General features: G+C 70.8%; 50 protein-coding genes, 1 tRNA gene and 1 pseudogene. 27 read left to right on the top strand and 25 right to left on the bottom strand.

Features of this window, described 5'->3' with window-relative positions:
• Positions 1–35 precede the first annotated feature (35 nt).
• A complete protein-coding gene (locus LZ495_RS18610) occupies positions 36–974 on the top strand; it encodes an alpha/beta fold hydrolase (protein ID WP_372498594.1) in 939 nt (312 codons plus the stop codon).
• Positions 975–1272: 298 nt separating this feature from the next.
• Here LZ495_RS18610 and LZ495_RS18605 read toward each other — a convergent pair whose 3' ends face one another.
• From LZ495_RS18605 to nth, 3 genes are all read right to left on the bottom strand, one after another.
• Positions 1273–2457 (bottom strand): MarP family serine protease, encoded by a 1185-nt coding sequence (locus LZ495_RS18605; protein ID WP_235053412.1) that lies wholly within the window; start codon positions 2455–2457, stop codon positions 1273–1275.
• 197 nt (positions 2458–2654) lie between these two features.
• Positions 2655–3404, bottom strand: a complete 750-nt coding sequence (locus LZ495_RS18600) for an NUDIX hydrolase (protein ID WP_235053411.1) — start codon at positions 3402–3404, stop codon at positions 2655–2657.
• Positions 3401–4204, bottom strand: coding sequence for an endonuclease III (nth, locus tag LZ495_RS18595; RefSeq protein ID WP_235053410.1), 804 nt, complete (start codon positions 4202–4204; stop codon positions 3401–3403). The genes LZ495_RS18600 and nth overlap by 4 nt, the downstream gene beginning before the upstream one ends.
• Before the next feature lie 221 nt (positions 4205–4425).
• On the opposite strand from nth, the gene LZ495_RS18590 reads away from it, so the two are divergent.
• Positions 4426–5100 carry a Crp/Fnr family transcriptional regulator gene (locus tag LZ495_RS18590; RefSeq protein WP_235053408.1) on the top strand — a complete coding sequence of 225 codons (675 nt, stop codon included), beginning with the start codon at positions 4426–4428 and terminating at the stop codon, positions 5098–5100.
• A gap of 150 nt (positions 5101–5250) precedes the next feature.
• Here the strand turns inward: LZ495_RS18590 and LZ495_RS18585 are convergent, their stop codons facing one another.
• The 5 genes from LZ495_RS18585 to LZ495_RS18565 form a co-directional block, all read right to left on the bottom strand.
• Positions 5251–6078 (bottom strand): MBL fold metallo-hydrolase, encoded by an 828-nt coding sequence (locus LZ495_RS18585; protein ID WP_235053406.1) that lies wholly within the window; start codon positions 6076–6078, stop codon positions 5251–5253.
• 71 nt (positions 6079–6149) lie between these two features.
• On the bottom strand, positions 6150–6995 hold the full coding sequence (locus LZ495_RS18580) for an NUDIX hydrolase (protein ID WP_235053404.1): 846 nt from the start codon (positions 6993–6995) through the stop codon (positions 6150–6152).
• Positions 6996–7201: 206 nt separating this feature from the next.
• Entirely contained in the window at positions 7202–7672 is a 471-nt protein-coding gene (locus tag LZ495_RS18575) for a RidA family protein (protein ID WP_235053403.1), read from the bottom strand.
• Positions 7669–7827, bottom strand: a complete 159-nt coding sequence (gene sp36 / locus LZ495_RS18570) for a Sp36 family protein (protein ID WP_231773247.1) — start codon at positions 7825–7827, stop codon at positions 7669–7671. The genes LZ495_RS18575 and sp36 overlap by 4 nt, the downstream gene beginning before the upstream one ends.
• A gap of 46 nt (positions 7828–7873) precedes the next feature.
• Positions 7874–8320: an Lrp/AsnC family transcriptional regulator gene (locus tag LZ495_RS18565; protein ID WP_235053402.1), complete on the bottom strand. Its 447-nt coding sequence runs from the start codon at positions 8318–8320 to the stop codon at positions 7874–7876.
• A gap of 139 nt (positions 8321–8459) precedes the next feature.
• On the opposite strand from LZ495_RS18565, the gene LZ495_RS18560 reads away from it, so the two are divergent.
• From LZ495_RS18560 to bagB, 4 genes are all read left to right on the top strand, one after another.
• Positions 8460–9344 carry a tryptophan 2,3-dioxygenase gene (locus LZ495_RS18560; protein ID WP_235053401.1) on the top strand — a complete coding sequence of 295 codons (885 nt, stop codon included), beginning with the start codon at positions 8460–8462 and terminating at the stop codon, positions 9342–9344.
• An 83-nt stretch (positions 9345–9427) separates the two neighbouring features.
• Positions 9428–10660 carry a kynureninase gene (gene kynU, locus LZ495_RS18555; RefSeq protein ID WP_235053400.1) on the top strand — a complete coding sequence of 411 codons (1233 nt, stop codon included), beginning with the start codon at positions 9428–9430 and terminating at the stop codon, positions 10658–10660.
• An 87-nt stretch (positions 10661–10747) separates the two neighbouring features.
• Entirely contained in the window at positions 10748–11773 is a 1026-nt protein-coding gene (gene bagA, locus LZ495_RS18550) for an ATPase BagA (RefSeq protein WP_235053625.1), read from the top strand.
• A complete protein-coding gene (gene bagB, locus LZ495_RS18545) occupies positions 11770–13035 on the top strand; it encodes an ATPase BagB (RefSeq protein ID WP_235053399.1) in 1266 nt (421 codons plus the stop codon). The genes bagA and bagB overlap by 4 nt, the downstream gene beginning before the upstream one ends.
• Positions 13036–13224: 189 nt before the next feature.
• Here bagB and LZ495_RS18540 read toward each other — a convergent pair whose 3' ends face one another.
• Positions 13225–13551 carry a WhiB family transcriptional regulator gene (locus LZ495_RS18540; protein WP_235053398.1) on the bottom strand — a complete coding sequence of 109 codons (327 nt, stop codon included), beginning with the start codon at positions 13549–13551 and terminating at the stop codon, positions 13225–13227.
• Positions 13552–13906: 355 nt separating this feature from the next.
• Between LZ495_RS18540 and LZ495_RS18535 the strand changes: the two genes are divergently transcribed.
• Positions 13907–16180, top strand: coding sequence for a transglycosylase domain-containing protein (locus LZ495_RS18535; RefSeq protein ID WP_235053397.1), 2274 nt, complete (start codon positions 13907–13909; stop codon positions 16178–16180).
• 131 nt (positions 16181–16311) lie between these two features.
• Here the strand turns inward: LZ495_RS18535 and LZ495_RS18530 are convergent, their stop codons facing one another.
• Complete coding sequence (locus tag LZ495_RS18530; RefSeq protein ID WP_235053395.1) at positions 16312–16767, bottom strand: GatB/YqeY domain-containing protein; 456 nt, start codon at positions 16765–16767, stop codon at positions 16312–16314.
• Between the two features lie 123 nt (positions 16768–16890).
• Here LZ495_RS18530 and LZ495_RS18525 point away from each other — a divergent pair, with 123 nt between their 5' ends.
• The 3 genes from LZ495_RS18525 to LZ495_RS18515 all read left to right on the top strand — a co-directional run bounded on the left by LZ495_RS18525 (position 16891) and on the right by LZ495_RS18515 (position 19427).
• On the top strand, positions 16891–17787 hold the full coding sequence (locus tag LZ495_RS18525) for a metallophosphoesterase (RefSeq protein WP_235053394.1): 897 nt from the start codon (positions 16891–16893) through the stop codon (positions 17785–17787).
• A gap of 73 nt (positions 17788–17860) precedes the next feature.
• Positions 17861–17934 (top strand) — tRNA-Pro (locus tag LZ495_RS18520).
• A 179-nt stretch (positions 17935–18113) separates the two neighbouring features.
• On the top strand, positions 18114–19427 hold the full coding sequence (locus LZ495_RS18515; RefSeq protein WP_235053392.1) for a DNA cytosine methyltransferase: 1314 nt from the start codon (positions 18114–18116) through the stop codon (positions 19425–19427).
• Here the strand turns inward: LZ495_RS18515 and LZ495_RS18510 are convergent.
• The 3 genes from LZ495_RS18510 to LZ495_RS18500 are packed head-to-tail and all read right to left on the bottom strand — an operon-like array spanning position 19396 to position 24007.
• A complete protein-coding gene (locus LZ495_RS18510) occupies positions 19396–20286 on the bottom strand; it encodes a DUF6339 family protein (RefSeq protein WP_235053391.1) in 891 nt (296 codons plus the stop codon). The genes LZ495_RS18515 and LZ495_RS18510 overlap by 32 nt on opposite strands.
• Positions 20283–21275 (bottom strand): hypothetical protein, encoded by a 993-nt coding sequence (locus tag LZ495_RS18505; RefSeq protein ID WP_235053390.1) that lies wholly within the window; start codon positions 21273–21275, stop codon positions 20283–20285. Before LZ495_RS18505 ends, LZ495_RS18510 begins: the two co-directional genes overlap by 4 nt.
• The gene (locus tag LZ495_RS18500) at positions 21272–24007 is read right to left on the bottom strand and encodes a sigma-70 family RNA polymerase sigma factor (protein WP_372498601.1); all 2736 of its coding nucleotides are present in this window, start codon (positions 24005–24007) and stop codon (positions 21272–21274) included. Before LZ495_RS18500 ends, LZ495_RS18505 begins: the two co-directional genes overlap by 4 nt.
• Before the next feature lie 707 nt (positions 24008–24714).
• Between LZ495_RS18500 and LZ495_RS18490 the strand changes: the two genes are divergently transcribed.
• From LZ495_RS18490 to LZ495_RS18475, 4 genes are read left to right on the top strand one after another with little or no spacing between them, the layout of a single operon-like run.
• A complete protein-coding gene (locus tag LZ495_RS18490) occupies positions 24715–26313 on the top strand; it encodes a nuclease-related domain-containing DEAD/DEAH box helicase (protein WP_235053388.1) in 1599 nt (532 codons plus the stop codon).
• Positions 26314–26327: 14 nt separating this feature from the next.
• Complete coding sequence (locus tag LZ495_RS18485) at positions 26328–29483, top strand: helicase-related protein (protein ID WP_235053386.1); 3156 nt, start codon at positions 26328–26330, stop codon at positions 29481–29483.
• Between the two features lie 4 nt (positions 29484–29487).
• On the top strand, positions 29488–31380 hold the full coding sequence (gene drmB, locus LZ495_RS18480) for an MrfA Zn-binding domain-containing protein (RefSeq protein ID WP_235053384.1): 1893 nt from the start codon (positions 29488–29490) through the stop codon (positions 31378–31380).
• Positions 31377–32483, top strand: a complete 1107-nt coding sequence (locus tag LZ495_RS18475) for an AAA family ATPase (protein WP_268823002.1) — start codon at positions 31377–31379, stop codon at positions 32481–32483. The genes drmB and LZ495_RS18475 overlap by 4 nt, the downstream gene beginning before the upstream one ends.
• A gap of 90 nt (positions 32484–32573) precedes the next feature.
• Here LZ495_RS18475 and LZ495_RS18470 read toward each other — a convergent pair whose 3' ends face one another.
• Positions 32574–33956 carry a BTAD domain-containing putative transcriptional regulator gene (locus tag LZ495_RS18470; RefSeq protein ID WP_235053381.1) on the bottom strand — a complete coding sequence of 461 codons (1383 nt, stop codon included), beginning with the start codon at positions 33954–33956 and terminating at the stop codon, positions 32574–32576.
• 153 nt (positions 33957–34109) lie between these two features.
• Here LZ495_RS18470 and LZ495_RS18465 point away from each other — a divergent pair, with 153 nt between their 5' ends.
• From LZ495_RS18465 to LZ495_RS18445, 5 genes are all read left to right on the top strand, one after another.
• Positions 34110–34637, top strand: a complete 528-nt coding sequence (locus LZ495_RS18465; protein WP_235053379.1) for a hypothetical protein — start codon at positions 34110–34112, stop codon at positions 34635–34637.
• A 160-nt stretch (positions 34638–34797) separates the two neighbouring features.
• Positions 34798–35742: an ABC transporter ATP-binding protein gene (locus LZ495_RS18460; RefSeq protein WP_235053377.1), complete on the top strand. Its 945-nt coding sequence runs from the start codon at positions 34798–34800 to the stop codon at positions 35740–35742.
• On the top strand, positions 35739–36557 hold the full coding sequence (locus LZ495_RS18455; RefSeq protein ID WP_235053376.1) for an ABC transporter permease: 819 nt from the start codon (positions 35739–35741) through the stop codon (positions 36555–36557). Before LZ495_RS18460 ends, LZ495_RS18455 begins: the two co-directional genes overlap by 4 nt.
• Entirely contained in the window at positions 36554–37735 is a 1182-nt protein-coding gene (locus LZ495_RS18450) for a sensor histidine kinase (protein WP_235053374.1), read from the top strand. Before LZ495_RS18455 ends, LZ495_RS18450 begins: the two co-directional genes overlap by 4 nt.
• Entirely contained in the window at positions 37732–38397 is a 666-nt protein-coding gene (locus LZ495_RS18445; protein ID WP_235053372.1) for a response regulator, read from the top strand. The genes LZ495_RS18450 and LZ495_RS18445 overlap by 4 nt, the downstream gene beginning before the upstream one ends.
• Before the next feature lie 36 nt (positions 38398–38433).
• On the opposite strand, the gene LZ495_RS18440 is transcribed toward LZ495_RS18445, so the two are convergent.
• Together LZ495_RS18440 and LZ495_RS18435 are read right to left on the bottom strand one after the other, a co-directional pair.
• Positions 38434–39096, bottom strand: coding sequence for a response regulator (locus LZ495_RS18440; protein ID WP_235053370.1), 663 nt, complete (start codon positions 39094–39096; stop codon positions 38434–38436).
• The gene (locus LZ495_RS18435) at positions 39093–40214 is read right to left on the bottom strand and encodes a sensor histidine kinase (protein WP_235053368.1); all 1122 of its coding nucleotides are present in this window, start codon (positions 40212–40214) and stop codon (positions 39093–39095) included. Before LZ495_RS18435 ends, LZ495_RS18440 begins: the two co-directional genes overlap by 4 nt.
• A 192-nt stretch (positions 40215–40406) precedes the next feature.
• On the opposite strand from LZ495_RS18435, the gene LZ495_RS18430 reads away from it, so the two are divergent.
• The 8 genes from LZ495_RS18430 (at position 40407) to LZ495_RS18395 (ending at position 50094) form a co-directional block, all read left to right on the top strand.
• Positions 40407–40820, top strand: a complete 414-nt coding sequence (locus LZ495_RS18430; protein WP_235053367.1) for a DUF6223 family protein — start codon at positions 40407–40409, stop codon at positions 40818–40820.
• Positions 40821–41047: 227 nt separating this feature from the next.
• Positions 41048–42247, top strand: coding sequence for an ROK family transcriptional regulator (locus tag LZ495_RS18425; RefSeq protein ID WP_235053624.1), 1200 nt, complete (start codon positions 41048–41050; stop codon positions 42245–42247).
• Positions 42248–42397: 150 nt separating this feature from the next.
• Positions 42398–43750 carry an ABC transporter substrate-binding protein gene (locus LZ495_RS18420; protein ID WP_235053366.1) on the top strand — a complete coding sequence of 451 codons (1353 nt, stop codon included), beginning with the start codon at positions 42398–42400 and terminating at the stop codon, positions 43748–43750.
• Positions 43747–44694 (top strand): carbohydrate ABC transporter permease, encoded by a 948-nt coding sequence (locus LZ495_RS18415; RefSeq protein ID WP_235053365.1) that lies wholly within the window; start codon positions 43747–43749, stop codon positions 44692–44694. Before LZ495_RS18420 ends, LZ495_RS18415 begins: the two co-directional genes overlap by 4 nt.
• Before the next feature lie 36 nt (positions 44695–44730).
• Positions 44731–45582 carry a carbohydrate ABC transporter permease gene (locus tag LZ495_RS18410; protein ID WP_372498593.1) on the top strand — a complete coding sequence of 284 codons (852 nt, stop codon included), beginning with the start codon at positions 44731–44733 and terminating at the stop codon, positions 45580–45582.
• Positions 45583–45625: 43 nt separating this feature from the next.
• Positions 45626–46888, top strand: a complete 1263-nt coding sequence (locus LZ495_RS18405) for a family 4 glycosyl hydrolase (RefSeq protein ID WP_235053363.1) — start codon at positions 45626–45628, stop codon at positions 46886–46888.
• On the top strand, positions 46885–47997 hold the full coding sequence (locus tag LZ495_RS18400) for an N-acetylglucosamine kinase (RefSeq protein WP_308268332.1): 1113 nt from the start codon (positions 46885–46887) through the stop codon (positions 47995–47997). Before LZ495_RS18405 ends, LZ495_RS18400 begins: the two co-directional genes overlap by 4 nt.
• 252 nt (positions 47998–48249) lie before the next feature.
• Complete coding sequence (locus LZ495_RS18395; protein WP_235053621.1) at positions 48250–50094, top strand: S9 family peptidase; 1845 nt, start codon at positions 48250–48252, stop codon at positions 50092–50094.
• A 19-nt stretch (positions 50095–50113) separates the two neighbouring features.
• Here the strand turns inward: LZ495_RS18395 and LZ495_RS18390 are convergent, their stop codons facing one another.
• From LZ495_RS18390 to LZ495_RS18350, 9 genes and pseudogenes are all read right to left on the bottom strand, one after another.
• On the bottom strand, positions 50114–50956 hold the full coding sequence (locus LZ495_RS18390) for an SURF1 family protein (RefSeq protein ID WP_235053362.1): 843 nt from the start codon (positions 50954–50956) through the stop codon (positions 50114–50116).
• Between the two features lie 27 nt (positions 50957–50983).
• Positions 50984–52075: a hypothetical protein gene (locus tag LZ495_RS18385; RefSeq protein WP_235053361.1), complete on the bottom strand. Its 1092-nt coding sequence runs from the start codon at positions 52073–52075 to the stop codon at positions 50984–50986.
• Entirely contained in the window at positions 52072–52701 is a 630-nt protein-coding gene (locus LZ495_RS18380) for a SigE family RNA polymerase sigma factor (protein WP_372498592.1), read from the bottom strand. Before LZ495_RS18380 ends, LZ495_RS18385 begins: the two co-directional genes overlap by 4 nt.
• Before the next feature lie 355 nt (positions 52702–53056).
• A complete protein-coding gene (locus tag LZ495_RS18375) occupies positions 53057–54130 on the bottom strand; it encodes an aspartate-semialdehyde dehydrogenase (protein ID WP_235053360.1) in 1074 nt (357 codons plus the stop codon).
• The gene (locus tag LZ495_RS18370; protein WP_235053359.1) at positions 54127–55395 is read right to left on the bottom strand and encodes an aspartate kinase; all 1269 of its coding nucleotides are present in this window, start codon (positions 55393–55395) and stop codon (positions 54127–54129) included. The genes LZ495_RS18375 and LZ495_RS18370 overlap by 4 nt, the downstream gene beginning before the upstream one ends.
• 205 nt (positions 55396–55600) lie before the next feature.
• Positions 55601–56227 (bottom strand): DUF5063 domain-containing protein, encoded by a 627-nt coding sequence (locus LZ495_RS18365; protein ID WP_235053358.1) that lies wholly within the window; start codon positions 56225–56227, stop codon positions 55601–55603.
• Complete coding sequence (gene recR / locus LZ495_RS18360; protein ID WP_235053357.1) at positions 56220–56819, bottom strand: recombination mediator RecR; 600 nt, start codon at positions 56817–56819, stop codon at positions 56220–56222. Before recR ends, LZ495_RS18365 begins: the two co-directional genes overlap by 8 nt.
• Before the next feature lie 92 nt (positions 56820–56911).
• The gene (locus tag LZ495_RS18355; protein WP_235053618.1) at positions 56912–57265 is read right to left on the bottom strand and encodes a YbaB/EbfC family nucleoid-associated protein; all 354 of its coding nucleotides are present in this window, start codon (positions 57263–57265) and stop codon (positions 56912–56914) included.
• 159 nt (positions 57266–57424) lie between these two features.
• Positions 57425–57671, bottom strand: a pseudogene (locus LZ495_RS18350) (hypothetical protein); the annotation flags it as partial.

Here is a 57671-nt window from a genome sequence, read left to right as displayed (position 1 = left end):
CCGGGCGCGCCCGGCTCCACCGGCCGCGCGCCGAGATGTGCAACTCTGCTGGTGTGACGGTTCCCGAGAGCTCTGCGGTCAACATCGACGGTCCCTGGACCCACCGGGACATCTCGGCGAACGGTGCGCGCTTCCACGTCGCCGAGCTCGGCGAGGGCCCGGTGGTCCTGATGCTGCACGGCTTCCCGGAGTTCTGGTGGGCCTGGCGGCACCAGATGGAGGCGCTGGCCAAGGCCGGGTTCCGGGCCGTCGCGATGGACCTGCGCGGGTACGGCGGCAGCGACCGCCCGCCGCGCGGCTACGACCCGATCACCCTCGCCCTCGACGTCACCGGGGTGATCCGCTCGCTCGGCGAGCCGGACGCCATCGTGGTGGGCCACGGGCTCGGCGCGTCCCTGGCGTGGACCGCCGCGGTCCTGCGGCCCAAGCTGGTCCGCCGCCTGGTCGCGGTCTCGATGCCGCACCCGCGCCGGCTGCGCAGCGCGCTGCTCACCGACCGGCACCAGGTGGCCGCCGCCAAGCACATCTTCGCCTTCCAGCGCCCCTGGATCCCGGAGCGCCAACTGGTCCGCGACGACGCCGAGATGGTCGAGCGCCTGATGCGCGAATGGGCCGCACCGGGCTGGCCGGACGCGCCGACCGCGGAGCGCTACCGGCGCGCGATGCTCATCCCCGGCACCGCGCACTGCGCCGCCGAGCACTTCCGGTGGCTGGTCCGCTCGGTGCCGCGCCCGGACGGCCTGCAGTACGCGGCCCGCATGAAGACACCGGTCATGGTCCCGACGCTGCACCTGCACGGTGCGCTCGACAGCGCGATCCTGCCGCGCACCGCGGCCGGGTCCGGCCGCTACGTCGAGGCGCCGTACCGCTGGCGGCTGCTGGACGGCGTCGGCCACTTCCCGCACGAAGAGGCACCGGACACGTTCACCAACGAACTGCTGGGCTGGCTCAAGGACCCCGAGCCGGAGCGCTGAGCCGGACCCGTTGTGATCAAGTGGATCAACTGCACCGGATTTCCTGGCAGTTCTCTACAAACCGGGACGAGACCGGCGCATGAAATCCTGTGCGCATGGCATCCCGCGGTTATCCGCTGAAGCGCCTGGGTAGGCGCCGGAACATGAGCCGGACGTACCAATGGTCGTCCCCCGATCGTGCGGGGCACCTCGATGGACTCGTCGCCATACTGCGCCGGCGCGTGCGCTGGCTCTCCCTGCGCATACGCGCCCGGTAGCCCGCGGGCGGGCATCCGGGCGCGCGCTCGGCACGCGGGTGTCAGAGCGCGCAGCCCTGGGTGTCCACCGGCTTGGTGTTGCGGATCCCCGCCTCGACGTCCTCGCGGACCTCGTCGGCGGTGAGCGCGTAGCCGGTCGATTCGTCGTCCAGCGACTTGGCGAAGATGACGCCGTAGACCTTGCCGCTCGGCGAGATCAGCGGACCGCCGGAATTGCCCTGCCGCACCTTGGCGTACAGCGAATAGACCTCGCGGCTGACCGTGCCCCGCTTGTAGATGTCCGGGCCGCCCGCCTTGATCTCGGCGCGCACCCGGGCCGCCTCGACGTGGAACGCGCCGTTCTCCGGGAAGCCGATCACCAGGGAGTCGGCGCCCGGCTGCGCGTTCGCCTCGAACTCCAGCGGGGCCGCCTTGAGTCCGGGGACCGCCAGTACCGCGATGTCGCGGCGCCAGTCGTAGAGCACCACTTCGGCGTCGTACTGCTTGCCCTCGCCGCCGACCTGCACGGTCGGCTTCCGCACGCCGCCGACCACGTGCGCGTTGGTCATGACGCGGTTGGGGGCGAACACGAAGCCCGAGCCCTCGATGACCTTGCCGCAGCTCTTCGCGGTGCCGACGATCTTCACGATGCTGTCCCGGGACTTCTGCACCGCGGGCGAGGCGAGCAGCGCCTGGTCCGGCGGCGGGACCTGCGGGATGTCCTCGTGCACGAACGGGCTGAACACCTGCGGGAAGCCGTTGCTGTCCAGCAGGTTGCTGAACGACGAGAACCACGTGTCGGCGCCCTGCGGCAGGACCTGCTGGACCCCGCCGAGCACCTGCGACCCGCGCACCTCGCGGGCCACCGTCGGCATCGTGGACCCGGCCACCGACGAGCCGATCAGCCACACCACGACCAGCAGCGCGGACACGCTGACCACCGCACCGCCCGCGGCGTCCACGATGCGCGCCGGGGTCCAGGTCAGGTGGCGGCGCAGCCGGCTGCCCAGCGAGGTCGCCATCGCCTGGGTCAGGGTGGCCAGCACCAGCACGACGCAGATCGCCGCGATGGACGGCCCGAGCCCCGGCTCGAAGTGCTCCAGGATGTACGGCACCAGCCACATCCCGAGCACACCGCCGCCGAGGAACCCGATGAACGACAGCACACCGACGATGAAGCCCTGCCGGTAACCCGAGATCGCAAACGCGACGGCGGCGACGATGAGAATCAGGTCGAGGACGTTCACCGCTTCACGTTCTCACGGCGGACCGGCGGATGTCCGCAGCGGCGACCGGGTCGTCGACGTCGTGTGACGGATACCGGACATGCCTCGGGCCCGCCGGGTCAGGCGTCCTGACACCGCGTCAGCGCGCCGCGGACGGTCCGCGCACCCGGTGCGGCCGGTCCGGGCGGCCCGGTCTGCGGGCCCGGTCTGCGGCCCGCTCAGCGCGGCTCGATCACCGGCTCGATCACCGGCGCGCCCGCGATGCGCTGCTCGTAGCGGTCGCGGTCGCGGCCGGCCAGCCGCCACTCGGCCTCGGTCAGTTCGACCTGCCGGTCCTGGTCCCAGGGCCGCTCCCACCCGGCGAGGGCGAGCGTGCGGTCCAGCAGGCCCGCGGTGAAGCCCCAGACCACCATGTCCTCGACGAGGAACGCCGGGCCCAGGTAGCCGGTCGTGTGCCGCAGCCGGGCCCGGTTCGCCGGGTCGGCCAGGTCCGCGAGCGGCACCCGCACCACGCGCGCCACCTCGCCCTCCGACATCGGCGCCACCGGGCAGTCGTCCCGCCACCACGCCAGCACCGGGGCCACCACGAAGTTGCTCACCGGGATGTAGAGCGAGGGCAGCATGCCGAAGACCTGCACGCAGTCCGGGTCGAGGCCGGTCTCCTCGCGGGCCTCGCGCAGCGCCGCGTCCACCGGGCCGGCGTCCTCCGGGTCGATCGCGCCGCCCGGGAAGGCCGGCTGGCCGGCGTGCTTGCGCAGCGTGCCGGCGCGCTCCAGGAGCAGCACGTCGGGGCCGTCCGGGCCCTCGCCGAACAGCATCAGCACCGCGGCCTGCCGGCCGCCCTCGGCGGGCGGCAGGAACCGGCTCAGCTGCTCGGGGCGCACCGTCCGGGCGGCCTCCGCCACCGGCGTCAGCCAGTCCGGCAGGCCGTCCTCGACCAGCGGCGCGTCGTGCCTGGTCTCCGTCATTCGGTCCCCTCCCCTGGTGCCGCCCCGACGTCGGGTGCGGCCCCGGTCGCGAGCACCGGCTTCGCCGGTGGCCGAAGGCGCTGGCCGGGCTGCCCGGCCAGTTCGTACTTCAAGAGCTTGCGGGCCTTGACCGGATCGGTCTCCCCTTCCCCGAACGCGGGGCACAGCGGTGCGATTCCGCACGCGCCGCAGGCCGGCCTGCGCGCATGGCACACGCGCCGGCCGTGGAAGATCACCCGGTGCGAGAGCAGCGTCCAGTCCTTCTTCGGGAACAGCGCGCCGACCTCGTGCTCGACCTTGACCGGATCTTCCTCGGCGGTCCAGCCGAAACGCCGGGCGAGCCGGCCGAAGTGCGTGTCGACGCTGATGCCGGGCACGCCGTACGCCTCGCCGAGCACGACGTTGGCGGTCTTGCGCCCCACGCCGGGAAGCGTGACCAGATCGGCATGCTTGCGCGGCACCTGGCCGCCGAACTTGTCGCACAGTGCCTGGGAGAGTCCGATCACCGAGCGTGATTTCGCCCGGAAGAATCCGGTCGGCTTGATGATCGCCTCCAGCTCGGCGGACTCCGCCTGGGCCAGGGCCTCCGCGTCCGGGTACCGCGCGAACAGCGCCGGGGTGACGTTGTTGACGCTGCGGTCGGTGGTCTGCGCGGACAGCACCACGGCCACGAGCAGCTGAAATGCGTCGTCGTAGTCCAGCTCGCAGTGCGCTCCGGGATACAGCTCGCCCAGTTCCTTGTTGATGCGCCGGGCGCGGCGGACGAGGGCGAGGCGGCTCTCCGGCTTTTTGTCAGGCACCCGGCCAGAGTACGCAGACGGGTGCTACATATGAGGTGCGCACACTGTGCATACACCCGGTCACGAGGGGGATATGTCCGAGACACCCGGATGCCTCCGGATAGTGACTCGGACCACCCGCGTGAACAAACCTGATCCGCGTGCGTCAGACTGTGACCGATCGCACTGTTTGACCGCCAGGCTCCGATCGGGTGATCGGGACCGGCAAGGAGGGACCCCTCGTGGACGACGTTCTGCAGCGGGCGCCGCTGTTCGCGGCACTCGAGGACGAGGACGCCGCCGAGCTGCGTGCCTCCATGACCGAGGTGGGGCTCGAGCGCGGCGACTCGCTCTTCCATGAAGGCGACCCGGGCGACCGGCTGTACGTGGTCATCGAAGGCAAGATCAAGCTGCACCGCAGCTCGAACGACGGCCGCGAGAACATGCTCGCGGTGCTCGGCCCGAGCGAGATGTTCGGCGAGCTGTCCTTGTTCGACCCCGGACCGCGCACCGCCACCGCCACCGCGCTCACCGACGTACGCCTGCTGGGCCTGGGCCACCAGGACCTGCAGCCGTGGCTCAACGGCCGCCCGAAGGTGGCCCTGTCGCTGCTCCGCGCGATAGCCCGCCGCCTGCGGCGCACCAACGAGAGCCTGGGCGACCTGGTCTTCTCGGACGTGCCGGGCCGGGTCGCCAAGGCGCTCCTCGACCTGTCGCGCCGCTTCGGCGTGCCGGCCGAGGAAGGCATCCACGTCGCGCACGACCTGACGCAGGAGGAGCTGGCCCAGCTGGTCGGCGCCTCGCGCGAGACGGTCAACAAGGCGCTCGCGGACTTCGCCAGCCGCGGCTGGCTGCGCCTGGAGGCGCGGGCCGTGGTGCTGCTCGACGTCGAGCGCCTCTCGCGCCGCTCCCGCTGACGCATCGGGCCCCGGCCCGGATGCCGATGACCCGGCCGCTCCCGCGGACCGGGTCATCGGCATGCCCGCAGAACGCTGCGGGGCTGATGGGGGACGGCGCAGGGCCGGAGTGCGGGGCTGGGTCCGGGTCAGAAGCGGTCGCCGCGGGACTCAGGTGCGCGGGCCACGCTTTTGCAGGTAGTCCATTTGGGCGCGGACGGACATCTCGGCGGCCCACCACAGGCTCTGGTCCACGTTCGCGTACACCCGCTCGACCACCTCGCGGGCGGTGCGGTCGCCGAGCGCCATGGCCTGCTCGACCTGGACCAGGCGCTGCGCCCGGTGCTCCAGGTAGAACTCGACCACGCCGCGCGCGTCGTCCAGGACCGGGCCGTGCGCGGGCAGCACCCGGGAGACCTCGCCGGCGTCCACCAGGGCGCGCAGCCGGGCGAGCGAGTCCAGGTAGTCGCCGAGGGTGCCCTCGGGGTGCGCGACGACCGTGGTGCCGCGGCCCAGGATGGTGTCCCCGGTGAGCACCACGTCGTCGGCGGGCAGCACGAAGCTCAGCGAGTCCCAGGAGTGCCCCGGGGTGGCGATGACGCGCAGCTCCAGGCCGCCGGTGGTGACCACGTCGCCCTCGACCAGGCCCTCGCCGCCCAGCCGGTGCGCGGGGTCCAGGGCCCGTACGCCGCAGCCCGCGAGCTCGGCGAGCCGGGCCGCGCCCTCGGAGTGGTCCGGGTGGCCGTGCGTCAGCAGGATCTCGGCGACGCGTGCGCCCCGCTCCTCGGCCGCGGCGAGGACGGCCCGCAGGTGGCCCTCGTGCAGCGGGCCGGGGTCGATCACGGCGGCCCGGTCGGCGCCCGGTTCGAGGAGCAGCCAGGTGTTGGTGCCGTCCAGCGTCATGGCGTTCGCGTTGGGCGCCAGGACGCAGGTCGCCCGGTCCGTCGCGGGACCGGCCACGACCGGCCGCGGGTCGCCCGGGATGCGGTAGGAGTCCATGGCTCAGTGTGTCCGATCCGTGCGCGAGGCGGTCCGACGGGTCCCGGTCCGAAGGCCGGGCGGCCCGGCGGTCAGGCGGTGCCGAAGGGGTCCGGGATGCCGGGCCACTCGATGATCAGCCGCTCGCCCTCCAGGCGCGGACGGGCCATGATCGGCGCCAGGTCGCGGCCCGCCGAGGCGTCCTGCGCGGCGGCCGGGCTGGCGTACTCGGCGAGGTTGCGCAGCGTCTCGATGGTCGGCGGCAGCATGCCCAGCTCGCCGGCCTTGTGCCGGGCCAGGACGTCGGCGGGCTTGGCCCACGTCACCCGGTCGGCCTCGCCGGACACGTCGCGCGTGCGCTGCCCCTCGGGCAGCGTCGCGACGAAGAACCAGGTGTCGTAGCGGCGGTCCTCGAACTCCGGGGTCACCCAGCGCGACCAGCCGCCGAGCAGGTCCGAGCGCAGCACCAGGCCGCGCCGGTCGAGGAACTCGGTCAGGCCCAGCGTGCGGTCCACCAGGGCGGCCCGGTCGGCTTCCCAGTCGTCGCCGGTGGTGTCCGAGACGACCGAGGCGGTATCCGGGCCGGCCAGCAGCACGCCGGACTCCTCGAAGGTCTCGCGCACCGCGGCCGCCACGATCGCCCGGGCCTCGGCGGACGAGGTGCCGAAGCGCTTGGCCCACTCGTCGGGCGACGGCCCGGCCCACGCCACCTCGTGGTCGGCGTCGCGCGGGTCCACCGCGCCCCCGGGGAACGCGTACATCCCGGCGGCGAACTTCATCCCGGCGTGCCGGCGCAGCAGGTAGGCCTGCGGTCCGTCGGCCCGTTCGCGCAGCAGCACGACGGTCGCCGCACGGCGCGGCTCGGCGGGGGCGAACTCGCCGGCCAGGATGGCGCGGGCGCGCTCGATCCAGGACGCGGGCATGGCAGGCGTGGTCATGCGCGGATGCTACGCGCCGTCGAGCCGATTTGACAGGGCGTCAGTTCCGGCCCGGCGCCCGGTCCGGACACGGCCCGGACACGGCCCGGACACGGTCGGGACGCACCCGAGGCACGGTCGGAACCCGCTCGGAGCGCCGTCGGAGCGCGGTCGGGCGGCTGCGCCACGGCAGCCGCCCGGCCGGTTCGCGCGGTTCCGCGCGGGGCTCACACGACCTCGACGACGATCTCCACCTCGACCGGCGCGTCCAGCGGCAGCACCGCGGCACCCACCGCGCTGCGGGCGTGCCGGCCCGCCTCGCCGAAGACCTCGCCGAGCAGCTCGCTGGCGCCGTTGATGACACCCGGCTGCCCGGTGAAGCCCGGGTCCGAGGCCACGAAACCGACCACCTTGACCACCCGGCGCACCAGCGCCAGGTCGCCGATCTCGGCCTTGACCGCGGCCAGCGCGTTGAGCGCGCAGCGCTGCGCGAGGGCCTTGGCCTCCTCCGGCGTCACCTCGGCCCCGACCTTGCCGGTCTGCGGCAGCTTGCCGTCGACCATCGGCAGCTGGCCGGAGGTGTAGATGTAGTTGCCGGTGCGGAGCGCCGGGACGTACGCGGCGACCGGAGCCGCCACACCCGGCAGCGCCAGACCGAGCTGCGCGAGCCGGTCCTCCGGGTGCACGAACTCCGTCACGACTGCTTCTCCCGCTTGAAGTACGCCACCAGGTTCTCCGGGTTCGGACCCGGCACGACCTGCACGAGCTCCCAGCCGTCCTCACCGAAGGTGTCGAGGATCTGCTTGGTGTTGTGGATCAGCAACGGCGCGGTGAAGTATTCCCATTTCTTCATGGCACGGGACTCTAATGTCTGGGCGCCCCGCCCTTTGCCAGGTCCGCTACGGCGCCGCGACGGCGCGCCACGGGACCGGGCTGGAGAGCACCATCGTGCTGGACGGCGTGCCGTGCTCGGCGAGCCGGTCGATGAGCGCCTGGAAGTCGTGCATGGTCGGCGTGGCCACCATCAGCAGGCAGCACGCGTCGCCGGTCACCCGGTGCAGCTGCAGCAGTTCGGGCCAGTCGCGCACCTCGTCCGCATCGCGGCGCAGCAGGCAGCCGGGCCCGTAGCAGTTCATCCGGACCAGCGCGACGACGCCGCGGCCGGCCGCCGCCGGGTCGACGTGCGCGTGGTAGCCGGTGACCACCCCGGCGCGCTCCATGCGGCGCACCCGGTCCGCGACGGTCGGCGCGGACAGGCCGACCCGCCGCGCCAGTTCGTTGTACGACACGCGGGCGTCGCGCTGGAGCTCGTCCAGGAGCCGGCGGTCGGTCGCATCCAGTGCCATCAAGGGGCCTTTTCGATCGGCAAGGATTCCTCGGGATTCTTTTCCTATCGTAAGACGATCAGCCCCCTGGCCCTTCGAACGACCATTCCCAGATGCCGGGCGCCACGCTTCGATAAAGGCACTCAAGGAGGTGTGGGTCATGGTCAGCACAACCGCAGGTGCCCCGGTCGACATGGCAGGGGTGTGCCCGATGGGCGGTGGAGGTCCGGCGCAGGCGCCGCGCACCGCGTACCCGGACGCGCCTCCGTACTCGAACTACATCGGGCTGGACCAGCTGCTGAGCCTGCAGCACCCGCGCACCGACGAGCCGACCGAGATGTCCTTCGTGATCGCCTCGCAGGTCATGGAGTTGCTCTTCGCGCTGCTCAAGCACGAGTGGACCACCGCCCGCGACCTGCTCGACGCGGACGAGACCGCGGAGGCCACCCGCGTGCTGCGGCGCAGCGTGCGGCAGGCCGACGTGCTGGTGAACTCATGGGACCTGCTCGCCACCCTCACCCCGGCCGAGTTCGGCGCGTTCCGCGAGGCGCTCGGCGAGGCCTCCGGCTTCCAGTCGCACCTGTACCGCGAGCTGGAGTTCATGCTCGGCTACAAGCGGCCCAACATCATCCGGCCGTACGCCGGGGTGCCCGAGGTGTACGCCCAGCTCGACGCCGCCCTGCACGCCCCGAGCCTGTACGACGCCACGCTGGCCGCCCTGCACCGCCGCGGCCTGCCGGTGCCCGAGCACAAGCTGACCGGCGACCGCACCGCCGCGTACGAGCCCGACCCGGGCGTCGAGCAGGTCTGGGCCGAGGTCTACGCGACCGGCACCGCGCACCCCGACCTGCGCGACCTGGGCGAGGCGCTCACCGACCTCTCGGAGCGCTGGACGCGCTGGCGCGAGCGGCACCTGGCCGCGACGTTGCGGGCGCTCGGCAACCGGCCCGGCACCGGCGGCTCGTCGGGGGCGGAGTGGCTGGAGCGGACCGTGCGTGTCCGGGCATTTCCTGACCTGTGGACAATGCGTACCTCCGTGATCTGACGCGCCCGACACATAGCCCGGCGCCCGGCCGGACACACACCGCTGCATCCGAGCCGTACCGAACCGACCCTGGGGGACCGACCGTGCCCGACACGTCCCGCGCCCACGCCCTGGAACTCGACGCCCGCGACCCGCTCGCCGGGCTGCGCAAGCGCTTCCGCCTCCCGGCCGGGGTGATCTACCTCGACGGCAACTCGCTCGGCGCGCTGCCCGACGACGTCCCCGGCGCCCTGGACGACGTCGTCCGGCAGCAGTGGGGGGTCGGGCTGATCCGGTCCTGGAACGACGCCGACTGGTGGAACGCCCCGACCCGGGTCGGCGCGGCCATCGCCCCGGTCATCGGCGCGGCCCCCGACCAGGTGGTGTGCGGCGACTCGACGTCCGTGCAGCTGTTCAACACGATGATCGCCGCGCTGCGCATGCGGCCCGGCCGCAACGTCATCCTCACCGACCCGGCCACCTTCCCGACCGACGCCTACCTGGCCGACTCGGTGGCGCGGCTGTGCAACGCCGAGGTACGCCGGGTACCGGCCGCCGAGGCCGCCGCGGTGCTGGCCGCGGACGGGGCGGACATCGCCCTCGCCGCCTACAACCACGTCGACTACCGCACCGGCGAGCTGCGCGACCTGGCCGGCATCACCGCCGCGGCGCACGCGGCCGGCGCGCTGGTGCTGTGGGACGTGTGCCACACGGCCGGCGCGGTGCCGATCGACGCGGACGCGCACGACCTGGACTTCGTGGTCGGCTGCTCGTACAAGTACCTGTCCGGCGGTCCCGGCGCGCCCGCGTTCCTGTACGTGGCCCGCCGCCTGCAGCAGGACTTCGACCCGGCGCTCACCGGCTGGCACGGGCACGCCGAGCCGTTCGCCATGGAGTCCGGCTACCGCCCCGCGGACGGCATCTCGCGCGGCCGGATCGGCAGCCCGCCGCTGCTCAACATGCTGGCCCTGGAAGCCGCGCTCGGCGTCTTCGCGGAGACCGACATGGCCGCGGTCCGGGCCAAGAGCCTGGCGCTGACCGACCTGTTCATCGCCTGCGCGGACGAGCTGGGCCTGGAGGTGGCCACGCCGCGCGAGCACGCGCTGCGCGGCAGCCAGGTCGCGGTCCGGCACGACGCCGCGCACCCGATCATGGCCGCGCTGATCGACCGGGGCGTGATCGGCGACGTGCGGCCGCCGGACATCCTGCGGTTCGGCTTCAACGCGCTGTACGTGTCCTACGCCGACGTGGTGGACGCGGCCGCGGTGCTCGGCGACATCGTGGCGACCGGGGCGCACCTCGACCCCAAGTACGCGGTCCGCTCCACCGTCACCTGACCGCCCCGCACGTGATGCCCGTCACCCGCACGGACCGCGCGCGGTTCGGTGCGCCGGAGGGTGGTTAGTCTCGACAGTGTGAGCCAGGTGACCGAGCACGACAGCCCCCGCGAGCCGGGCGCGGACTCCGACTGGGAGGGCGTCCGCCTCCACGTCGTCAGCGGCAAGGGCGGCACCGGCAAGACCTCGGTGGCCGCCGCGCTGGCCCTCGCCCTGGCCCGCGGCGGACGCCGGACGCTGCTGGTCGAGGTGGAGGGCCGGCAGGGCATCGCGCAGCTCTTCGAGACCGCGGAACTCCCCTACGAGGAGCGCAAGATCGCGGTGGCGCCGGGCGGCGGCGAGGTGTTCGCGCTGGCCATCGACCCCGAAGAGGCCCTGCTCGACTACCTCGACATGTTCTACCACCTGGGCCGCACCGGTAAGGGCCTGAAAAAGCTCGGCGCGATCGACTTCGCGACCACCATCGCGCCCGGTCTGCGCGACGTCCTGCTGACCGGCAAGGCGTGCGAGGCGGTGCGCCGCCGGCTCAAGGGCGAGCGCGGCGACAAGGGCCCGTGGGCCTACGACGCGGTCGTCATGGACGCGCCGCCGACCGGCCGGATCAGCCGCTTCCTCAACGTCAACACCGAGGTCGCCGGGCTGGCCCGGTTCGGCCCGATCCACTCGCAGGCCGAGGCGGTCATGCGGGTGCTGCGCTCCCCCGAGACGGCCGTCCACCTGGTGACGCTGCTGGAGGAGATGCCGGTCCAGGAGACCGTGGACGGCGTCGCCGAACTGCGCGGCACCGGACTCCCGGTGGGCGGCGTGGTGGTCAACATGGCCCGGCCGCCGCTGCAGGCCGACGACGAGAACGACGCGGGACGCCGCCTCACCCCCGAGCTCCTGGACGCCGGGCTCCGGGCGGCCGGCGTCCGGCCCACCAAGGCCCTGGTCGCCGCCCTCCTCGGCGAGGCGGACGAGCACGCGAGCCGGATCGTGCTGGAGACCGAGGAGCGCCGCACCGTGCGCGGCCTCGGCCTGCCGGTGTACGAGCTGCCGCTGCTGCCCGACGGGGTGGACCTGGGCGGCCTGTACCGCCTCGCCGAACGCCTGCGCGAACAGGGAGTGGCATGACCCCCGTGGCCGACAGCCCGGCAAACAGCACGTCCAGGAGCCCGTCCAGGAGCACCGCCAAGGGCAAGGCCGCCGCCCCCGCCCGGGGCTCCCGGCCGGTGCCGCAGCTGGACATCGACCCGCTGATCGACGACCCGGACACCCGCATCGTGGTGTGCTGCGGCTCGGGCGGCGTCGGCAAGACCACGACCGCGGCCGCACTCGCCCTGCGCGCCGCCGAACGCGGGCGCGACGTCGTGGTGCTGACCATCGACCCGGCGCGCCGCCTGGCCCAGTCGATGGGCCTGACCGAGCTGGACAACACGCCGCGCAAGGTCGCCGGGGTCGACGAGACCAAGGGCGGCAGCCTGCACGCGATGATGCTGGACATGAAGCGCACGTTCGACGAGATCGTCGAACAGCACGCGGACCGCGACCGGGCCCGGCAGATCCTGGAGAACCCCTTCTACCAGTCCCTGTCGGCCGGCTTCGCGGGCACGCAGGAGTACATGGCGATGGAGAAGCTGGGCCAGCTGCACGCCGGCGGCAGCTGGGACCTGATCATCGTGGACACCCCGCCGAGCCGCTCCGCGCTGGACTTCCTCGACGCGCCGCAGCGCCTCGGGTCGTTCCTGGACGGCCGGCTCATCCGGATACTGTCCGCCCCCGCGAAGGTCGGCGGGCGCGGCGCGCTGAAGTTCCTGTCCGCGGGCATGGGGCTCATGACCGGGGCGCTGAACAAGGTCGTCGGCGCGCATCTGCTCACCGACATCCAGACCTTCGTGGCCGCGCTGGACACGACCTTCGGCGGCTTCCGCAAGCGCGCGGACGCCACCTACAAACTGCTGCAGGCGCGCGGCACCGCGTTCCTGGTGGTCGCCGCACCGGAGAAGGACGCGCTGCGCGAGGCCGCGTACTTCGTCGAACGCCTGGCCGCCGAGTCGATGCCGCTGGCCGGGCTGGTGCTCAACCGCGTGCACGAGACGGACGCGGCGCAGCTGTCCGCGGAGCGCAGCGCGGCGGCCGCCGAGACCCTGCTCGAACAGGCCCTCGACGAAGACGAGGCACCCAGCGAGGACGGCCCGTCCGCGGAGGATCTGCGGCTGGTGGCCGGACTGCTGACCCTGCACGCCGAACGCCTGCGCATGATCGGCCGCGAGGAGCGGGTCCGCACCCGCTTCACGTCGATCCACCCGGAAGTGCCGCTGGTCGAGGTGCCCGCGCTGCCCGGCGACGTGCACGACCTCGACGGACTGCGGGCCATCGGCCGCCACTTGGGGTGAACGCGGCGGCGCGGAGCAGCCGGCCCCGGGCGTTCGGCCCGGGCCGGCAGGGCAGGGCGTACCGCCGCGACCGTGCCGGCTCGACGCGGCACCCGGGTCCCCGAGCCGGGGCCTGACTCCCGGGCCCGTGGACCATAGGTGCGCGTCGGTGCGGCAGGGCCAGATGCGGCAGCGGCCCTCGGGTGTGCGTCAGCCTGCGGCGCGCAGGCCGATGTTGTCGTGGTAGTCGGCGTGGATGTCCCGCTCGTACTCCTCGCGGGCCGTCTCCAGGAGCCTGCGCCAGGAAGTGACGGTCGGCCGGCGGCGCAGCAGTGCCCGCCGTTCCCGCTCGGTCATCCCTCCCCAGACACCGAACTCGACGCGATTGTCGAGGGCGTCGGCCAGGCATTCGGTACGCACCGGGCATCCGGTGCATACAGCCTTTGCGCGATTTTGGGCCGCCCCCTGCACGAACAGCTCATCCGGATCGCTGGCGCGGCACGCGGCCAGTGCGTTCCAGTCGGTAACCCAGCTCATGCTGGTGCCGTCCTCTCCCGATTCGAGGCTCCCCCTACGGCGGCGACGGGAAATCCCGTTGCCAAGCAGGACGCTACGAAAAGACGGGCGCGCGCAACAGCCCCTACTGGGCAGTCATCAATGACCCGGACGGACTATGCGCAAATATGGACCCACCCGTCCGGGTGAAAAGTCTTGCGCGACCTGCGGGTATGCCCGGGAGTTCACCGCCGCGGGCGTGCCGGGTAGATCCCGCCTTGGCCCGAATTCACTCGATAGGGTGAAGGAGGTGTGGGGAGCTGTCCCCCGGCTGCTGTTACAGACTAGGCGAAGTCCCTGCGCCGTGCGGCAGGTTTCGGCACGTAGTCTGTGGCGCATGGCCCGTACCCCCTCCGGCACGACCCGCCCCGGCGCCCCCGGTCGAGGTCCCGCGCGCCCCAAGTCGTTCATAGGCTTCACCGGCCGCCTGGCGGCCTTCATCGGTGCCAGCATCCTGGCCGGTGCACTCGTCGCGGGGATCGCCCTGCCCATCGTCGGAGGCCTCGGGCTGTCCGCGAAAGCCGGTGCGGAGAACTTCGACGACTTCCCGAACGAGCTCGAGGCGCCGTTCCTGGCCCAGCCGTCGTACATCTACGACGCGGCCGGGAACGCGCTCGCGACCGTGTACAAGCGCTACCGCATCCTCGTCGACCTGAACGAGATCTCGCCGCAGATGCAGAAGGCCATCGTGGCCATCGAGGACTCGCGGTTCTACCAGCACGGGCCGATCGACCTCAAGGGCACGCTGCGCGCGCTGATCAAGAACCAGTCCGGCGGCGAGGTGCAGGGCGGCTCCAGCCTGACCCAGCAGTACGTGAAGAACATCTTCGTCGAACTCGCCGGCGACGACCCCGCCAAGGTGGCCGACGCCACCAAGCAGGAGCTCTCCCGGAAGATCAAGGAGCTGAAGTACGCGATCGGGATGGAGCAGCGCTTCAGCAAGAACGAGATCCTCGAGCGCTACCTCAACATCATCCCGTTCGGCCAGCGCGCCTTCGGCGTCGAGGCCGCTTCGTACCGCTACTTCGGCAAGAAGGCCAAGGACCTGACGCTGCCCGAGGCGGCACTGCTGGCCGGCATCGTCAACGCGCCGACCAAGTACGACCCGATCACGCAGCCGGTGGCCGCCAAGGAGCGCCGCAACATCGTGCTGCAGCGCATGGCCGAACTGAACGTCGCCTCGCGCGAAGAGGTCGACGCCGCCAAGGCCACCGAGCTCAACCTCAAGGTCCAGCCGCTGCAGCAGGGCTGCATGATGGCGAACGCGGCCAACGGCGCGGCGTTCTTCTGCGACTACGTCGAGAACGTCATGCAGAAGGACCCGGTCTTCGGCAAGACCCAGGAGGAGCGCGACGCGCTGTGGCGCGCCGGCGGTCTGCGCATCAAGACCACGCTCGACCCGAAGATGCAGGAGGCGGCCTACAAGGCGGCCACCAAGGGCGTGCTGCAGAAGGAAGACGTCGCGGACGCGATCGTGATGGTCGAGCCGGGCACCGGCAAGATCAAGGCGATGGCGCAGAGCCGGCCGTACGGCTTCGACGAGAACGCCAACGAGACGTCCATCAACTACTCGGTGGGCAAGGACATGGGCGGCTCGGCGCTGGGCTTCCAGCCCGGCTCGACGTTCAAGCCGATCACCGCGGCCGCGGCGCTGGAGGCCAACTTGGGCCCCGGCACCAAGTACACGACCTCGTCGTACATCATGAAGTTCGACGACCAGTGGTTCAGCACCTGCGAAGGCAAGACCAAGGGTGACGGCTGGGACGGCAAAAAGGGTCTGAAGAACGAGACCCAGAGCGAGTTCGGCACGTACGACATGCAGACCGCGCTCAAGTACTCGATCAACACCTACTTCGTCATGCTGGAGCAGAGCGTCGGCATCTGCCCGGTCGCCACGCTCGCGCAGAGCATGGGCGTGACGGTCGGCGACGGCAAGCCGCTGAGCCAGGTCCCCTCGCTGACCCTGGGCAGTGAGACGGTCACCCCGCTGAGCATGGCCAACGCGTACGCCACCTTCGCCGCCCGCGGCAAGTACTGCGCGCCGGTCGTCATCACCGAGGTCGCCCGCCTGGACGGCAGCAAGATGCCGGTCCCGGAGGCGAACTGCCGCCAGCTGATGAAGCCGGAGAACGCCGACATCATCAACGAGCTGCTCACCGGCGTGACGGAGAGCGGCACCGGCACCAAGGCCGGTCTGCCGGACCGCGCCAATGCCGGCAAGACTGGTACCACCGACAAGAAGACCAACGCCTGGTTCGTCGGCTACACCCCGCAGCTCTCCACCGCGGTCTGGGTCGGCCACCCCAAGAAGCCCACCACCATGGAGCCGCCCGGCGGCATCTACATCGGCGGGCAGAAGCGCACCCAGGTCTTCGGTGGCGCGATCCCCGGTCCGATCTGGAAAGACGCCATGAGCCAGGCCCTGGCGGGCCAGCAGAAGCTCAACTTCACCCCGGTGCCGCAGGGCGTGATACCGCCACCGGCCGAGCAGCACCCGAAGCCCGACGACGGCAAGCCCGAGGACCCGAACAACCCCGGCGGCCAGCCGGGGCAGCCGGGCCAGCCCGGCGGACCGGGCGGCCCCGGCGGTCCGGGAGGCCAGCCCCGCTAGTAGTACCGCGCTCCTCGAGCCGGCTTCCCGGCCCGAGGAGTACACCGGCACAAAGACGCCGGGTGCCGCGTAAGTCGCCTTACGCAGCACCCGGCGTCGTGCGTTTCCCGGCGGCTCCGCGCCGCGCGGCGTCAGCCCGCCAGCTGGCTCTTGATCTCCGCGGCGATCCGGCCGCCCTCGGCGCGGTCCCCGACCTTCGGCCGCACGACCTTCATGACCGCACCCATCGCGGACGGGCCCGAGGCGCCGGTCTCCGCGATGGCGGCCGCGACGATCTCCTTCAGCTCCGCGTCGTCCAGCTGCTTGGGCAGGTACTCGGCGAGGATCTCGCCCTCGGCCCGCTCCCGCGCGGCCGACTCGGCACGCCCGCCCTGCTCGAACGCCTCCGCCGCCTCGCGGCGCTTCTTCGCCTCGCGCACGACGATCTTCAGCACCTCGTCGTCGGAGAGCGTCCGCGCTTCCTTGCCCGCGACCTCCTCGTTGGTGACCGCGGTCAGCGTGAGGCGCAGGGTCGAGGAACGCAGCTCGTCACGGGCCCGGATGGCCTCGGTGAGGTCGCTCTGGAGACGGCTCTTGAAGGTACTCATGCCCCCAGTGTCGCAGCCGCCCCGTTCCGCTCCCCACCCAATTAGCCGCGTGCCCGCCTTCCGGCCCAAAGCCCCCGGACCAGCGGCTCCCGGCCCAGGCCATCCTCTGGAACCATAAGAAGAATGGACACGAAGTTTGCGCTGCCGCTGGGCATCGCCGCCACGGGGGCTGCCTGCCTGACCTACGCAGCCGCCTACGAGGCCCGCTCCTTCCGCCTGCGCCGCGTGGAGGTGCCGGTCCTCCCCCGCGGCATGCGCCCGCTGCGCGTGCTCCAGGTCTCCGACATCCACATGGTGTGCGGGCAGCGCAAGAAGCAGGACTGGCTGCGCCGACTGGCCGCCCTCAAGCCCGACTTCGTGCTCAACACCGGCGACAACCTCTCCGACCCCGAGGCGGTCCTGGAGACCCTCGACGCGCTCACCCCGCTGATGGACCTGCCCGGCGCGTACGTCTTCGGCTCGAACGACTACTTCGGCCCGCGCCCCAAGGACCCCACCGGCTACCTGCGCCGCGACGACGGCACCCGCACCCTCGGCCCGGAGAACCCCTGGCAGGAGCTGCGCGACGGCTTCGACCGGGCCGGCTGGGAGAACCTCAACAACGCCCGCGGCCGCCTCAAGCTCGACGGCGCCGAGATCGAACTGGTCGGCCTCGACGACCCGCACATCGACCGGGACCGCTACGAGCTCGTGGCCGGCGGCCCCGACCGCGCCGCACAGCTCTCCCTCGCCGTCGTCCACGCCCCCTACCGCCGCGCCCTGGACGCCTTCACCGCCGAGGGCTACCCCCTCGTCATCGCGGGCCACACCCACGGCGGCCAGGTCTGCGTCCCCTTCTACGGCGCCCTCACCACCAACTGCGACCTCGACCGCAAGCGCGCCAAGGGCCTCTCGCGCTACGAGTCCGCCGGCAACGAGACCTACCTCCACGTCTCCGCCGGCTGCGGTACGTCCCGCTACGCCCGCTTCCGCTTCGCCTGCCCCCCGGAAGCCACCCTCATGACCCTGACCCCCGCCTGACCTGCACTTTCGCCCCGGCCTAAACCGGATTTCGCCTCAGCCCCCAGGTCCGCTAAGCTGAACGCGCATCAAACGGGGTGTGGCGCAGCTTGGTAGCGCGCTTCGTTCGGGACGAAGAGGTCGTGGGTTCAAATCCCGCCACCCCGACGTGAGATGTATGAAGAGCCCCGCCGGAGAAATCCGGCGGGGCTCTTCGCATGGTGCGCTCGGTGACATGCTCCCCGCCGACGTCCGATCCGGCTCGAACGGCCGCGGACTTCATCAGTACCGGTGACTCGCACCGCCGCATCGGCCGACGTCGTCCCTGGCGTCTAGACTCCAGCCCCATGAACAGCCCGGGGAAACAGGTCCATGATCTCGACGGGATCCGCATTCTGGATCTGTTCGCCGGTCCCGGCGGGCTCGATGTCGCCGCACACTTCCTGGGTTACAAAAGTATCGGCGTCGAGTGGGACCTGAACGCCTGCGAGACGCGCTACGCGGCAGGTCTTCCGACCTTCCACGCCGATGTCCGGGTGATGCGCAAGACGCGCTTCGACGAGGTCCCCGAATCGGTCGACGTTCTCACTGGCGGGCCGCCTTGCCAGTCCTTCTCGGTTGCGGGAAGAGGTGCCGGGCGACGCGCCCTGAAGACTGTGGAGGACTTCCTCCATCGACTCGTGGCCGGGGAGGACGAGGCCACGATCGACAAAGAGCTCGCCGATCTCGACCCACGCACCGCCTTGGTTCTGGAGCCCTTGCGATGGCTCCTCAAAGCCATCGAGACCAAGGACCGCAGCCCGTACCGCGTGATAATCCTGGAGCAGGTGCCCACGGTCGGGCCGCTGTGGGAGGTCTACCGGACCCTGCTGCGCAGCGGTGAGGGCCGTCTTCAGGGAATCAAGTACGAGGCCGAGTGCTGGGAACTGAAGACCGAGCAGTTCGGGGTCCCGCAGACACGTACCCGAGCCGTGCTCATCGCTCGGCTGCCTGAGCTCGGGGCCGTCACGGCTCTCGAGGCGACCCATCGGGCCTTCGAGCTGCATCGTGGCAGGCGCGGCGAAGCCCCGGCCGGCCTCTTCTCGTCCGGCGCCGAACTTCCCACCGGCAAACGTCCTTGGGTCTCGATGGCGGACGCCCTCGACGCGGCGAGCAAGCTTCCGAACTCTCCTGTGAATGTGTCCCGCCTCCGAACGGGTGGCGAGACGAAGTTCTTCGTGGTCTCGAACTACGGCTCCGGAGGCGATCCGAAGAAGCGGGGCAAGCGCCTGTCCACCGAACCGGCGTTCACGGTGACCGGCAAGATCTCCCGCAACCGCATCCACAAGGTCGGCGCGGACCACGAAGCCGAGCGCGGCGACCGGTTCACCATCCCCGAGGCGGGGGTCCTCCAGACCTTCCCGCACAACTTCCCCTGGTCGGGCAAGGACCAGAGCCAGCAGGTCGGCAATGCCGTGCCGCCACGGCTGGGCATGCACATTCTCGGGATGGCCTTGCGCGACAGCGCCCCCTCGGACGGCGAACTCACGGCCGCGCAATCCTGGCCCCCGGTCCCGCAGCCGACCACCGACGCGTTGCGGCGGATCGGATGCGGCGACCGAAGCACCTGCCCCCCCGACTCGCACAAGGTCAGTCGCCGGCGTTCGAAACCCTCCCCCTGACCTCGGTGTCGGCGAACAGCTCGGCGAAGTGACCGGCGAGCCATTCGACGGATTTCTCCGGAGCCGGCTGCTCCTCGGGACCCTCCGGAAGAACTTCCCGAGGCGACGGAAGAGCCGATTCGGCAGTGGCGATCCAGTCCCGCATCGGTTCCCCGTCACGTTCCACATCCGGAGCGACGACGTCGTACATCAGGGTCGCCGCCGCGGCATTGACGGCGGAGGTCAAGGCGTTCACGTCGCGGCCGGTCCGCACGATCCCCCGCTCCAGCAACCTGACCAGCGCCAGCGCGGTAGGGCGATGGTCGATCACGTCCAACCGAAGCGCGGAGTTGAGCATGTCCTGGTTGCTGCAGGCCACGGTCACAGGTCGATAGTCGGAACCCTCGCGGAACAGCTCGGCCGCCCACCAGAGCCGCGCGAACGCCTGCTTGTAGTGCGCGCCGAAGAACCGATCACGCGCCACGCGACCATGTGACGTGTCCCCTTTCGCCTCGGACTGATGGCGCCACACGACGTAGTCCGGCGCCACGCCCAAGGCCAAGTACGTCCAGAACGACTTCTCGGCTGCCTCCCGGCGGGTCAGGCGAAGGGTCTCGTGCAGGCGTGGCGCGAGCCACGCGTCGGCCACAGTGGGCCGGGGCGCGCCCCGAAACCTGACGAGCGCATGGTCGATCAGGTCACGCACCCGATGAAGGCGCGATCGAGCGTCGTCGCCAGGCAGCGGTTCGGCCACCTTGTTGAGGGCGATGGAAGGAACGTCATCGCGTCCCTCGAGCAGCCCCACGGTGACAAACTCGGCGGCCTGCAGGTCGGAGAGCAGCGCAAGCCGTTCCGGAAGGTACTCGGGGCGCGAGGTCACGCGTCGGTCTCCTGTGCGATTCGTTCGAGATCACGGACGGTCGAGGCCAAAGTTCGAGGAACGTCGGCACGGCGCGCCGCCGCATATTGGATGCGTGGCTGCAGATTCGCCCAACTCCCCTCTCCGGTACGTCGGGTGTGCACCTCACGCAGAGCATCCTCGTCCGACCGGCCGGGGACGATGTCCGGGAGCATCTCGCGCAGCACCGCCCCCCGCCAATCGGCCGGAAACAGGGGAGTGCCGTCGTCCTCGACTTCCAGGTCGCCGATCGCCGTATGAAAAACCGCAGTCCATACATCTGCGCACATCTGTGCCAACAACATCTCGCCCACGGCTCGTTCGACCTGCGATCCGCTGGACTCCACGAGTGCCACGAGCCCCTCGAAATCCGAGTTGAGTCGAACGGCCGGCATACGACCCGACGTGTCCACGACCCATGGCGCGTCCCGAAAACTCCGAAGCCACTCCGTGCCACGGACGAAACTGACTGTGCTGACGTCGAGTTGTCGTTCCCTCAAGGGGGCGGCAGCGGCCATGTCGATCAGCCAGTCCTGGTCGGTGGAGGCGATCACACGCCCGGCCTGCCCGTCGACCATGGCCACCACGTGCACGGCCAACGACGCTCGGTCCAGGTGGTCGGCACGATCGAGTTCGATCTCGCCGCTCCAGTCCCTGCCACTGTCGTCGGTAGATGTCAGACGGGCGGCGGTGCGCGTGTTCGTGGTGCCTTCCGTGACCACGGCGACGACGGAGACATCCGTCCAGTGGCCCTTGGTCTCGATCTCCCGGGTCGGCACGGTCGCGGCCAAGCCGATTCTCACGGTCTGCCAGTCGTCGCGCTCGGCGGTACCCAAGGCCACAACTTGCTCGACGACCGACCAGCTTCTGCTTTCCAGCTGCTCGCGTACGTCACCGGCGCCCCGCAGACGCACGGCAGTGACGCGTGCCGTAACCGACCCGGTCAGCCGGGGATACGGATAGATCTTCACGCCGCACCGCCCTTGCTGTGCTGAAGTTCGACGACCAGCCCGGACAGGGACGCCCGTACCGGATGGGACGACACATCGGTGATGCCCTGGAACACCGCGCGTCCGGTTCCGGGTGCAAAGAGCAGTGCGCCGTTCTCCAAGCGACAATTGCTGACCGCGACCAGGTCCGCCCATTCGAGGACCGGTCGCGGGCCCGACCGAACGTCGACTTTGACGATGGGGCTCATACGCCAGGTGTCCTCCCCGCCTGAGACCTTGACCTCACCGGTGACGTGCCATGCGCCGGACGCGTCGATCACGGCCGTCAGGTCGACCAGCTTCGGTGGTGCGATCAGCCCCTTTGCCTTGGCCACGGGTTTACCTGAGATTTTGAGTCGCTTGCCGACGTTGCCGGTGCCGGTCGTCTTCTTCTCCTGAGGCATCGCCACGAGTCCGTGGACCGCTCGATTCGTCTCCGTCGTCAGGGCGGCGATCCGCCGGTGAGCAGAGGGCGAGTAGCGCATCCTCAACTCATCGGTCTGCCCCCATTTGTTGTGCTCGGGTGGCTCGGACGACCGCAGGAACTCCTCCGCTTCCGCCGCGAAGGGAGCGTCGTCCCCAGCGGCCCGGCCCACGAGCAGAACGGCCTGGAACGGGTTGGTTCCCACCGGCAGTCCCGGAACCCAGCTCGTCTTCACCGTCATGCGATTACCGCGCATCGCCGTCACCTGATTGATCCGACCATCGGCGTCGGTCGCCTCGGTGACAAGGAGCACAGCCCGGTGCTCGCCGGCGGTCCCCGGAATGCGGTCACGCTCGGGAACCTTCAACGAAACTCTTGCGAGGGCTACTTGCCCCGATTCGGTGATGCGATCCACTGTCGCCCCGCTCAGGAACGCTTTCAGTGCACGCGACCGGGCCGGCTGGTGGACATGTGGCTCGACTCGCTCCTCGGACAGGTGCACCACACCGTTTCGCAGCGTCCGCACCGACGCCTCCAGCAGCGGACGACCATCGGCCCCGGCTGTCATCGCGGCCCAGAAGTTGCGACCGAGCGCACGAACCAACCTCTGGTGCATGCGCTCCAGACTGTCGTCGTCGTCCCCGACACCAGCCTCCGAGTCCTGACCGGCCTCGGCCAGACTTGCCACGTCGTGTGCGCCGACGATCAGGAAGGATGTACCGGCTTCCTCCCCATCGCGGGTGAGATGAAGACTCTCCACCGTCTCTGCATCCCCCCACCAGGAACGCACGACTTCCGGGTTGTCGGCATCGGCGTCGGGGCGCCCGAACCATGCGGGACCGGCAAACCTCCGACCGGCCACCTCGCGCCACGGGAGATCGAGCCTCCCGATCAACCTGCTTCGGTTATTGCCCTCATGAGGTTCGGACAGAGTCGAATTGACGAGGACAAGGCCCAGTTGGCTGGTCGCCCAGAGCGTGGCCTTCCCCAGCCCGTAGGAACCACCCGCGGAGGCATCCGACTTGCGGCTCTCGAGCTGGCGACGCACCACGGCTGAGAACCGACCGTCATCGTAGTCGTCACCCGTCAGCCCGTTGGCGTTGTAGTCGTCGACACGAAGGAGGACCAACCTGTCTCGCTCCGACATTGCATCAAGGCCGGCGCGAATGACGCGCCCGACCTTCTGGTCCTGGGCGGCGGCCGCCTCGTAATGCGGCAGCAGATCATCCCAACGAATCGCCTCGCGGAATCGGGCAAGCATGTCCCCGGTCAACTCGTGCAGGGTATAGCGGACCGTGACAGGTCGATCGTTGCGCCGATCGCGTTCGTCCAGACTGTTCTGCGTCGCCTCGCGCGCAAGCACCTCGAGATCGGCCTCGAAGGCGAAGGCTGCCGCGTTGCCGAATTCGCGTCCGCCGTCATCGTGAGCGGGTCGGTGATACCAGACAGCAGACGTCCGAGTGTGCTCCTGTTCCGGCAGCCGGACGGGAGCAGCCTCCGTCGTCTGGCCGAAGTCCACAACTCCCCTGTCGGTCAAGTCCCTTGCCTTCCTTCGGTTCGCTCTGCGGAGCGCACGTTCCGCGGCTTGATCATCGACGGGCAGCCCGACTTCGATCCTCAGGTCTTCCAGTGCACGCTTCTCTATCTGCCGCACACGTTCGCGAGTGATGCCGAGGCTCCTGCCGATCTCGTCCAGCGTCCACGGCTCACCGTCGGCGAATCCATGGCGCATGAGGAGAATCTGCCGGGTCCGCTTCGCGAGCTCGCAGCCGTCGAACAGCCTTAGGATCTCGTCACGTTCGAATCGCGAGTGCAGCGCCTGCTCAGGACCCGGTACCGGGCGCGATTCCACCGCGACGAGATCTCCGAGAGTGCTGTTCTCCCCGATCGGAAGCTCCAGGGACAGCACCGCACGGCCACCCAACTGCAGATAGTCCGCCACCTTCTTGGTCGTGAACCCACATGCCGCTGCGAGGTCGTCCAGTGTGGGTTCCACCCCGCGACCGCGGAAGATGCGCTCCTGCTTCCGCACCTTGTCGATTCCGGCCTGGACATGGACCGGCAGCCGAATCGCCGTTCCCTCGTTCACGACGGCTCGAGTGATGTGTTGCCGGATCCACCAGGTGGCATAGGTGGAGAATCGGCATCCCAGTGAGACGTCGAACTTCTCCACGGCGCGGACAAGGGCCATCATCCCGTGCTGCGCGAGGTCCTCGTAGTCCAAGGCCCCGTACCGAAGTCCAAGGCCTTGAAGCTGGTTGTGCACGAGTCCCTTGTTGTGGACGACCATGGCGGTCAGCGCACGTTGTTCCTCGCCATCTGGAGCAAGCGTCGCCGAATACCTTTCCGGCAGCGGATCGGTCGTGCCGTGCGCTGCCCGGAACAACAGGCAGAGCCCGACCTCTTCTTCGTCGGTCAGCAGATGCCGGTGCGGGTCACGCCGCCATCTGTCCCGCTCCAGTAGTTCCCGGGCGGCACGACGCGCGACAGCCAGGTCGAGGACGCGCACCGTTCCCCTGAACGAGGCAAGTTCGGGGGGAGCGTCGTCGACTTCGGCGAATTCGTCGTCGACCTCACCGACTTCGTCGAAATCCTCCCCTCGTTCCGAAGGGTGGTCCGGTGCGAACGGTGGCCTTGGAGGACCGAAGCCCTCCGACTCCGTCGCGCTGACCGATTCGTACAACGATCGCATCCCGCGAGCATCGAGCCGTGCGGCACGCACGACCTGTTCCAGGGCCCGACGATGGTCGGTCCCTTCGGCGATGAACCGGCGCACGAGTGCCACCAGACGGTCCCAGCTGGCCTGGTCCACTCGACCGAGGATCGTGCCGCCCCCATCCACGCCCATCACGCCCCCGCACACGGACTCTGTGCCACCGTTTGGTTGTAGTCCACCACTCGTGTGGTGCCGCCGCCACCGCCTTCACCCCGGAAGGAGCAGCAACTACGCCAAAGTACTGAGTATTTTGTGTACCCGACGGACGACGGGGAGAGTAGATGCGGATCATCCCGAGCGAGATCTCGAGCAGCACCAAAAGTTCCGCCGAACGCAGCGTCTTCGCCGCGCTCAAGCTGCTCCAGGACGACCACAGTGTCGCGCTGCACACAGTCCATCTCCCTCGGCATCACAAGAAGCGGGTCGGCGAGATCGACTTCATCGTGATCACGGCCGAGCTCCTGCTCTTCATCGAGGTGAAGGGAGGACGGGTCGTCCACCAGGACGGGAAGTGGTATTACGGCTCCCAGGGAACCGCCGGGGAGCCCAAGGAAAGCCCGTTTGCCCAGGCAAGCGGCGGGATGCACGAGTTCGAGCGAGAGATCGGCGTCCTGGTCGGCGACCTGCGCGATCACGGCGTGGCCAGCGGATACCTGGTCATCACGACGGACGTCGACCTCCGCAGGACGACCGAGTTCGAGCCTCAGCAGTACCTGGGTCGGACCATGTACGACGGTGGGCGCGGGCTTGCCCAGGGCATCGAACAGGCGACCCGCTTCTGGCTGCCGAGAAATCGATGGGCCCGGACGCCCATTCCGTCCGCGCTGCGTCGAAAGATCGTGGATGGCGTCCGACCGGACTTCGACCTGGTACCCAATCTGCGGTCCCGGCTGCTGCATCTGGAGGTCGCCTTCGAGCGTCTCACCGAAGAACAGCTGGACAGGCTGGACGAGTTGGAGTCGCACCCTCGGCTCGTGTGGGTCGGCGGAGCAGGCACGGGGAAGACCTTCCTCGCCGCAGAGGCCGCCCGACGTAAAGCCGCGGTCAGCAGCGTTTTGTTCACCTGCGCGAGCACCACGCTGGCAACCCATCTGCACGGGATCCTCGGCGACGAAGGAGTCACGGTCCTGCCCTATGACCGGCTGGACGAAGTACGCGGACGGACGTTCGACCAACTGATCGTGGACGAGGCCCAGGATCTGCTGACCTTCGAGCATCTGGGCGTTCTGGACAACCTCGTCGACGGCGGGCTCAACGAGGGCCACTGGATCTTCATGCTCGATCCGAACAACCAGGTGCTGGCTCCGAACACCTACGATCCGGAAGCCTCGCAGTACCTTCGCGAGCTTGGCCTGTCATACGGCCCCTTGAAGCGCAACTGTCGCAACACCAAGCAGATCGTCGATCAGGTACGCCGGCACACCGGCGCGGACCTGGGAGTCGCCTCCGCGGGTGAGGGGGATCAAGCCGTCTTCGTCGACGTGTCCGACCCTCGTGCGGAGGCCGCCGCTCTCGACGATTACGTAGACCGGCTTCTGGGAGAGGACGTACCGCTCCAGGACATCACGTTGTTGTCCGTCACCGGAGATTGGGACACGAGTTCGGCCCGGCTGTCCGAACGTGCCTCCAAAATCGACCGGTTCACCGACGTGGTGGGAGTCCATCGTACGAAGCAGCGGCTCACCTGGTCGTCGGTCGCCGATTTCAAGGGGCACGAGAACAACGTCGTCTGCCTGATCGACCTCGAACCCGAACATCTCGAGGGTCGCCTCGATGCGCTGTATGTCGCCTGGACCCGAGCCCGTGCACAGCTCTGGGTCGCCTGCCGGCCCGGCACACGTCGCAAGCTGACCGAGCTCGTGCGGCGCGGATTGATGTAGGAAGGTCGACCCGAATGAACGGCTTCGAGGAACGGCTGTCCGGCCACCGCGACGACTTCGTGGCGTACCTACGCCGGCAGCTGGTCGGCCCGGCTCGCGGTGAGGACGAGATCCTGGTCGATCCACCCGACCGGCGTTACCTCATGGGAACGCTGTACCCCCGTGGCGCCTCCTTGTTCGAACATGCCCAGGAGAACGGCGACCAGGACTTCGGCGAGGCAGCGGCAGGGAGCGGCGAGGAGGACAGCTTCGCGGACGATCCGGTGGCCGAGGCCAACGCCTGGCTTCCGTCTTCGCTCGGCTTCTCCTTCTTCACCGACGCGGACCACATCGAGGTCACATGCGGTGCAGCGCGCTACGTGACGTCCCGGGATCACGGGCGACGAAGTTGGCAACGGCGACCGCGACTGTCGACCACCACCGTCGTCACGAACGGGACAACCCCCGTGCCCGTCCTCGACGACCACGGCCGGCTCCATGTGCGATGGCGACCGTTCGGTTTCGGTCACCTAGTGACGTGCGTCCTGGCCAACGCGCACGACGAGGAGGAAAGCACCCATACGGACCGCGACCTGATGCTCTTCCAGGCCGAACTGCAGGCGACGACGCTCGACGGAACCATCCTCGAATACCCGAGTACGCGCCTCAGCAGCCGCGACGAGGAGGAACAGGAACTTCGAGTCCAGTACCGGCATATCGTGACTCGCGCCGTAGGCCACGGCTGCGCAGTCGAATGGAGCGACGGTTCCGGTCCGGTCACGACCGTCCGTGCCCAGGTCATGCCCAGTCAGGTCGTCGACCACATCAAGCCCGACGGGCCTGGTGGCCTGCCGGTGCTCAACCTCGCCTACCTGTCCAGGCCGGAGAGCGACGTGGAGGATCTCAGAGCCGGGCTGCAGTCCTTCGTCCTGGGGTACGGGAAATGGTTCGAGACTCAGCGATCGGAGGCCGAGTCGCTGCCGCCTTGGGCGACGGCACCCGCCGAACGCATCCTGGACCGCATCGGAACTGCGCTCGAGCGCATGACGTCAGGCGTGGCAGCCCTCACGGCGGCGACCCCGGGCGGGGCCAAGGCTCGGGAAGCGTTCCGACTGGCGAACCGCGCGATGGCCCTCCAGATGCTGCACAGTCGCCCTGAGCTGGCCGGCAATCGGCGGCGCCGGGACAGTGCCGTACCCGAGGTGTCCGAACCCGGTGCCGATTATGCATGGCACCCCTTCCAACTCGCCTATTTCCTGCTCGTGGTCGAAGGCCTGATGAACCCCGAGCACAACGATCGCAAGACGGTCGACCTCATCTGGTTCCCCACGGGCGGAGGCAAGACCGAGGCGTACCTTCTCACCGCCTGCTTCGAGATCGTGTGGCGTCGCCTGCGGTTCGGCGCAGCCGGAGGTGGCACCGCGGTGCTGAGCCGCTACACGCTCAGCTTGCTGACCACGCAGCAGTTCCAACGGACTGCCACGGCGATCTGCGCCCTGGAATACATCAGACGAGGTCACGACGGGACGCCGACGCAACCCCTGGGAGACGAGCCCTTTTCGATCGGCCTGTGGGTCGGCAAGGAGACCACTCCGAACAAGATTTCCGCTGCACAGGACGAGCTCGGTGCCCTGAAGCAGATGAGCGAGCCCGACGATCGGTTCCTGCTCGAGCGCTGCCCTTGGTGTGGCACCGAGATCGTCCCTCAGCGGTACGGCAAGGAACGGGATTTCGGTATCCGGGCCGACGGCGTCAGCACGTCGTTCTTCTGTCCACGCGACACCTGCGTGTTCCACGATCGACTGCCGGTGTCCGTCGTGGACGAACAGATCTACAAGGAACCACCGACCTTCGTCCTCGGCACCGTGGACAAGTTCGCACGGCTGGCCTGGGAACCGGAGGCGGGGAAACTGTTCGGCAGAGCCGGCCGCAATGCGCCGTCTCTGGTGATCCAGGACGAGTTGCACCTGCTGGCCGGACCGCTTGGCACGACAGTCGGACTCTACGAGTCCGCCATCCTGGAGCTGTGCGCGTGGGGAGGCATGACACCGAAAGTCATCGCGTCGACGGCGACGATCCGCCGTTCGCAGGATCAGGTGCGCGCCCTGTACGGTCGATCCGCACAGCTCTTCCCCCCGCCCGGCATCAAGGCCGGACATTCGTACTACGCCTCTCCCGACAAGGACAGGCCCGGACGTCTCTACGTCGGTGTCATGGCTCAAGGCCACACCGCATCCACGTCCACCGTCCACGTTGGTGCGGCGGCCTTGCAGGCTCCCCAGGAGATCTGCACGGACGACACTCTGCGCGACGCCTACTGGACCACGGTCGCCTATCACAACAGCCTGCGCGAATTGGGCCGGACGGTCACCATCGCGAGGGACGACATCCCCGCACGACTTGCACACCTGACCCCCGACGAAACACGACGCCGCTCTCTGAACGACGACGCGGTCGTCGAACTCACCAGCAATATCCCCAGGTCTGCCCAACCTCGGCTGTTGGACCGTCTGGGCAGGGCGTTCAAGGAAAGCGGGAGCGTCTCCTTCCTCGCCACGACGAACATGCTTTCCGTGGGTGTCGACGTTCCCCGGCTGGGTCTCATGCTGATGAACGGTCAGCCGAAGACGACCTCGGAGTACATCCAGGCGACCAGTCGCGTCGGCCGTCGCCACGTGCCGGGGCTGATCGTGACGATGTTCCGCTCGACAAAGCCGCGCGATCGGTCCCATTACGAATCCTTCGGCATCTATCACTCGTCGCTCTACCGCCATGTCGAACCCACCAGCGTCACGCCATGGTCTTTGCCTTCTCGCGATCGCGCCCTGCACGCGGTGCTGACCATCCTGGTGCGGCACGGCGTCGGTCTCTCCGCCGAGGACAAGGCCGGGGACATCATCGACCATGCGGATGCCGTCATGCGTGTACGTGACCTCGTCCTGGCACACGTGCAACGAGCGGACCCGGAGGAGGCCGGAGCGGCGACCGTCCAACTGGATGCCCTGATCGCGGCCTGGCGCCAGGAAGCAGAGATCGCACGAGGCGAAGGCAGTCGCCTCTACTACCAACCCCAAGGGCGCCTGCACACCTCACTTCTCACCGACTTCGGCAAACAAGGCGGCCTGTGGGAGACGGCGCAGTCGATGCGCAACGTCGACCGTGAGTGCCTCCTCATCGTGCGAGGAGCATGATTCCGTGAAGGACATTCGGCGCAAGGTCCGCAGAACGCAGACCATCGTCCCATTCGGTGTCGGCGGAATCATCGACATCCGCGGTGAATCGTTCGTCGCCGCGGACATCCGGAGCTGGGCCGCAAACGGCGAGCGCGTGGAATCCGTGCGGCTCGCCGACAAGCTCGGCGTCCAGGAATTCCGCTCGGCACCGGTCGTCCCGTCCGGTAAGGCCGCCTACGCCTCGCGGATCGGCCCCTCCTATGTGCGGTTCCCAAAATGGCTGTTCTGTCCGCAATGTCGCGTCATGAAGCTGTGGAGCCCGGAGAACGAGCAGAAGGACAAGCAGCCGACGTGTGATCGCTGCCCCGGGAAAGCGCAGTTGGCTCCGATGCGTTTCATTCAGGTGTGTCGGGCCGGCCACATGGCCGACATCGACTGGCGTCGATGGGCACACTCCAAGCCCCAGGATCACGAACAACGCCAATGCCAGGTCCGCCGGCTGCGCTTTCTTGCCGGCCCGACATCCTCCGGTCTCGAAGCTCTGGAGATCTCCTGCCAAGTCTGTCGAGCGAGCCGCAGCCTGGTGGGCATCAGCCAAAAGAACATCCTCAAGCAGGTCGGCCTGGCGTGCCAGGGCACGCATCCGTGGCATGCGGCGACCGACAGTGCGGACGTCTGCGAGGAGACCCCGCAAGCCGTTCAACGTGGTGCGTCCAACGTGTACTTCCCGGTCACCCACTCGGCGATCGACATCCCTGCTCCCTCAGGCCTCCCGGAGGATGACGAAATAGTCCAAACGGTGGTGAACAACCGCTATTGGCCGGAATTCAAGACGGCAGGCGACTCGCCGGTCTCCGATGCCTTCCGGCAGATCATCGCCGTCGAGTGCCGGGTATCCGAGGATTACCTGGAGGATTTGCGGCAGCAACTCGCCGGCGGTGGGTCCTCCGCCGCCGGGACCGGTCCGTCCGACGAACATCTCAGCATTGCCGAATGGGCGGCGTTCTCCGCCCCGGAGTCCGTGGTCGACACGAAAACGTTCGCGGTACGCCGGATCCACCTCGACCTCGATTCCGACCCGGCTCTCTCGATGCGGGAGCTCGACGCCGCCGTGTCCGCCGTCGTCGTCGCGGACCGTATTCGCGAAGTACGCGCGCTCGAAGGCTTCTCACGCTACGAACCCGGCTCCGGCGACCCCGAGGACGGCGAAGGCGGTCGCATGGTCTCGGTCGACACCAAACGCCGGGCCCAGTGGCTGCCTGCCGTGGAAAACTACGGCGAGGGGATCTTCATCGCCGTCGACGAGGAAAGCCTGAGCGCCTGGGAACAGCTCCCGCCGGTACGCGACTGGACCCGACGCATGGAGCGCGATCTGGAAGCCTCCTTCAAAGCGGATCGCCTCAGAGACAAGACGGGCCCGGTATTGCTGCCACGCTTTGTCATGCTGCATACCCTTGCCCACCAGCTCATCCGCCAGCTGTCCTTCGACAGCGGGTACAACGCCGCTTCGTTGCGCGAACGCGTATATGCCCGGAGTCACGCTCTGGGCAGCCGTTTCCCCTCCCAGGCCGGCGTGTTCGTCTACACCGCCGCCGGGGACTCGGAAGGAACTCTGGGGGGACTTGTCCGCCAGGGGCAGCCGGCCAATCTCGCGGAAACGCTGATCCGTCTTCTCGAGTCCGCCCATTGGTGTTCGCAGGACCCGCTGTGCGCCGACTCGACAGGAAGGTCTCTGGCCAACCTCAACCGCGCCGCGTGTCACGCCTGCACGCTTCTACCCGAGACTTCCTGTGAGATTGACAACTCCCTCTTGGACCGCACGCTGTTGATCGGCGACGGCGCGGTCCGCGGATTCTTCGACCCCGTCGTCAAAGCAGCGCTCCGAGAATCCGTGGAAGCCGTCGACATCCCATGAGAGTTCCATCCCTGCTTCAGCTCGACGACGAGCAACACGCAGTTGTGGACCTCCCTTTCCGGGGCTGCCACGTGGTTACCGGGGCGCCCGGCTCCGGAAAGACCGTCATGGCCGTATACCGCGCATGGGCTCTGGCTACCATCGGACGCCGCGTGGTCCTGCTGACTCGCTCCAATCTGCTGCAGCAGTACCACGCTCAGATCGCGCCGGACCTTTCGGAAGCCATCACGGTGACGACCTACCATCGGTGGGTCAGAGACTTTTGGCGCCGGCATTTCCCGACCGACCCGCCGTGCACGGACGAGCAAGGGTGGCTCTACGACTGGACCGAAATAGGGCGTCGGTGCATCCTGCACCAGGTCCGCTCGGACACGACACTTGTAGTGGACGAGGGCCAGAATCTGCCCAACGGCTTCTACCGGCTTTGTCGCATCCTCCGTGTGGACGTGACGGTGTTCGCGGACGAGAGGCAGCAGATCGGCGACGAAGAGAGCGCTTTGTCCGAGATCTGCCATCTCCTCGACGCGGACATGAATCGGCCCGCACTGCGATGCAACCGTCGAAGCAGCCGTGAAATCGCTTTATTGGCCGCAGAGTTCCAGGACCCTGGAGATGCAGAGGATCCCCCCGGTCGCAGCGGAGGGGTGCCAACTGTCTTATCGGTCACGTCTTTGCGTGACTTCATGGCCGAGATCGCCCGGTACTTCACCGCTTACCCGGATCGAACGATCGGGATCATCTGCAGGTCGACCTTTGCCTTGCGCGACGTCCAGAGCCGGATGACCGGCCTCGGCCTGTCCGAGCTCACCCAGGCCTACGTCCACAACGACCAGTACCACAACACCTTCGACTTCTCGACCCGTCCGATCAGGATCGTCACGACAGCCGGCATGAAGGGCCTCGAGTTCGACAGCGTGTTCGTCCCCGACCTCGACGCATACAGCGAAGATCCCACCGGTGTCGTCGCGCGTCTTCGTTTCTCGGTGCTGTGCACTCGCGCCCGCGAGGATCTCTACTTCGCCTACCGCGGACCCCAGGAGCCGGCCATCATCGCCGGAATCCCGACGTCGTTGCTGGCCAGGAGTCAGCTCTCCGGAGGATGACCGACTGACATGAGCCCAGTCCGGTACGCGAGGACGACAGGCCGGGCACGGTCGCGGGTGTGCAGTTTGGTCATAGCTCGGAGGTGAGGCTCAGCCTGTGATGGTGTCGGAGTATCGGGGTGAGGGGTCGGGGGCGGCGAAGGCGGCGTAGCGCTTGCCGCAGGCGGCTTGGCTGCACCAGCGGCGGCGGCCGGAGGGGTCGAGGAACAGCCAGCCGCAATCCTCGGCGGGGCAGCGGCAGATCGTGAACCGGCGCGGGTCGGCGAGGAGTTCGGCGGCGCTGCGGGCGACGGCGTGGAGCGGCAGGCGCAGACCGGCGGAGGGTGGGAGGCGCCAAGCGCCGAGGCCGTGCGAGCCGAGGGTGAAGACCGCGTTGCGGGCGGCTTCCTGCGCAGCGGCGGCGACCGTGTTGAAGGCCCGGGTGTCGGCGGGGTCGATGAGGCAGCGGTACACCGCGGTGCGGAACGTGCGTGCTTCGGCCAGGGCTGCCGCCGCGGCGCCGGGGTCTTCGGCGGCCTGCCGGAGGAGCGCGGCGACGGTGTGGTCCTCGGCGAGGTCCGTGTGCCCGGCCCAGACGGCGAGGGTCGGGTAGTGCCGCAGCCAGTCCGCCGCGGGCCGGCCGGGGTGCGACCAGCCGGCGTAGGTGTTGCAGAAGTCGAGTGCCGGGTGGCCGCCGACGCCCCAGGGCAGTTGTTCTCCGCCGACCGTGATCGCGCGGGCGGGCCGCGCGGGTGAGGCGAGGCGGGGGTCGCCGTCGAGGATGCGGGCGTGGAGCCGGGCGAGCCCGGGATCCGGGTCGAGGCCGAGGACGGTGGCGAGGTGGCGGGCGGTGCGGCGGTAGAGGTCGAGGGCCTCGCCGCGGCGCCCGTCCCGGTAGAGCGCAGTCATGAGGGCGGCGACGAGCCGTTCCCGGGCGGGGTGGTCGTCGGCGGGGCCGCCGAGATCGGCGATGACGCGGTCCGGACGGCCGAGCTCGAGGTGGACTTCGGCGCGTTGTTCGAGGGCGGTGAGCCGGAGTTCGGCGAGTCGTCCGCCGAGCCGGCCGCGCAGTGCGTCGTCGGCAGTGTCGGCGAGGACGGGGCCGCGCCACAGCGCCAGGGCCCGGTCGTAGCCGGTCAGGCGCGCGCCGGGGTCGCCGTCGGTGCCGGCCCCGGCGACCAGGTCGAGAAAGGTGCGGGCGTCGATGGTGTGCCCTGCGGGATCGACGGTGTACCCGTCGGACCGGGTCTCGATGTGCGCGCCGTGCGAGCGGAGCGCGGCGCGCAGCCGGCCGATGTACGTGTGCACGGTCCCGCGGGCGGACGGCGGTGCGGCGCCGTTCCACAGCAGGTCGACGAGGCGGGCGGTGGAGACGACGTGTCCGGCGTCGAGGAGCAGGATGCCGAGGATGCAGCGTTCCTGGCGCCGGGCGGGCAGCGTTATGCGGGTGCCCTGGTGGCGGGCCTCGAACGGACCGAGCAGCCGGAAGTCCATGGTGGTCGCACTCTAGGACGAGTCCACAGGCGGAGGAAGCGGCTGCCCCGCCGCGTGGTCAGGATCCGGTGAGCGGCCCGCGCGATCGTGGTGGGGTCGCCGCGCTTCGGGTGGCGGCCACCTCACTGTCCCCGCATCGAATCGAGGCCCTCTGTGCGCCGAATTCTGCTCGCCTCCGCGGTCGCGGCCGCCGTCCTGTGCACCGCACTTCCGGCAAATGCCGCCCCGGCAAAGGAGATTGTTCCCGCGGACGGCTGGGAGCCGGCTCCGCCGGTACCGGACTATTTCTGGGACGCCGGCACCCGCTGCGATTTCCCGGTACGCAGTACGGCCGTCCTGGACGAGGTCGTCCAGAAGGTGATCCGCCGCCACCCGGACGGCAAACCGAGCCTGGTGGCGTACCGGGGTCCGCTCCTGGTGCGGATCACCAACACGGTGGCGGCCAAGTCGCACGTCGTGGACGCGGGCGGCAGCGCCCTGGTCGAGTACCGGCCCGACGGCTCGCAGATGTGGCACATCGTCGGCCCGGTGCTCACCACGTTCCGGGAGAACGGCGGGACGCTGCCCCGCGGCCTTTACCGGTTGGACGGCGTGTACACGCTCGACATCGACGCGACCGGGTACAAGATCCTCGACATGCCGCTCGGGTCCGCCGACCCGCTGTGCCCGCGGATCACCTGAGCGGTCCCCTCGGCCGCCTGCAACCCTGGGTGGACGCGGTCGGCCTGCCGGAGGGGGTGGTCCGGGCGCGGGTTCAGACTGTGGGGCCACGCGCGGGGCGGGGGCGGAAATCTAGCGTGGTCGGCGGCAGATTGATTCCGAGCCGCTGAGGAAGACCTCCATGATCGAAGCCCGTTCGCTGACCAAGCGCTACGGCGCGAAGACCGCCGTGGCCGACCTGACGTTCTCGGTGCGGCCCGGCGTGGTGACCGGCTTTCTGGGGCCGAACGGCTCGGGGAAGTCGACCACGATGCGGATGATCCTGGGATTGGATGCGCCGAGTTCCGGGTGCGTGACCGTGAACGGGAAGCGGTACGCGGCGCACGCGGCGCCGCTGCGCGAGGTCGGCGCGATGCTGGAGGCCCGTGCGGTCCATCCGGGTCGGTCCGCGTTCCATCACCTGCTGGCGCTCGCCGCGACGACCGGCATTCCGCGGTCGCGCGTCGAGGAGGTGATCGACGTGGCGGGGCTGCGCAAGGTGGCGCGCAAGCGGGTGGGCGGGTTCTCGCTCGGCATGGGCCAGCGGCTCGGCATCGCCACCGCGCTGCTCGGCGATCCCGCGACGGTGATCCTGGACGAGCCGGTCAACGGGCTCGACCCGGAGGGCATCCTGTGGATCCGCACGCTGCTGAAGTCGCTGGCCGCGGAGGGGCGTACGGTCCTCGTCTCGTCGCATCTGATGAGCGAGATGGCGCTGACCGCCGAGCATCTGATCGTGATCGGGCGCGGCCGGCTGATCGCCGATGCGCCGGTCGCGGAGTTCACCCGGAGTGCGGCGCGCGATGTCGTGTTCGTACGCTCCGCCGAGGCGGCCCGGCTGGCCGCGCTGCTGGCGGGGCCGGGGGTGGCGGTGGCGCCGGGCGAGCGCGGGGGCATCGACGTGACCGGGCTGGCCAGTGAGCGGATCGGCCGGATCGCCGCCGAGCACGGCATCGCGGTGGCGGAACTGACGCCGCGGCAGGCGTCGTTGGAGGAGGCGTTCATGGAGCTGACCCGGGACGCGGTCGAGTACCAGCCCACCGGCCGGTACGCGGCCGGCGCGGCGCAGGAAGGACGGGCGGCATGAGCGGCATCGCCGTACCCGCGGCGGCGGGCCGGCTCGGGCAGGTCACCTTCCGGGGGATCGTGCGCTCGGAGTGGGTCAAGCTCCGGACGCTGCGGTCGACGTTCCTGACGCTGGCCGGTGCCATGGCGGCCATGGTCGGCTTCGGGCTGCTGGTCACGTCGATGACGGCGCACCGGTGGTCCGGCATGGACGAGGCGCAGCGCGCCGCGACCAATCCGCTCGCGCAGAGCCAGATCGGGTTCTTCATCGCGCAGCTCGCGGTCGGGGTGCTCGGGGTGCTCGTGGTGTCCGGCGAGTACTCGACCGGCATGATCCGGGCGACGCTGTCGGCCGTGCCGGACCGGCTCCCGGTGCTGTGGGCGAAGAGTGCGGTGTTCGCGGTGGTGACATGGCTGCTGATGACGGCTGCGGCGCTGGCGGCGTTCCTGGGCGGGCAGGCGGTGCTGCGGTCGACGGGTGTCGGGCTGTCGCTGGGCGACCCGGGGGTGGCTCGTGCGGTGCTCGGCAACGGCCTGTATCTGACGGTGGTCGGGCTGTTCGGCGTCGGGTTGGCCGGGGTGCTCCGCAACGCGGCCGGGGCCATCGCCTGCGTATTCGGGGTGCTGCTGGTGCTGCCCGAGCTGGTGAAGGCGTTTCCGAAGTCCCTGAGCGAGGCGGTGTGGCCGTACCTGCCGAGCACGGCGGGGCGTGCGGTGGCCACCGTCGATGCCGGACCGATGGCCTTGTCGCCGTGGGCCGGGTTCGCGGTCTTCTGCCTGTACGCGGGAGCCGCGTTGGCCGCCGCCGCGGTGGTCCTGAAGCGGCGCGACGCGTGACGGCGCGGGAGGCGGCCCGCCCGCTCGTGCTGGGGCGGCTGCGTGTCCCGGCCGCGGTGCTCGACGTCCTGGCCGTCGCGGTGCCGGCGCTGCCGATCGCGTTCCCCCTGGCCACCGGGAATGCGTCGTGGCGGTGGCTCGCCTTGGACGCGGCGCTGCTGCTGCCCTTGCTGTGGCGGCGCCGGGCGCCGATGGCGGTGTTCTGCGTCATCGCGGCCGTGGCCCTGCTGCAGTGGTGCGTCACGCAGCGGGAAGTGACCTCGGACGCCTCGCTCCTGGTGGCGCTGTACACGGTCGCCGCGCAGTGCGACATCCGGCGCTCGGTGTTCGCGGCAGCGGTCGTCGAGGGCGGCATCGTGCTGGTGGCCGCCTCGGCGACCAGCAGCCGGCAGGCGACCGGGTTCCTGATCGGCATGACGGCGATGGCCGCCACGGCGGCGGTGCTGGGCACGAACGCCCGTACCCGGCGCGCCTATCTGGCAAGCGTCGAGGACCGCGCGGTACGCCTGGAACGCGAGCGCGACCAGCTGGCCCAGCTCGCGGTGGCCGAGGAACGCGCCCGTATCGCGCGGGAGATCCACGATGTCGTCAGTCACAGCGTCTCGGTGATGGTCGCGCTTGCCGACGCCGCAGTCCTCGCCCAGCACACGGCGCCGGAGCGGACCGGCGAGGCGATGCGGCAGGTCGCGCACACCGGCCGCCAGGCCCTCACCGACATGCGGCGCAGCCTGGGCGTGCTGCGCACCGACGAGCCGGACGCGCTCCGCCACCCGATGCCGGGCATCGCCGAACTCGGTCTGCTCGCCGAACAGGTGCGCGCAACTGGTCTGCCTACTGACGTCGCGGTGCTCGGCGACCCCGGTGTCGTCCCGGCGGGCGCGCAGTTGACCGTGCACCGGCTGGTTCAGGAGGCCCTCACCAACACGCTCCGGCACGCGGCGCCGGGAGCACGGGCGACGGTCCGGGTCCGCTGCGATGCGGCGGCGGTCGACCTGGAGGTGACCGACGACGGCCGACCGCCCGCGCATACGGCGCCCGGCCCGGCCGGCACCGGCCACGGCCTGTCCGGCATGCGCGAGCGGGTCGCCGCCTACGCGGGCAGTTTCACCGCCGGCCCGCTGCCCGGCGGGACCGGCTGGCGGGTCGCCGCGCGCCTCGAACTGGGCGGTGCGGCATGACGATCCGCGTACTCCTGGTCGACGACGAGCCGCTGCTGCGGATGGCGTTCGGGATGGTGCTGGACAGCCGGCCGGACCTGACCGCGGTAGGCGAGGCCGGCGACGGCGCGGCCGCCGTGCGCGAAGCCGTCCGGCTGCAGCCGGACGTCGTGCTGATGGACGTGCGCATGCCGGGCATGGACGGCATCGACGCGACGGAGCGCATCGTGCGCGACGTGCCGTCCGCGCGGGTGCTGATCCTGACCACGTTCGATCTGGACGAGTACGCCTTCGCCGGACTGCGCGCCGGGGCGTCGGGCTTCCTGCTGAAGAACGCCAGGCCGGACGAACTCCTGGACGCGGTACGCGCGGTCGCCGCCGGGGACGCCGTCGTGGCCCCGCGCGCCACCCGGCTCCTCCTCGACACCTTCGCGCACCGGCTGCCGGAGCGGTCCGGTCCGGTGGCCGAAGACGAGCGCCTGGCCCGGCTGACCGCACGCGAGCGCGAGGTCCTGGTCGCGGTCGCGGGAGGGCTGTCCAACGGCGAGATCGCCGGCACCCTGCACCTGGCCGAGGCGACCGTCAAGTCGCATCTCAACCGGATCCTGGCCAAGTTGGAGGTCCGCGACCGGGTGCAGGCGGTGGTGTACGCGTACCGCACCCGGCTGGTGGATCCGCGGTGACCGGCGCGGCCGCACCGGACAGGCCGTAGGCCGCGGTCAGGGGATCCGGGGCACGGCCAGACCGGATTCGTAGGCGATGACGACGAGTTGGGCGCGGTCGCGGGCGTGGAGTTTGGCCATGGCCCGGTTGACATGCGTCTTGGCGGTCAGCGGGGTGATGACCATGCGGTCGGCGATCTCGTCGTTCGACAGGCCCTGCGCGACGAGGGCGACGGCCTCGCGCTCGCGGTTGGTGAGTCCGGCGAGGGCCGCGGTCGGCGTGGGCTGCGGCGGCTGGGTGATGTAGCGGTCGATCAGCTTGCGGGTGATCGAGGGGGCGAGCAGCGCGTCTCCGCGGGCGGCGACCCGTACGGCGTGCAGGAAGTCCTCGGGCACGATGTCCTTGACCAGGAACCCGGCGGCGCCCGCCCGCAGCGCGTCGAGGACGTACTCGTCGAAGCCGTAGTTGGTCAGGATGACCACGTGGACCCCGGCCAGTTCGGGGTCGGCGGCGATCCGCCGGGTCGCCTCGATGCCGTCCACGACGGGCATCTGGATATCGACCAGTGCGATGTCGGGGAGGAGTTCGCGCGCAAGGGCGACGCCCTGCTCGCCGTCCGCGGCCTCGCCGACCACTTCGATGTCGTCCTCGCCGTCGAGGAGTGCGCGGAACCCGCTGCGCAGCAGCGGCTGGTCGTCGACGAGCAGGACGCGGATCAAGGCGTACGCTCCACGGGCAGTTCGGCCTCCACGGTGAATCCGCCTTCGCGGCGCGGTCCGGCGCGCAGGCTGCCGCCGAGTGCGGTGACGCGTTCGCGCATGCCGAGCAGGCCGACGCCGGGCGGTGCGGCGGCCGGGCCGCCCTTGCCGTCGTCGTCGACGCGTATCGCCAGGGCGTCGGGGCCGCACGCGATGCGGATCTCGGCGGTGGCGGCGCCGGCGTGCCGGGCGATGTTGGTGAGCGATTCCTGCACGATCCGGTAGGCGGTCCGGTCCACGGCGGCCGGGACGGTGTGCCGCGGGCCGTCCACGGTCAGTGTCGCGTCGAGGCCGGACTTGCGGGCCCGGTCGACCAGTTCGGGGATGTGGTCGAGACCGCGGGGCGGCGCCTTGTCGTCGTCGCGCAGCGCCTCCAGGGTCGCGCGCAGTTCGCGGTTCGCCTCGCGCCCGGCCTCCAGGATCGCCTGCAGTGCCTCGGGCACCGGCTCGCCGCGCTTGCGGGCCAGATGGACGGCGACTTCGGCCTGCACCTTGATGACCGAGATCTGGTGGGTGAGCGAGTCGTGCAGCTCGCGGGCGATGTGCAGCCGCTCCTCGTCGGCGCGGCGCCGGGCGGTCTCCTCGCGGGTGCGCTCGGCCTCGTCGGCCCGCTGCTCGGCCTGCCGCAGCGCCTCCCCCGCGGCGCCTGCGGCGATCAGCCAGGCGATCTCCAGAGCACCGCGGGCCTGCGCGTACGCCTCTCCGCCGTCGTGCAGGGAAACCAGCGCCGCGAGCGGCAGCGCGGCAAGCAGCACCACCGATGCGCCGACGGTGGCCAGTCGGTGGCCGGCGCGCATCGCGGCGTACACCGCGAACAGGAAGGCGACGACCGGGACATCGAATCCGGCCGCCTGGTAGCCGAGCGCGCACAGCCCCGTGGCGGCCAGGACGAGGCGCGGGGCCCGGCGGCCCGCGGCCAGGGCGAGTCCGCCGGCCGCCAGGAGCGCGTAGCCGAGAATCCCCGGTGCCGTGCCCGCAGGTTCCACGGACAGGCCGGTGACGACCAGCGCGGCGGCCACGCCGGCGGCGACCACCCGGTCCCTGACCTGGGCGGTGACCGCGAACCGGACTGCACTCATGCACGCACCCTAGCCGCGGGGCCTGGCGGACCGGGTCCGGCTTCGGGAGGAATACCTGCTACTGCAAGCGCGGTAGATCGGCTGCGGCTGCCGCCGCGGCGGCAGTGCGAAGAGTCTGCATCTGCCGGACGACCGCCGACCGGTCCGCCGACATGCTCGAAGCAACTCGCCGAACCGGAGAAGGAGCAGATCATGTCGGTCGCCGCCACTCTTGCCGCATCCGAGACCGTGCACACCTCGGTCCAGACGTACGCCCTCGGCGACTTCGGCTCGGGACGCATCGGCGCCACCGTGGCCGCGTTCGTGGGGCTGGCCGCCGCGGTCGTCGGCGCGCTGGCCCTGGCCCGCGCCTCCGGACGTGTCCGCCCCGGCCGCAACGCCGGCACCGGTACCCCGACCGGGCGGAACGGCGCGGTCACGGCCCTGTTCGCGGGCCTGGTCAGCGCGTCCCTCGGCCTGCTGGTCGTGGTCACCGCGGAAGGCGGCCTCGGCACCGGCAACGGCCTGGGCGGCGGCATCGTCGCACTCATCGTCGGTGTCGCCGCGATGGGACTCGGCGGCCTTGCGCTGGCCCGCTCCCGCCGGGCGCCCCGGCAGAGCGCGTAACTCGTCTGTACAACCAGGGCTCCGACCTGGCCGGTTTGCGGGCACTTCGCCCGCGAACCGGCCTTTGTTCGCCAACTCGGCAGTTATTCACGGGAGTTGCCGGTCCAGACCATTGACAGGCCCGGGACGGCGGTCGTACTTTCCTGGCCAGTGACTGTTAGGAAAGTTTCCTAACAGACTTGCGAGGGGGCCACGTGGGTGCGGGGAAGGCCGGGCGGCCGAGTCTGATGCGCGCGATCAACGATCGCGCGGCGCTCGATCTGCTGCTGCAGCACGGCCGGCTCTCGCGCGGGCAGATCGGGGCGCTCACCGGGCTGTCCAAGCCGACCGCGTCGCAGCTGCTGGCGCGGTTGGAGTCGGCCGGGCTGGTGCTGGCGGTGGGTACCACGGACGAAGGCCGGCCCGGGCCCGCGGCGCAGTTGTACGAGCTCAACCCGGCAGCGGCGTACGTCGCCGGGTTGGACATCACGCCTGCCCGGGTCGAGGTCGCGGTCGCCGATCTGGCCGGGACGGTGGTCGCGGAGTACCGGCTGCCCACGCCGCGCCGCTCGCCGGCCCGGGTGCCCGAGCGGGTGCGCGAAGCCGTCGCGGCCGCCACCGGGCTCGCCGGGCTGACTCCCGAGGACATGACGCACGTGGTCCTCGGCATGCCCGGGGCGTTCGACCCGGCCACCGGGCAGTTCCGGTACGCCCGCCACCTGCCCGGCTGGCACGCCCCCGGCGTGCTCGACGAGGTGCGCAAGGCCCTGGGCACGACGGTCGACGTCGAGAACGACGTCAATCTGGTGGCCCTGGCCGAGCAGCGCACCGGGGCGGCCCGCGATGCCGGGGACTTCGTCCTGCTGTGGGTGGACGAGGGCATCGGCTGCGCGATCGTGCTGGGCGGGCGCCTGCACCGCGGCGCGACCGGAGGTGCCGGCGAGGTCGGCTACATGCCGCTTCCCGGTGCGCCGGTCACGCGCAACATCGGCCGCGCCAACACGGGTGGCTTCCAGCAGCTCGCCGGTGCGCCCGCGGTCGCGGCCTTGGCCCGGACGCACGGGATCGAAGGGCGGACGGCGGCGGATGCGGTCGCCCGCGCTGCGGCCGTGCTCACCGCGCCTGCCGCGCCGGGCGGCACCGAGGCCGCTCCCCTGCCCTCCGAGGCGGAGGCGGCCGGGGCGTTCCTCGACGCGCTTGCCACCCGGCTGGCCGTCGGCTTGGCCTCGATCGTCGCGGTCCTGGACCCGGACCGCGTGGTGCTCTCCGGGGCGGTACCGCTGACCGGCGGCCTACCGCTGCTCTCCCGGGTCGCCGACGAACTGCACGGACTCGCCATCTCCCGCCCGCAATTGGCACTCGGGGAGGTGCACGGCAACCCCGTGCTCTCCGGTGCCGTGCACGCCGCGCTCGACGTCGCGCGCGACAGCGTCTTCACCACGGTCTGACCGGACGGGCCCACCCCGCACCGCCCGGTCGGGATCGCGCACCGAGCCACTGCACCAAGCCACTGCACGGAGCCACTGCACCGAGCGGACGCACCGCGTACCGCCGCTTACCCCTGCACGCCGTCCCCGCCCCTCCCGGAGGAGGATCCAGTGCACCGACCCCGCTTCCGCCGTTCCCGCCGTCTCACCGCCGTCCTCGCCTCGACCGCCGCAGCCGTCCTGCTCGCCGCGTCGTGCTCGGGTTCGTCGGAAGGCACCGGCGCCGACGACGATCCCGGCAAGAAGGCCACCATCACGTTCTGGCACGGCTGGAGCCAGGACCACGAAGTCGAGGCGATCAACCAGCTGATCGCGAAGTTCAACGCCACGCACCCCAACATCACGGTCAAGGCCACCCCGAACGTGACGGACGACAAGCTCGTCCAGGGCGTGCGGTCCAAGAACGGCCCGGACGTCGTCTCGTCGTTCACCACCGACAACGTCGGGCAGTTCTGCTCGTCGGGCGGCTGGGTCGACCTGGCACCGTTCCTGGCGAAGTCCGGCATCGACCCGGCGGCCACCTTCCCGAAGGCGACGCTGGACTACACGCAGTTCCAGGGCAAGCGCTGCGCGCTGCCGTTCCTCGCGGACGCGTACGGCCTCTACTACAACAAGGACATGTTCGCGGCCGCGGGCATCACCGCCCCGCCGAAGACCATGTCGGAGTTCAAGGCCACCGCGGCCAAGCTCCAGCAGTACAACCCGGACGGGTCCATCAAGGTGGCCGGCGTCATGCCGACCTTCCACGGCTACGAGTTCACCCCGGCCCACGCAATGGCGCAGTGGGGTCCGTCGTACGTCGGCCCGGACGGCAAGTCCAACCTGGCCACCGACCCGCGGCCCGAGCAGTTCCTGACCTACCACAAGGAACTCGTGGACGCGCTGGGCGGGTTCGACAAGCTGGAGAAGTTCCGCAGCGGCTTCGGCGACGAGTTCTCCGCGCAGAACCCCTTCCAGGTGGGCCAGGTCGCCATGCAGCTCGACGGCGAGTGGCGGACCGCGAGCATCGCCGAGGAGGCACCGGACCTCAAGTACGGCACCGCCCCGCTGCCGGTGCCCGACGACCAGGCCGACAAGTACGGCCGCGGCTACCTGACCGGCACCGTGATCGGCATCGCCAAGTCGAGCCACCGCCAGGCAGCGGCCTGGGAGTTCGTGAAATTCCTGACCACCGACACGGACGCGGTCAACGCCTTCGCGGCGACCATCCACAACGTGCCCACCACGTTCGCCGCCCTGGCCTCGACGCCACTGGCGAACGACGAGCACTTCAAGCCCTTCCTCGACATCTTCAAGAGCCCGCACAGCAACACCACGCCGGCCAGCATCAACGGCGGCAAGTACCAGGTCACCTTCCAGGAGTTCTGCTACGGCTGGGAGGCCGGCCGGGTGCCCGACCTCAAGGCCGGACTGGCCGGGGTCGACCGGCAGATCGACGCCGACACCGCCCAGGCCGGGCGATGACGGCCGCGGTCCCGCCGGCGCTGCGTGCCCAGCGGCGCCGGCGGACCGCGCGCACGGTGGCGTTCCTGTCGCCCTGGCTGATCGGGTTCGCGGTGTTCTTCGCCTACCCGCTCGGCGCGACGGTGTACTACTCGTTCACGCGCTACGACCTGATCAACCCGCCCGAGTGGGTCGGGCTGCAGAACTGGCGCTACGTCTTCCGCGACTACCCCTACCTCGACAAGGCGCTGCGCAACACGCTGTGGCTGGTCGCGATCATGGTGCCGGTCCGGGTGCTGTTCGGTCTGGGCGTCGGCATGATCGCGGTACGGCTGCGGCGCGGCGCGAACCTCTTCCGCACGCTGTGCTACCTGCCGTTCCTGGCCCCTCCGGTGGCCGCCACCATCGGCTTCGTCTTCCTGCTCAACCCGGCCACCGGCCCGTTCGACCAGTTCCTGGCCGGGCTCGGGCTGGGCGACGTGGGCTGGTTCAACGACCCGCAATGGGCCAAGCCGGCGCTCACCGTGCTCGCGGTCTGGGGGGTCGGCGACCTGATGGTCATCTTCGTGGCGGCGCTGGTGGACGTGCCGCGCGAGCAGTACGAAGCGGCGCAACTCGACGGCGCCGGCGCCTGGCAGCGCTTCCGGTACGTCACCTGGCCGGCCATCACCCCGATCGTGCTGTTCGCGGTGGTGACCGGGGTGATCCAGACCATGCAGTACTACACGCAGGCGATGGTCGCCGGGAAAGTCGCCAGCGGCATCGTCGGCGCACCGGGGCAGAGCTTCGAACCGGGCTACCCGGACGGCTCCACCCTGACGCTGCCGCAACTGGTCTACGAGGAAGGCTTCTCGACCTTCGACACCGGGGCGGCGAGCGTGCTGTCGCTCATCCTGTTCGGCATCGCGATGACCGTGACCGCCCTGCTCATGCGCCGCCGAGCGGGCCTGCTCGGCGACGACTGACCTTCCCGGAACCCGATCCGTACGCACCGAAGTGGGGTGAGTGGTGTGACCACGCGCTTGCGGACGAAGCGCATACTGCACTGGATCGCCGTCCATGCGCTCGCCGTCGCGGCCGCGCTGTTCTTCGTCCTGCCGTTCGTCTTCCTGTTCCTGACCTCGGTGATGACCGACCGGCAGACGCTGACCTCGGACCTGTGGCCGCACGAGTGGCGGTGGAGCAATTACGCGGACGTCTTCAGTACGCCCGGGTTCGGCACGTGGTGGCGCAACACCCTGCTGTACGCAGGGCTCGGCACCGTCCTGTGCCTGGTGTCGAGCCTGCCGGTGGCGTACGCGCTGGCCCGCTTCCGGTTCCGCTTCCGCGGCCTGGCGCTGCTGCTGGTGATCGCCGCGATGATGCTGCCGCCGCAGGTCGTCGTGATCCCGATGTACATCTTCTGGTCGGAGACCATGGGGCTGTCCGGGTCGCTGTGGCCGCTGATCATCCCGCTCGCGTTCGGCGACGCGTTCTCCATCTTCCTGCTGCGGCAGTTCCTGCTCACCGTGCCGCCCGACTACCTCGACGCGGCGCGCGTCGACGGCTGCGGCGAGGTGCGGATCCTGCTGCGCATCGTGGTGCCGATGATCCGGCCGGCGCTGGCCGCGGTCGCGCTGTTCCAGTTCTTCTACTGCTGGAACGACTACTTCGGCCCGCAGGTGTACACCTCGGAGAACCCCGGGGCCTGGACGCTTTCGTACGGCCTGGAGTCCTTCAAAGGCGCCCACCACACCAACTGGAATCTGACGATGGCGGCCACGCTGCTGGTGATGGCCCCGGTGATCCTCGTGTTCTTCTTCGCGCAGAAGGTGTTCATCGAGGGCGTGACCTTGACGGGAGTGAAGGGGTGACCGAGGACGCAGAGGCCGCGGGGGCGGCAGGGGTGAGTGCCCGGTGAAGCTCGCAGTGGTGGGGGGCGGGTCCACGTACACGCCCGAACTGGCGGACGGATTCGCGCGGTTGCGCGACGTCCTGGCGATCTCCGAAGTCGTGCTGATCGATCCGGCCCTGGCCCGCGCCGAGCTGGTCGGCGGCGTGGTGCAGCGCATCCTGGCGCGGCAAGGGCACCCGGCGCGCGTCACGGTCACCGACTCGGTGGAACGCGGTGCGGCGGATGCCGACGCGGTGCTGATCCAGCTCCGGGTGGGCGGCCAGGCGGCGCGCCTGGGCGACGAGACGTGGCCGCTGGAGTGCGGCTGCGTCGGGCAGGAGACGGTCGGCGCGGGCGGGCTCGCCAAGGCGCTGCGGACCGTGCCTGTAGTCCTCGACATCGCCGAGCGGGTACGCGCGGTGGCCCCGCGCGCCTGGCTGGTCGACTTCACCAACCCGGTCGGCATCGTCACGCGCGCGCTGCTGGACGCCGGGCACCGGGCGGTCGGCCTGTGCAATGTGGCCATCGGGCTGCAGCGGCGCTTCGCCGCCGCACTGGAGGTCTCCCCGCAGGACGTCGTGCTCGACCATGTCGGCCTCAACCATCTGACCTGGGTGCGCGCGGCGCACGTCGGGGGCCGCGACGTCCTGCCGGAGATCCTGGCCGCACACGCCGACCTGCTGGCCGACGAACTCCGGCTGCCCGCCGAGCTGATGCGCCGGCACGGCGTGGTCCCGTCGTACTACCTGCGCTACTACTGGGGCCACGACGCGGTGGTGGAGGAGCAGCGCAAGGGCACTCCGCGGGCGGCCGAAGTCGCCTCGGTGGAGGCCGCGCTGATGGACGCCTATGCCGATCCGCTGCTGGATGCCAAGCCGGAGATCCTCGCGCGGCGCGGCGGGGCGTTCTACTCGGAGGCGGCGGTCGAGCTGCTCGCCGGCCTGCTCGGCCGCGGCGGGCCGGCCGTCCCGCAGGTCGCCGATGTGCGGAACCGCGGCGCCCTGCCGTTCCTGCCGGACGACGCCGTCGTCGAAGTGCCGTGCACCGTGACCGCGGACGGTCCGGTGCCGGTCCCGCTCGCCCCGCTCGCCCCGGTGTACGCCGGACTGGTGGCGCACGTCGCGGCGTATGAAGAACTGGCCCTGGACGCCGCGCTGCGCGGCGGCCGCGACCGGGTGTACGACGCGCTGCTGGCCCATCCGTCCATCGGCCAGGCCGACCTCGCGGACGGCTTGGCGGACCGCCTCATCGCGGCCGGGAGAGGGCACTTGGCGTGGGCGCGGTGACCGCGGAGGAAGCCGGGCGACGTCCCCGGGAGGCACCGGAGTCCGCACCGGGCTCCCCCGGCGGCGGTGTCGTGCTGGCGCTCGATGCGGGCAACTCCAAGACGGACGTGGCGGTCGCGGACGTGGCCGGCACCGTCCTGGCGACCGTCCGCGGTCCGGGTTTCCAGCCGCACCGGTACGGCCTGGCCGAGGCCGTCTCGCGGTTGGACCGGCTCGTCGTGCGGGCGCTCGGCGTGGCGGGACGGCCGGCGCCGGTCCGGCATGCGGCGGTGTGCGCGGCCAACGCCGACCTGCCGGTCGAGGAGCACCGCCTGCAGGAGGAGATCGGGACGCGCGGCTGGGCGGCGTCGGTGGCGGTCGCCAACGACACTTTCGCCGTGCTGCGCTCGTGCACGGCCGCGGCCGACGCGGTGGCGATCGTCTGCGGTGCGGGCATCAACTGCGTGGGCCGGAACCGGGACGGGCGCACCGTGCGCTTCCCGGCCCTCGGCCGGATCACCGGCGACTGGGGCGGCGGTGCCGGGCTGGCCGAGGAGGTGCTGTGGTGGTCGGTGCGCGCCGAGGACGGGCGCGGCCCGCACACCGCGCTCGCGGCCGCCGTGGCTTCGCACTTCGGCCGCGGGACGGCCACCGACGTCGCCCTGGACCTGCACTTGGAGGTGCTCGCCGGGGACCGCGTGCACGAGGCGGTGCCGCTGCTCTTCGCGGTCGCGGAGGGCGGCGACGCGGTGGCGCGGCGGATCGTCGACCGGCAGGCCGAGGAGATCGCGGCGCTGGCGGTGTCCGCGCTGACCCGGCTGGACCTGGCCGGGCCGGAGGGACCGGAGGCGGACCGGCCGGTCGACGTCGCACTGGGCGGCGGCGTGCTGGCCGCCCGCCCGGAGCAGTTGCTCACCGGGATCCGGACGCGCATCGCGGCGCACACCTCGCACGCGCGGCTGCGCATCGCCGACGTCCCGCCGATTGCAGGAGCGGTGCTGCTTGCCCTCGACCAGCTCGCGGCGGCAGCCGAGCCGGGGGCGGCCGGGGCGGCGGTATCGGCCGCCGCGGAGTCGCGGGTGCGGGACGCCTTCCGGCCTGCGGCAGCCGCGGGGACGGGCGGGGCCTGACCGGGACCGGCGCCGCTGTCGCACGCGCCGGGGCCGGGCACTGCGGGTGCCCGGCCCCGACGTCCCGTCCCCCCGTGCTACCGGGATATCGTCAGGCATCCTGACTTGGCGACCGGCTCGGCGCCAGGTCCGACCCGCGTATCGGCGCGGTGCCGAGAACTCGCGGCTCGCGAGCGTGCACCGCGGCGGCCCGATCGCAGCGCGGCAAGGCGGCCGCGTAGTTGAATGGTCCGCATGTCCGACTCCGCGCCAATGGCCACTGCCGCAGGTCCGTCCGACTCCCCTGCCTCTGCCGCCCCGCTCGACGATGCCGCGCCCGCGTGGGAGAGGCGATTCCGGGCCCCCCGGGTGAGCCTGCCCGATTGGGCCGAACACGCGCCCGACCGTTCGGTGTTCCTGTCGAACGCGTCGGGCACGTACGAGATCTACGCCTGGGACCGGGCGGACGGCGCCCAGCGGCAGGTCACCGACCGGGCCAACGGCACCACGATGGCCTCGATCGATCCCTCCGGCGAGTGGATCTGGTGGTTCGCGGACACCGACGGCGACGAGTTCGGCGTGTGGATGCGCCAGCCCTTCGGCGGCGGCCCGGACGCGCCCGCCGCGCCCGGCCTGGCCCCCTCGTACCCGGCCGGTCTGGCGATCGGCGCGGACGGCCTCGCGGTGGTCGCCCGGTCCACCGACGAGGACGGCTCGACCGTGCACGTCGTGCGGCCCGGCGCCGAGCCCGCGGTGATCTACGCGCACCGCGAATCGGCGGGCGTCTCGGCGCTGTCCGAGGACGACACCCTGGTCGTCATCGAGCACAGCGAGCACGGCGACACGATGCACCCCTCGCTCCGCGCGGTCCGCCTGGACGGCTCGGTGGTCGCCGAGCTGCACGACGGCGAGCCGGGCGAGGCCCCCTCGTCCGGACTGTCCTGCACGGGCTTCGCCCCGGTGTACGGCGACCCGCGCGTGCTGGTCTCGCACCAGCGCCGGGGCCGCTGGGAGCCGATGATCTGGAACCCGCTGACCGGCGAGGAGCAGGACATCGCCCTCGGCCTGCCCGGCGACGTGGGCGTGGACTGGTACCCGGACGCGAGTGCGCTGCTCGTCGAGCACGACCACCACGCCCGCTCCGAGCTCTACCGCTACGACCTGGCGTCCGGCGCCCTGGAGCAGTTGGAGACGCCGCCCGGCACGGTGCTCGGCGCGACCGCCCGCCCGGACGGCTCCGTGGAGTACCTGTGGTCGAGCGGCGAGCGCCCCAGCGAGCTGCGCTCCACCGGCGGCGGCACGGTCCTGGTGCCGCCCGGCGACCGCGCCCCCGGATCGGTGCCGGTCGAGGACGCCTGGGTCGAAGGCCCCGGCGGGCTCGTGCACGCACTGGTGTCCCGGCCGGCCGCCGGGTCCGGGCCGTACCCCACGGTCTTCGAGATCCACGGCGGCCCGACCGCGCACGACGGCGACCACTTCGCGCCGGGCGTCGCGGTGTGGATCGACCACGGCTTCGCGGTAGTGCGGGTCAATTACCGCGGCTCGACCGGCTACGGCAAGGACTGGACGGACGCGCTGCGCGAGCGCGTCGGGCTCATCGAGCTGGAGGACATCGCCGCGGTCCGCACCTGGGCCGTGGAGTCCGGTCTGGCCGACCCCGAGCGGCTGGTGCTGTCCGGCGGTTCGTGGGGCGGCTACCTGACGCTGCTGGGCCTGGGCGTGCAGCCCGCGGACTGGGCGCTGGGGCTGGCCGCGGTGCCGGTGGCCGACTACGTCGCGGCGTACGAGGACGAAATGGAGGCCCTCAAGGCGATGGACCGCACGCTGGTCGGCGGCACGCCCGAAGAGGTCCCCGAGCGGTACGCGGCATCGTCCCCGATCACGTACGTCGACAAGGTGCGGGTGCCGGTCTTCATCAGCGCCGGCCTCAACGACCCGCGCTGCCCGATCCGGCAGATCGAGAACTACGTGGCCCGGCTCGGCGAGCTGGGGGCCGAGCACGAGGTGTACCGCTACGAGGCCGGGCACGGCTCCGCGGTGGTCGAGGAGCGCATCCGGCAGGTCCGCAAGGAGCTGGACTTCGTGGCCCGGCACCTGGGACTGCCGAAGAACGCCTGAGGCCCGGACGGCCGCCGGCTCACCGGTCGGCGGCCGGCTCCGGCGCGAGGCCCAACTCGCGCAGCACGGCGGCCTCCTCGGCCTCCTGGCGCTCCTCGATCTCGCGCCGCACGACGCGCCACCACAGGAAGACCGAGGCACCCGCGAACACGAACCACTGCGCGGTGTAGCCGAGGTTCTGCCAGGCCCGCCCGGAAATGCCGCCGCCCGACTGCGCCTTCGCGGGCGGCACCGGCGCGAGTGCGGCGGCGCCGGATGCGGCGTCCGCCGGGTCCTGCGCGGTGAGCGCGAGGTAGCCGGTGTAGAGCCGGTACGGCATCAGGTTGACCAGCTCAGGCGTGTTCACCATCGACACCTGCCCGGCAGGCAGCCCGGCGACCCGGTCGATGCCGGAGCCGTGCTCCGTCTCGGAGAGCTCCAGGCGGCCGGTGAGCTGCACGTCGCCGGCCGGCGGCGCGGGCGCCTTGGCCGCGTCGGCCGGGCCTTCGAACCAGCCGCGCACGACCGGGAGCCACGCGTCTCCGGAGCCGGCCGGCTTGAACGGCGTCAGCACATACGTGCCTGAGCGGCCGTCCACCTCGCGCCCCGGTACGAGCAGTTGGTGGGTGGTGTCGTAGCGGCCCGCCACCGCGACGTTGCGGCCGCGGTCGTCCATGGTCACCTCGGTGCCGCCGCGCAGCTGCTGCGCGAGCGGGACCGCGGGGTCCGCCGACACCGCGGTCTCGGCGGCCTTCTCGGTCGCCTTGCTGTGGTCGTTGTACCGCTGGAACTGCCACAGGCCGAGCGCCGCGCACACCGGCACGGCCACCAGGACGAGGACGTGGAAGGCCACCCAACGCGGCTGCAGGAGGAAGCGGTGCACCCCACCACGGTAACCGGGGCGGTGCGGTCAGCTCGCCCTCGGGTAGGCGCCGGTGAGGTAGACGTCCGTGCGGTACACCACACCGCCGCAGGCCGCGGTGAGCGGCACTTCGGCGATCTTCACACCGCCGTCCGCGAGCATGTAGCCGAGCGCGGGCACCGGCGGCGGCGGACCGGGCGGGTTGTCGCCCGGCGTGCAGCTGCCGCCGACCCCCGGGCCGGGCGTGGCAAGCCAGGCGAACTGGAACTCGTAGGCGGCCCCGGCGGGTACCACCAGCGGCTGGCCCGCGGGCAGCACGGCGGGCAGCCGGACGGCCGGGTCGCCGGCCTCGTGCATCTTGATGGAGACCTGGATGGGCGGGTTGCCGGGAGCGGCCGCGACCAGCACGTTGCCCGAACCGGTGATGCTGCAGTCTCGCCGCGAGATGTTGCGGACCTCCACGACGCCGTACGCCATGCCGTCCGGGCCCGCGGCCGCCAGGCCGGTGCCGGCGCCCTGCTCGATGTCGTTGATCGTGCAGGCGGGCGGCAGCTGGGTGGGCACCGCGGTGGGGCCGACGGTCGCGGTCGTGGTCACCGGCGGCATGACCGGCGCGGTCTGGCCGGGGGCCGGCGACTCGTTCGGCAGCCCGCCGGGCAGGGCGCTGGACGACGCACCCGGGGACGGCGAGCCGGAGCGGGCCGGCGGGCGGCCGCCGTTCGATCCGGCGCCGTTTCCGTTGGCGCCCGCGCCGACCCGCTCGGAGCCCTCGTTGTCGTCGCCGTCGTCCTCCCCGCCCGGCACGTCCGAGCCGTCGGTCGGGAAGACGTTAGCCTCGCCGCTCTTCGCGGCGTTCTGATCGGTGATCACCACGGTGCGCACCATCGGCGTCGCCACCGCGAGCACCACCACGGTGGCGGCCACGGTCAGCACCGTCGCGCGGCGCCGGCGGCGCCGCGCGGGCACCGCCGCGCGCAGCCGCTCCAGCGCGTCCGGGGCCGGCTGGATACCGGACACCGCATCCTGCAGCCTGCGGCGCAGGGCTTCCAGTTCGGCCGGGGCCGCGGGCCCGCCGGCGTCGGGACGCCCGTCCTGCGGCAGCCGGCCGCCCACCCCCGAGCCCTCGTTCATCGCGGTCACGACGTCTCCATCCGGGCCCGCAGGGCCTCCAGCCCTCGCGAACCGTACGCCTTCACCGAACCGACCGACAGTCCAAGCAGGTCAGCCACCTGAACCTCCGTCAGATCCGCGTAGTAGCGCAACACGATCACCTCGCGCTGCCGCCTCGGCAGGTCGCGCAACACCCGGACCAGGGCATCGCGTTCGAGCACACCGTGCGCGCCTTCCTCGGCGGCCGGCTCGTCCAGCACGGGCCGGGGCATCAGGCGCAGCGCCATGAGCCGCCGGCGCAGCGTGGAGCGCGAGAGGTTCACGACAGTCTGCCGCAGGTACGCCAGCGTCTTGTCGGGTTCCCGGAGCCGGTGCCGGGCGACGTGCACCCGGACGAACGCCTCCTGCACGACGTCCTCGCACGAATGCGGGTCGTCGAGCAGCAGCGCGGCAAGCCTCAGCAGTGTGCCGTAGTGCGCGCGGTACGTGTCGGTCAGCAGGTCGACGGAGACCCCGGCGTCGGCCGGATCGTCCGCCGCGGCGGCCGCGGACGCGGCGGAACCCGCCGCCTCGCCGGGCGTGCCGTACCGCAGCAGCGACTCCACCGGCTCCCAGGAGTCCGCGGACTCCCGAGGCTCCGCGGGAAATCCGGTCACCGGCACCTCGACAGGCGGGTGCGCAGGGCGGACGCCCCGCTTCACCCGTGGTTCCACCCCCACCAACTCCGCCACGAACGTTAGACGACCATCCGCCCCGGAAGGTTGTCCGGATCGGAGAGGGGAAGTGGTCGGACCACTTCCGGGCACTCTTGGGCACTTGCGGGCCCTTGCCGGCCGGCCACCGGATAAATCAGGTAGTCGGCCTGGGGACACGGTACTGGCTGACAGCTCGTCGGGAAGGGGCTTCTTGAAGGCCGAGACAAGCGGAAAGGCCGCGGCCCGGCCCCCGGGATCGGGGGCCGGGCCGCGGCCTTCGCGATGAGCGTGCGCGCCGCCCGCGGGCGGCGGCCGGTCAGGCCTCCTCGGCCTGCGCGGCCAGCTCCGCCGCCACCAGCTCGGCGATCTGCGCGGTGTTGAGCGCCGCGCCCTTGCGCAGGTTGTCCCCGCACATGAACATCTCGAGGGTGTTCGGGAAGTCGAGCGCCTGGCGCACCCGGCCGACCCAGGTCGGGTCGGTGCCGACCACGTCGGCGGGGGTCGGGAACTCGCCGTTCGCCGGGTCGTCGCACAGCACGACACCGGGCGCCTCGGCCAGGATCTCGTGCGCCCGGGCGACCGTGACGTCGTTCTCGAACACCGCGTGCACGGCCAGCGAGTGCGTGGTGACCACCGGGACGCGGACGCAGGTCGCGGAGACCTTGAGGTCCGGCAGGCCGAGGATCTTGCGCGACTCGTTGCGGACCTTGAGCTCCTCGGAGGACCAGCCGTCCTCCTTGAGCGAGCCCGCCCACGGCACGACGTTGAGCGCGAGCGGCGCCGGGAACGGGCCGAAGTCGCCCACCGCGCGCCGCACGTCGCCGGGCTGGGTGCCCAGCGTGGTGGAACCGGAGACCTTCTCGATCTGCTCGCGCAGCGCGTCGATGCCGGGCTGGCCCGCACCGGACGCAGCCTGGTACGACGACACCACGAGCTCGCGCAGGCCGAGCTCGGCGTGCAGCGCGCCGAGCGCCACGACCATGCTCAGCGTGGTGCAGTTCGGGTTGGAGATGATGCCGCGCGGCCGGATGCGGGCCGCGGCCGGGTTCACCTCGGGCACCACGAGCGGCACCTCGGGGTCCATCCGGAACGCGCCGGAGTTGTCGACCGCGACCGCGCCCTTGGCGGCGGCGATCGGCGCCCACTGCGCGGAGACCTCGTCGGGCACGTCGAACATCGCGACGTCGACGCCCTCGAAGCACTCCTCGGAGAGCGCGACGACCTCGACCTCTTCGCCGCGGACCACGAGCTTCTTGCCGGCCGAGCGGGCCGACGCGATCAGCCGGATCTCGCCCCACACGTCCTGCCGGGTGGAGAGCAGCTCGAGCATCACGGTGCCGACGGCACCGGTCGCACCGACCAGGGCGAGGGTGGGCTTGCGGGTGCTCATCGGCCGGTACCTCCGTAGACGACGGCCTCTTCGGTCTCGGCGTCGAGCCCGAATGCGGTGTGCACGGCCTGGATGGCGGTGGGCACCTGGTCGGCGCGGCACACCACCGAGATGCGGATCTCGGACGTGGAGATCAGCTCGATGTTGACGCCCGCGTTCGACAGCGCCTCGAAGAACTCGGCGGTGACCCCGGGGTGCGAGCGCATGCCCGCGCCGACCAGCGAGATCTTGCCGATCTGGTCGTCGTAGCGCAGCGACTCGAAGCCGATCTCGTCCTGCGCCTTGGTCAGCGACTCGATGGCCTTGTGGCCGTCCGTCATGGGCAGCGTGAAGGAGATGTCGGTACGCCCGGTCGAGGCGGCCGAGACGTTCTGCACGACCATGTCGATGTTGATCTCGGCGTCGGCCACCGTGCGGAAGATCTTCGCGGCCTCGCCCGGCTTGTCCGGGACCCCGACCACGGTGACCTTCGCCTCGCTGGTGTCGTGGGCGACACCGGAGATGATCGCCTGCTCCACGTCGTCCCCTTCGGACTCGCTTCGTACCCACGTGCCCTCGAGTCCGGAGAAGGACGAGCGCACGTGGACGGGCATGTTGTAGCGGCGCGCGTACTCGACGCACCGCAGGTGCAGCACCTTGGAACCGCTCGCGGCCAGCTCCAGCATTTCCTGGTAGCTGATGCGGTCGATCTTGCGGGCCTTCTTGACCACGCGGGGGTCGGCGGTGAAGACGCCGTCCACGTCCGTGTAGATCTCGCAGACCTCGGCGTCCAGCGCGGCGGCCAGCGCCACCGCGGTGGTGTCGGAGCCGCCCCGGCCCAGGGTGGTGATGTCCTTCGTGTCCTGCGACACGCCCTGGAAGCCGGCCACGATGGCCACCGCGTCCTCGTCGAGTGCGGACCGGATGCGGCCCGGCGTCACGTCGATGATGCGCGCTTTGTTGTGCACAGAGTCGGTGATGACACCGGCCTGGCTGCCGGTGAACGACCGCGCCTCGACCCCGAGGTTTTTGATCGCCATCGCCAGGAGCGCCATCGAGATCCGCTCACCGGAGGTGAGCAGCATGTCCAACTCGCGTCCGGCCGGGATCGGGCTCACCTGCTGGGCGAGGTCGATCAGCTCGTCCGTCGTGTCACCCATCGCGGACACCACTACGACCACCTCGTGGCCGAGCTTTTTGGTGTCGACGATCCGCTTGGCGACGCGCTTGATGCCCTCGGCATCGGCAACGGAGGAGCCTCCGTACTTCTGCACGACAAGGCCCACGTGCGCTCCTCGATTCGTGTTGGCTGCGGTCGGCACAGTCTAACGAGGCACGCGTACGGCCCAACCCTTATTCACATAGTGAGACGTACGTATCACTTTTTGAACAGAGGGACGCGAATGCCGCGAAAAGTGGCGCACGGACGACCGAAACCGCGAAAAGCTCCGGTCGACCGCATCCGCTCACCGGGACGCTTGCGACGGCCGTTTACGAGGCGGACGGGCCGCCGAGGACGACGGCGTCGTCCAGCTGCTCGGCCAGTTCCTCCACCAGCTCGTCGCCGAGCGCCGCGTCGACCGCGGACTCCAGGCCCTCCGCGGAGACCGCGTCCAGCCGGGTGTGCGCGACCACGGACTGCAGCGCGCGCAGCACGGCGCTCGCGGTGGCGCCCCAGTTGGCGAGGTAGGAGAACTGCCACCACCACAGGGCCTCGGTGGTGCGGCCCGCGCGGTGGTGGGCCAGGCCGTGCATGAGGTCGGTGACGACGTCCGCCATGTCGTCGGAGATCCGGAACGCCACCGGCTTGGGGCGCGGCACGTACGGGTCGAAGACCTCGTAATAGACGTCGATCGGTTCCAGGAGGACGGACAGCGCGGTGCGCAGCGCGTCCACGTCCGGGTCCGGGCCCGCATCGGGCTCGAAGCGCTCCTCGGGCACCACGTCGGCGATCGCGCCGAGCCGGCCGCCCGCGAGCATCAGCTGCGAGACCTCCAGCAGCAGCATCGACACGGCCGCCCCGGGCTCCTCGCCCCGGGCCACCTCCGTGACGGCCACCACGAAGCTCTCGATCTGGTCGGCGATTTCCGCGGTGAAGTCGGTCAGGTCGTCAGACATCGAGCAGTCGTCTCCCCTCAAAGGCACGCCCGAGGGTCACCTCGTCGGCGTACTCCAGGTCGCCCCCCACCGGCAGCCCGCTGGCCAGCCGGGTCACCGTGAGACCCATCGGTTTGCACAGCCGGGCCAAATACGTCGCGGTCGCCTCTCCTTCCAGGTTCGGATCGGTGGCCAGGATCAGCTCGGTGACCGTGCCGTCCGCGAGGCGCGTCATGAGCTCGCGGATCCGCAGGTCGTCCGGGCCGACGCCTTCGATGGGACTGATCGCGCCGCCCAGCACGTGGTAGCGGCCGCGGAACTCGCGGGTCTTCTCGACCGCGACGACGTCCTTGGACTCCTCGACCACGCAGATCACCGCGGGGTCGCGGCGCGGGTCGAGGCAGATGCGGCACTGGTCGGCCTCGGCGACGTTGCCGCAGACGGTGCAGAAGCGGACCTTGTCCTTGACCTCGACCAGGGCGTTCACCAGGCGGCGCACGTCGGCGGGGTCGGCGGAGAGCAGGTGGAAGGCGATGCGCTGGGCACTCTTCGGACCGACGCCGGGCAGCCGGCCCAGTTCGTCGATGAGGTCCTGTACGGCGCCTTCGTACACCTGCGGGCTCCTCTTGTTGCTCGGTCGCTGCGTCCGGGGCTTGAGGGCCCCGGGTGGTGCTCGTATTGCGGGTGCTGCTCGTGCTGCGGGTGCTACATGCCCGGCAGGCCCAGACCGCCGAGGCCGCCTGCCCCGCCCAGGCCCTGGGCCAGCGGGCCCATGGCACGGGACGCGAGCTCCGCGGCGGCCCGGTTGGCGTCGCGGACGGCGGCGACGACGAGGTCGCCGAGTGTCTCCGTGTCCTCAGGATCCACCGCCTTGGGCGAGATCTCCAGAGCGAGGAGCTCACCGGCGCCGCTGACGGTCGCGGTGACGAGGCCGCCACCCGCCGTCCCCTTGACCTGGGTACGCGCGAGTTCCTCCTGCGCGGCCATCAGGTCCTGCTGCATCTTCTGCGCCTGCTGCAGCAGCTGCTGCATGTCGGGCTGACCACCACCGGGAAACACCTGGGACACCCTTCGTCGCCGTCCGCGGCGGCCCGGATGGCGGCTGCCGCTTACGGCTTGAGACTACGGGGTCCCGGCGGCCCGCGGTGGCCGGAGGCGCGCCGGGACACGGGATACGACCGGTTGTGGCCGAGGGTGCCCGCGGACGCCCGATCACGCTCAGTGCCGAGGCGTTTCCTCGATCACGGTCGCGCCCAGCTCGCGGGCCAGGAGCTCCTGGCTCGACACGCCGCCGCCCTCGATCTCCTCGTCCTCGTACGCCGCCGCATCGTCGTACGAGCCTCCCTCGTCCTCCGGTGCGTCCACCGGCCCCGGCACGTACTCGGGGGGCCCGGGGGCGTAGTCGGGGGGCGGAGGCGGGTAGTCCGCCGGGGGCGGGACGTCCTCGTCGCGGGGTGCCTCGGGG

Source organism: Yinghuangia soli, from assembly GCF_021502675.1.
GTDB classification, from domain to species: domain Bacteria; phylum Actinomycetota; class Actinomycetes; order Streptomycetales; family Streptomycetaceae; genus Yinghuangia; species Yinghuangia soli.
The sequence above is the reverse complement of the archived record's forward strand: the minus strand, read 5'-3'. Positions and strand labels throughout refer to the sequence as shown.

Bases quoted from the DNA above. Each gene is read 5' to 3' on its own strand.
- LZ495_RS18610 (WP_372498594.1), top strand. From the start codon at position 36: ATGTGCAACTCTGCTGGTGTGACGGTTCCCGAGAGCTCTGCGGTCAAC.
- LZ495_RS18600 (WP_235053411.1), bottom strand. From the start codon at position 3,404: ATGACGGAGACCAGGCACGACGCGCCGCTGGTCGAGGACGGCCTGCCG.
- LZ495_RS18585 (WP_235053406.1), bottom strand. From the start codon at position 6,078: ATGGACTCCTACCGCATCCCGGGCGACCCGCGGCCGGTCGTGGCCGGT.
- LZ495_RS18580 (WP_235053404.1), bottom strand. From the start codon at position 6,995: ATGACCACGCCTGCCATGCCCGCGTCCTGGATCGAGCGCGCCCGCGCC.
- sp36 (WP_231773247.1), bottom strand. From the start codon at position 7,827: ATGAAGAAATGGGAATACTTCACCGCGCCGTTGCTGATCCACAACACC.
- LZ495_RS18565 (WP_235053402.1), bottom strand. From the start codon at position 8,320: ATGGCACTGGATGCGACCGACCGCCGGCTCCTGGACGAGCTCCAGCGC.
- LZ495_RS18560 (WP_235053401.1), top strand. From the start codon at position 8,460: ATGGTCAGCACAACCGCAGGTGCCCCGGTCGACATGGCAGGGGTGTGC.
- bagB (WP_235053399.1), top strand. From the start codon at position 11,770: ATGACCCCCGTGGCCGACAGCCCGGCAAACAGCACGTCCAGGAGCCCG.
- LZ495_RS18540 (WP_235053398.1), bottom strand. From the start codon at position 13,551: ATGAGCTGGGTTACCGACTGGAACGCACTGGCCGCGTGCCGCGCCAGC.
- LZ495_RS18535 (WP_235053397.1), top strand. From the start codon at position 13,907: ATGGCCCGTACCCCCTCCGGCACGACCCGCCCCGGCGCCCCCGGTCGA.
- LZ495_RS18530 (WP_235053395.1), bottom strand. From the start codon at position 16,767: ATGAGTACCTTCAAGAGCCGTCTCCAGAGCGACCTCACCGAGGCCATC.
- LZ495_RS18525 (WP_235053394.1), top strand. From the start codon at position 16,891: ATGGACACGAAGTTTGCGCTGCCGCTGGGCATCGCCGCCACGGGGGCT.
- LZ495_RS18515 (WP_235053392.1), top strand. From the start codon at position 18,114: ATGAACAGCCCGGGGAAACAGGTCCATGATCTCGACGGGATCCGCATT.
- LZ495_RS18500 (WP_372498601.1), bottom strand. From the start codon at position 24,007: ATGGTCGTCCACAACAAGGGACTCGTGCACAACCAGCTTCAAGGCCTT.
- LZ495_RS18490 (WP_235053388.1), top strand. From the start codon at position 24,715: ATGCGGATCATCCCGAGCGAGATCTCGAGCAGCACCAAAAGTTCCGCC.
- LZ495_RS18485 (WP_235053386.1), top strand. From the start codon at position 26,328: ATGAACGGCTTCGAGGAACGGCTGTCCGGCCACCGCGACGACTTCGTG.
- LZ495_RS18475 (WP_268823002.1), top strand. From the start codon at position 31,377: ATGAGAGTTCCATCCCTGCTTCAGCTCGACGACGAGCAACACGCAGTT.
- LZ495_RS18470 (WP_235053381.1), bottom strand. From the start codon at position 33,956: ATGGACTTCCGGCTGCTCGGTCCGTTCGAGGCCCGCCACCAGGGCACC.
- LZ495_RS18460 (WP_235053377.1), top strand. From the start codon at position 34,798: ATGATCGAAGCCCGTTCGCTGACCAAGCGCTACGGCGCGAAGACCGCC.
- LZ495_RS18455 (WP_235053376.1), top strand. From the start codon at position 35,739: ATGAGCGGCATCGCCGTACCCGCGGCGGCGGGCCGGCTCGGGCAGGTC.
- LZ495_RS18445 (WP_235053372.1), top strand. From the start codon at position 37,732: ATGACGATCCGCGTACTCCTGGTCGACGACGAGCCGCTGCTGCGGATG.
- LZ495_RS18435 (WP_235053368.1), bottom strand. From the start codon at position 40,214: ATGAGTGCAGTCCGGTTCGCGGTCACCGCCCAGGTCAGGGACCGGGTG.
- LZ495_RS18430 (WP_235053367.1), top strand. From the start codon at position 40,407: ATGTCGGTCGCCGCCACTCTTGCCGCATCCGAGACCGTGCACACCTCG.
- LZ495_RS18425 (WP_235053624.1), top strand. From the start codon at position 41,048: ATGCGCGCGATCAACGATCGCGCGGCGCTCGATCTGCTGCTGCAGCAC.
- LZ495_RS18415 (WP_235053365.1), top strand. From the start codon at position 43,747: ATGACGGCCGCGGTCCCGCCGGCGCTGCGTGCCCAGCGGCGCCGGCGG.
- LZ495_RS18395 (WP_235053621.1), top strand. From the start codon at position 48,250: ATGGCCACTGCCGCAGGTCCGTCCGACTCCCCTGCCTCTGCCGCCCCG.
- LZ495_RS18375 (WP_235053360.1), bottom strand. From the start codon at position 54,130: ATGAGCACCCGCAAGCCCACCCTCGCCCTGGTCGGTGCGACCGGTGCC.
- LZ495_RS18365 (WP_235053358.1), bottom strand. From the start codon at position 56,227: ATGTCTGACGACCTGACCGACTTCACCGCGGAAATCGCCGACCAGATC.